Here is a 55,545-nt window from a genome sequence, read left to right as displayed (position 1 = left end):
TGTGCCGGCCGCGCAGCCGGCGCCGCGCCGGTTCGTCCAGGCGCAGGATGTCCTCGCCCGCGATGCGCACCGCGCCCGCGGTGATCACGCCGCCGGGCCGGCAATGGCCCAGCAGGGCGCGCGCCACGGTCGACTTGCCCGAGCCGCTCTCGCCGACGATGCCCAGGCTGCTGCCGGCCTCGACCGTGAACTCGACGCCGCGCACCGCGCCGACGATCTCCCCGTCGGCGCGCCGGTAGCCGATGCCCAGGCCCTGGACCTCGAGCCGTCCGCCGATGCGGCGCGTCGCCTGCTGGCGCCGTGCCAGTGCGTTGGATTCGGGATGCTTCATCGTTGCCTGTTCCTTCATGCCGCGTCCTGGCCGCGCGTGGCGTCCAGTCCCAGGGCCCGTGCCAGCGCCTCGGCGCCGAAGTTGAGTCCCACCACCAGGGTGGAGATGAAGACCGCCGGCGCCAGCACCAGCCAGGGTGCGAACGCGAGCTGGCTCACGCCCTCGGCGACCATCAGCCCCCAGTCGGGCGTGGGCGGCGAGATGCCCATGCCCAGGAAGGACAGCGAGCTCAGCAGCAGGATCGCGTGCGACATGCGGATCGCGAACTCGACGTAGACCACGTCGAGCGTGTTGGGCAGCAGCTCGCGCAGGATGATCGACACCGTGCCCTCGCCGCGCAGCTGCGCGGCCTTCACGTAGCCCAGCTGCACCTGGGTCAGCGCCTGGGCCCGCACGATGCGGATCACGCCCGGGAAGTACACCATCCCGATGAGCACGATCAGCACCGGCAGCGATTCGCCGAAGCCGACCGCGAACAACGCGACGAACAGGATGCCCGGCAGCGCCAGCTTGAGGTCGACGATGCGCATCATCACGTCGTCGAACAGTCCGCCGAGGTAGGCGGCCGTCACGCCGAGGATGCTGCCGACGCTGACCGCGACGACCACGCCCGTGAAGGCCGCCAGCAGCGCCGTGCGTCCGCCCCACAGCAGGCGCGACAGGTAGTCGCGGCCCAGCACGTCGGTGCCGAGCCAGAACTCGGCGCTCGGCGGCTCGGCGCGGCCGCCGTTGAGCGACATCGGGTCGTAGGGCGCGATCCAGGGCGCGGCCAGCGCGACGGCCAGGTGCAGCACGACGATGCCGATGCCGAACAGGGCCACGGGCCGCAGCAGCGCGTGGTGGTTGATCTTGAACATCATGATTCAGCGGCTCCTGGCGCGGGGGTCGAGGGCGGCCACCGCGAGGTCGGCCAGCAGGTTCATCGAGACGACGGCCAGGGCCGCCAACAGGCTGATGGCCTGCACGATCGGCACCTCGCGCTTGTCGACGGCCTGCAGCAGGATCATTCCGAGCCCGGGATAGCCGAACACCTTCTCGACCACCACGATGCCGCTGAGCAGGCCGGCCACGTAGAGCGCGGCCGAGTTGAGCGCCGGGATCACCGAGGCCGGCAATGCATGGCGCAGGATCAGCCGCAGCTCGCCCAGGCCGGTGAAGCGGGCACGCTCGACGTAGTCGCTGGCCAGCGACTCGATCAGCCCGGTGCGGATCAGCTGCACCAGGTGGGCGATGGAGCCGAACACGATGGTCGCGACCGGCAGCACCGACACCGCCAGCAGCGCCGACGGCGGCGCGTCGGCGAAGGCCAGGATCACGGCCGGGAAGACCGGGATCCAGATCGCGAACACCAGCACCAGCAGGTTGCCCGAGGCGAACTCGGGGATCGAGTAGCCGATGACCGCGCCCATCGACGCCAGCGTGTCGGGCAGCCGGCCGCGCCAGAAGGCCGCGACGATGCCCAGCAGCAGCGACACCGGAATGGCCACCAGCGCCGTCACGGCCGCCAGCAGCAGCGAGTTCTTCACCGGCTCGCGGATGATCTCGACCACCGGCGTGCCGCCGAGGATGGTCTTGCCGAAATCGCCGCGCATGGCGCCCGTGAGCCACTCGAAGTAGCGCACCGGCGCCGGCCGGTCGAGGCCCAGGTCGTGGCGCTTTCGCGCCAGGTCCTCGGGATTCATCATCGCGATCTCGTCGGCCGTGAGGCTGACTTCGAGCGCGTCGCCGGGCAGCACCTCGGTCGCGATGAACACCAGCATCGAGGCCAGCAGCAGGGTCAGCGCGTAGAGGCCCACGCGCCGCAGGAAGGTCATGAGCATGATGGGTCGCCGTTCGCGCGCGGGTCGGTGAAGGGGATGCGGGGCCGGCTCACGATTTCCAGACCTCGTCGAAGCGCATCGACCAGAACTGCGAGTGGTTGCGCAGGTCGTGCACGTTGGGCTTGTGGATCAGCAGGTTGCGCCGCCCGCCCGCGGACAGGATCGGCACCTCGTCGCGCAGGATCTCCTGCATGCGCACGTAGTTCGCGCGCCGCTTCTCGGTGGAAGGCTCGGCCAGCGACTTCTGGTAGAGCGCCATGTACTCGTCGCAGCCCGCGCCGCGCCAGTAGCCGCTCTCGTTGTTGTCGGGCCGCAGCCGGTACAGGCTCACGCCCGGATTGCGCGGGCCGGCCGGCGTGTAGGCGAAGCGGTGCTTGCGTGTCTTCTCGGCGTCCTCGACGCGCCACTTGCGGTAGCCGTCGCTCGGCCGCTGCTCGATCGGCAGCACGATGCCGGCCTCCTTGACCGATTCGGCCAGCACCTGGAACACGCGCGGCACCTCGGGCCAGGTGGGCGCGAAGTAGAAGGTCGGCAGCTTCACGCCGTTGGGATGGCCGGCCTCGGCCAGCAGCGCGCGCGCCCGCGCCACGTCGTGCATGCGCTGCAGCGGCTGGAACACGGCATTGGCCGGCGTCAGGTGCGAGTCGTTGCCGACCCAGCCGGCCTTCCTGCCGTAGACGATGCGGATGATCTTCTCGCGGTCGGCCGCCAGCGCCAGGGCCTGCCGCACTCGCTTGTCGTCGAGCGGCGAGCCCGCCACCTTGGGAATCACCATCAGCGCCTGGTCGCCGCTGCTCGACAGGCTGTACTTGAGGTCCGGCGTGCGCTCGAGGTCGGGCAGCAGGCCGGGGTCGACGCCGATCACGGCATCGAACAGGCCGCCGCGGAAACCGTTCAGCGCGCCTTCCATGCGGCCGGGCGAGCTCACGACCTCGAGGCGGTCGAGGTAGGGGAAGCCGGCGCGCCAGTACTTCTCGTTGCGCTCGAGGATGATGCGGCGCTTGGGATCGAGGCTCGCGATCCGGAACGGTCCGGTGCCGATGCCCGCGAGGCCGATCGCCTCCTTCTCGGCCGCCGGCATGATCATCAGGTGGTACTCGGCCAGCACGTAGGGGAACTCGCTGTTCGGCGCGTCCAGCGTCATGCGCACCTTCCTGCCGACCTTCTCGACCTTGACGATCTGCTTGGCGTAGCCGGTCGCGGTCTGGTGGAAGCGGTAGGACGACACCACGTCGTCGGCCGTCATCTCGCGGCCATCGTGGAACAGCACGCCCTCGCGCAGCGTGATGTCCCAGACCTTGAGGTCGGCGCTCGGCTCCCAGGCCGTGGCGAGCTCGGGCTGCACTTCGAGGTTCTCGTCGACCCAGGTCAGCGCGTTGTAGGCGCTGCGGTTGTTGAGGTCGAGCCAGTGCTGGGGATGGCGGCCGGTGCGCGCATCGCCCATCCGGTTGTTCGGGTAGGTGTTGGTGTAGACGAAGGTGCCGCCGCGTTTGGGGGCCGCCTGGGCCGCCTGCGGAAAGAGCAGCTCGCCGAGCGAGAGCGCGGCGGTGGCGCCGGCGCCCGTCAGCAATCGGCGGCGCATGGCGTCGATCGGGCAGTTGTCGTTGGGTTTCATCGTGTCTCCTGGCAGTCATCGGGCGCCTGGTCGGCGCTCTTCGGTTCGCGCCGCCTCGCATCGCATGTCGATGCGAGGCGGCGCGCCGTTCAGTCCATTTTCGGTGGGCTCACCATGGCAGCGAGAGCGTCTTGCAGTTGGTGAACGACTTGATCGCCTCCTGCACCCCTTCCTTGTAGCCAAGGCCCGAGTCCTTGATGCCGCCGAAGGGCGTGAGCTCGATCCGGTAGCCCGGCACCTCCCAGAGGTTGACGGTGCCGACCTTGAGCTCCTTCGCGAAGCGCATCACGTCGTCCATGCGGTTGGTGCAGATGCCCGACGAGAGTCCGAAGGCGGTGCCGTTCGACATCGCGATCGCCTCGTCGATGTTGGCGAAGCGCAGGATCGGCGACACCGGGCCGAAGGTCTCCTCGCGCACCACGGTCATCTCGGGGCGCACCCGGTCGAGCACCGTCGGCGCGTACAGCGCGCCCTCGCGCTCGTTGCCGGCCAGCAGCCGCGCGCCCTGCGCGACCGCCTCGTCCACCACCGCCTGGAAGCGGCGGGCCGCGGCCTCGTCGATCACCGTGCCCATGTCGTTGCCCGCGTCCATCGGGTCGCCGAACTTCCAGGCGCGGGTCTTGGCCACCACGCGCTCGGTGAACTCCGCGGCCACCTTCTCGTGCACCAGCATGCGCTTGACGGCGGTGCAGCGCTGGCCCGAGTTCTTGTAGGAACCCTGCACGGCCAGATCGCTGGCACGGTCGAGGTCGGCGTCGTCCATCACGATCAGCGGATCGTTGCCGCCGAGCTCGAGCACGATGCGCCGGTAGCCGGCCTTGTTCGCGATGTACTTGCCGATCTCGACGCCGCCGGTGAAGGTGATCAGCTCCACGTGCCGGTGCGTCAGCATCTCGTCGGCGATCTCGCGCGGGTCGCCCGTGATCACCTGCAGCATCTCGGGCGGCAGGCCGGCCTCGTAGAGCAGGTCCGCGAAGTACAGCGCCGACAGCGGCACCTTCTCCGAGGGCTTGAGCACCATGCGGTTGTTGGTCGCGACCGAGGGCACCACCTTGTGCGCCACCTGGTTCATCGGGTGGTTGAAGGGCGTGATGGCGGTGATCACGCCCAGCAGCGGCTCGCGCGTGGTGATCACCTTGCGCTGCTTGCCGTGCGGCGTGAGGTCGCAAGAGAACACCTGGCCATCGTCGCGCAGCGCCTCGTTGGCGCCGAAGTTCAGCACGTCGGCCACGCGGCCGATCTCGTAGATGCTGTCCTTCTTCGACAGGCCCGACTCGCTGGTGATCAGCGTGGAGGCCTCGTCGGTGCGCGCGCGCAGCAGCAGCGCGGCGCGGTTGAGGATCGCGGAGCGCTCGTAGCGCGACAGGCGCGGCACGTAGGCGTGCGCGATCTCGTAGGCGCGCCGCACGTCCTCCAGCGTGGCCATGGCGACGGTGCCCACCGTCTCGCCGGTGTAGGGGTTGCGCACGGCGATCGTGCGCGGCGTGTGGACCTTCTCGCCGCCGATGCGCAGCGCTTCCACGCGGATGTCCTGTCTGTCGAGAATGGCGTTCATGCCGCCTCCTTTTGTGGGGTGCCGATGAAGTTCTTGCCGCGCGCGCCGGTCAATGCATGCGCGACCATGCGATCCGCCTGCTCGCTCGACACGCCGTAGTCCGAGAAATGCGTCTTGACGCCCAGGCGCTCGATGAAGTCGGAGAGCCGTTGCGGCGCGCGGTCCAGCGGGCCGAGCGCGCGCTCGAGCACCGCGTCGCGGCCGGCGTCCTGCCCGATCGCGCGCCGCAGCACCATCGGCAGCGGGAACGAGCAGGCGATGCCGTGCGGCAGGCCGTAGCGCAGGGTCATCTCGTAGGAGATGGAGTGCGCGAGCGCGGTGCGGGTGTTCGAAAACGCCATGCCGGCCTGCAGCGCGGCCAGCGCCATGCGGGCGCGCAGCTCGAGGTCGTCCAGCTTCTCCATCAAGAGCGGCAGGGTCTCGAAGATCTGCTGCACCGCCGCGACCGCGAAGGTGTCGGACAGCGCATTCGCGTTCACGTTCCAGATGGACTCGAGCGCATGCGACAGCGCATCGAGGCCGCTCTGCAGCGTCACCGAGGCCGGCAGCGAGAGCATCAGCTCGGGATCGACGATCGCGATGCTGGGCCAGGTCTCGGGAAGGTGCAGCGAATGCTTGCGCTGCGCCTCACGGTCCCAGATCGTGGCCCAGGGCGTGACCTCGCTGCCGGTGCCGGCGGTGGTCGGCACCGCGATCAGCGTCTTCACGCGCGCCGGCACGAAGGGCTTGCCCGCGGCCAGGGCCGCCACCAGGTCGTCGAAGCGGCCGCTCTGTGTTCCGACCATCAGCGCCTTGGCGGTGTCGATCGCGCTGCCGCCGCCGACCGCAACCAGCACCTCGGCCTGCTGCGCATCGCTCCAGAACGCCTCGTAGAGCGCCCGCAGCTCGGCCACGTCGGGGTTCGGCAGCACCGCGTCGATCACGCCGGCCAGGCCGTCGCCGAGCAGGGCCTGCAGCCGGTAGACGAGCCCGAAGCGGCGCGCCTCGGGAAAGGTCACGACCACGGCCTTGCGGCCGGCCAGCAGCTTCGGCAGGGACGACAAGGCCCCTGCCCCGTACACGCTGCGCACGGGATTGAAGAATTCCTGGGACATCTGGGCCTCTTCAGTGGGCGGCGCCCGCGTGGTTCAGGGCCAGGTCGAAGACGTCGAAGTTGCGCAGGCGGCGGCGCGGGTCGACCCCCTGCAGCGCGCGGTTGAACAGCAGCGGCACCTTCTGCTCCGAGACGCCGCCGTGCGAGCGCAGCGGCACCGTGAGGCCGCTGAGGTCGTGCCGCGCCGCGCTGGTGCCCAGCACCGTCAGGTGGTCGCCGACCACGACCAGGTCGCCGATGCGGTCGCCCGCGAGTTCGAACTGCCGCACCGCCTGGTCGCGCGTGAGCACCTGCTCCACGCCGGGCAGGCCGGCCAGCGCCTCGTGCACCTGCTCCAGCGGCGCGCGGTTGACGTACACCGTCGCGAACGAACCGAGCGCGCCGTGGTGCACCACGTAGGGATCGGTGATCGGCAGGATCACGCGCGTGCTGGCTTCGCCGAGCCGCGCGTCGAGTTCCTGCTGCAGGTAGAGCACGCGCGGATTGCCGGCCGCGTCGGTCTTGGGGCTCATGCCGTGGTCGGCCGTGAGGCCGATCACCGCGCCCAGTGCGTCGAGCCGCGCGAGGTAGCCGTCCATCATCGCGTAGAAGGCGTTGGCCTCGGGCGTGCCGGGCGCGCACTTGTGCTGCACGTAGTCGGTGGTCGAGAGATACATCAGGTCGGGCTTGCGCGTCTCGAGCAGGCGCACGCCGGCGGCGAAGACGAACTCGCTGAGATCGGCGCTGTAGACCGAGGGCACGGGCTTGCCGACCAGCTCGAGCACCCGGTCGATGCCGCATTCGGCGACGGTCGCCTTGTCGGCCTTCTCGGCCGAGAAGCAGATGCCGCGCAGGCCGTGGCCGAGCATGGTGCGCAGCTTGTCCTTGGCGGTCACGGCCGCCACCAGCGCGCCGGCCTCGGAGAAGGCCGACAGCAGCGTGGGCGCGCGCAGGTACTCGGGGTCGTTCATCATGACCTCCTTGTCCGCCGCCACGTCGTAGAAGAAGTTGCCGCAGATGCCGTGCACCGAGGGCGGCACGCCGGTCACGATCGACACGTTGTTCGGGTTCGTGAAGCTCGGGACCACGCAGTCGCCGATCAGCGAGCTGCCCTGCTTGAGCATGCGCTGCAGGAACGGCGCCGCGCCGGCCTGGATGGCCTGGGTGATGTAGTCGGGCTCGCAGCCATCGACGCACACCACGACCACCGGCGCGCGCGGCTTCGCGTAATGCCGTCCATTGGCCAGGACGGTCTCGGCTTGAAATGTCATCGGGAAGCTCCTTTGGAAATCAGTGACTTGTCTCGGAGACCTTGTCGTCTCGCGTTGGGTGCACTGTCCGCTCGAAGCTTCTATTCGTCCAATTCAAGTTTTTCGGGCAATGTATTGAGCAGAGCTATACATCGCCCGGGAAAGTACGGAGACGCCGCTCCGTACGCGGCCCTCAGGCGGCCGTGAGCCGCGGCGCCTTGCGATGCCGCGTCGCCGTCTCGTAGTCGTGCGCCAGCGCGAGCAGCGTCGCCTCGCTCCACAGCGGCCCGACGAACAACAGGCCGAAGGGCGCGCCCGAGGCGTAGTAGCCCGCGGGCACCGTCACGGCCGGCAGGCCCGCGATGTTGAGCTCGCCCACCGTGGTCTCCTGGATCGTGCCGCCGCGCGTGACCGGCAGTTCCTCGCGCATCTGCGGGAACACCAGCGCATCGAGCCGCTCGCGCGCGAACACCGCGTCGACGATGCGCAGATAGGCCTCCTTGAGCGCGATGAAGTCCGACAGGTCGGGCGGCGTGCCCGGCGACTTGAGCGCGGCCGCGAACTGCGGCAGGTTGTGCAGGTAGCTCAGCACGCCGCCGGGCGCGAAGGCGGATTCCTTCTCGGTCGCCTTCGCGAAATCGGCAAAGGACTTGAGCGCCGCGTCGGGGCCCAGCCGCTCGAGGTATTTCTGCAGGTCGTAGGGCACCGATTCCATGCCGCGCGCATCGAAGTTGGTGAGCGGCAGCGTGGGCTGGCGCAGCTGCGCGAAGCCGGTGTCGGCGAAGGGATCGTCGACCAGCACCGCGCCGCGCTGCACGAGTTCCTTCGCCGCGCGCGCATAGAGTTCGCCCGCTTCGGCCGACAGCGGCTGGGTGCGCCAGCCCGGGCCGTACAGGCCGATGCGCGCGCCCGCGAGGCTGCGGCTGCCGAACTGCGCGGTGTAGCCGCCCACCGGCTTCTTGCCGACGCCGGCCAAGGTCTTCGGATCCTCCGGCGAGTAGCCCGCGAGCACGTCGAGGCACAGCGCCGCGTCCTTCACGGTGCGCGCGATCGGGCCCACCACGTCGCGGTTGCCCGACAGCGGCATCACGCCGGCATTGGGCACCAGGCCGATGGTGGGCTTGATGCCCACCAGGTCCTGCGCCGAGGCCGGGTTCTGGATCGAGCCACCGGTCTCCTCGGCCAGGCCCAGCACGGCCATGCTGGCGCCGACCGCGGTGGCCGTGCCCGCGCTGCTGCCGCCGGGCACGCGATCGGGCAGCACCACGTTGAGCGTGGGGCCGGCCCAGCTGTCGTCGGCATGGGTGCCGGTGTGGCTTAGCACCGGCACGTTGGTCTTGCCGAGGATGACGGCGCCGGCCGCGCGCATGCGCGCCACCACGGGCGCGTCGGTGGCGGGCATCAGGTCGACGCCGCCGCTCTCGCCGTGCAGCAGCGACCAGCCGGCCGTGGTCGGGAAGCCGACCATGTCCATCGGGTCCTTGACGACCACGGGCACGCCCGCGAGCGGGCCGAGCGCCTCGCCGGCCGCGCGCCGGCGGTCGATGGCGCGCGCATCGTCGATGGCCTCGTCGTTGAGGAAGATGATGGCGTTGTAGCGCCCGTTCCAGGTCTCGATCTGCGCGAGGCAGGCGCGCGCGAGCGACTCGGCCGTGAAACTGCCGTTGCGAAAGCCTTCCTGCACGGTGTCGACGGTCAGGGTGGCGAGGTCGATGGTGGGGGGGGTCTGGCTCATGGCGAAGAAACTCCTCGTGAATACGGTGAATGAAGAGGGAGACAAAAAGGGGAAGTCAGAAGGTCATGTGGCGATCGATGATCTCGTCGCTCAGCTGCTCGATGGGACCGCTCTCGACGATGCTTCCCTTCTCGAACATGGCGAAGCCGCTGGCCACGCGGCGCACGAAGTCGATGTTCTGCTCGACCAGCACCATCGTCAGCCCGAGCTCGCGGTTCATGCGCGCGATCGCGGCCTCGATCTCCTGCACCACCGAGGGCTGGATGCCTTCGTTGGGCTCGTCGAGCAGCATCACGCTGGGCTGCGCCGCGAGGGCGCGCGCCAGCGCGAGCTGTTGCTGCTGGCCGCCCGACAGCACGCCGCCGGGCCGGTCGAGGTTGGCCGCCAGGTACGGGAACAGCTCGAGCGCCAGCGGCGGGATCGCGCGCGGCCCGCGGCCCGAGAAGGCACCCATCAGGATGTTCTGGCGCACGCTGAAGTCGGGGATGATCTCGCGCCCCTGCGGCACGTAGGCGATGCCGCCGCGCGCGCGCAGGTGCGTGGGCAGCCCGTCGATGCGCAGGCCGTCGAGTTCGATGCGGCCCGTGGCGCGCACCATGCTGCCCATCAGGGTGCGCAGCAGCGTGGTCTTGCCCATGCCGTTGCGCCCGAGGATGGCGGTGATCTTCCCCTTCGGGATGGAGAGGCTCACGTCCTGCAGCGCGTGGCTGCGGCCGTAGTAGCTGTCGACGTTGGCGAGTGTCAGCATGTTGATGCGATTCCGTGGGATCCGAGGTAGGCCTGCCGGACGCGTGCATCGCGCTCGATCTCGGCGACGCTGCCCTCGGCCAGCACGCGGCCCAGGTGCAGCACGGTGATGCGCTCGGCGATGTCGCGCACGAAGGCCATGTCGTGCTCCACCACCAGGATGGTGTGGCGCCCGCGCAGGCTCTTGAGGATCTGCGCGGTCTTGCGCGTCTCGCCGGCCGTCATGCCGGCCGTGGGTTCGTCGAGCAGGATCACCTTCGGCTGCTGCGCGATCAGCAGGCCCAGCTCCAGCCATTGCGTCTGGCCATGGCTCAGGTCGCCGGCCTGCTGCTGCTGCACCTCCTCGAGGCCGGCCAGCGCCAGGATCTCGTCGACGCGGCGGTCGGTCTCGCGCCCGAAGCCCCAGCGCAGGTTGCGCAGGATCGAGGGCTCGCGGCTCGCGGCCACGCAGAGGTTGTGGCGCACCGTGAGCTCGCGGAACACGCTCGGGATCTGGAACTTGCGGCCGATGCCCGCGCGCGCGATCCGGTACTCGGGCCAGTTCGTGAGGTCGCGGCCGTGCAACTCGACCCGGCCCTCGGTGCTGCGCGTCTTGCCCGAGACCAGGTCCATCAGCGTGGTCTTGCCGGCGCCGTTGGCGCCCAGCAGCACGCGCAGCTCGCCCTCGGCCACGCGCAGCGACACGCCATCCACCGCCTTGAAGCCGCCGAAGCTCACGCCCAGCGCATGCAGTTCGAGTGCGATGTCGCTCATGGCGCACCTCCGCCGGCACGGCGCTGGCCGATGCGCTCGAGCAGCTCGTGCGCCCAGCCGGCCATGCCCTTGGGCAGGTACAGCACCACCAGCACGAAGGTCAGGCCCACGATCACGCGCCAGGCCTCGACCAGCGACTGGGTCTCGCTCGCCGTGGCCTCGAGCATGTTGATCAGGATCGCGCCGATGCACGCGCCCAGCAGCGAGGCGCGCCCGCCCACCGCGGCCCACACCACCATGGTGATCGAGAAGCTCAGGTCCATGAAGGTGGGCGAGGCGAACTCGGCCACCACCACGTAGAGCATCCCGGCCACAGCGGCGATGGCCGCCGACAGCGCGAAGAAGAAGGTCTGGTAGTGCGCCACGTCGAAACCCAGGTAGCGCGCGCGCTGCGGATCGCCCGAGGTGGCGCGCAGGATCACGCCGGCGCGCGTGGCGAGCAGCGCGCGCGCACCGACCAGCACCACGGCGAGCACGCCCGCGACCAGGTAGTAGGTCGACACGCCGTAGGGATCGAGCTCGTGCCCCGCGATGCGCAGCCAGGCCAGGTCCGACAGCCCGTTGAAGCCGTTGGTGATCGGCTGCGCGTCGACCAGCAGCAGGCGCACCAGCAGCACCAGGGCCAGCGTGACGATCGACACGAACACGCCCGCGATGCGCTTGCGGAACAGCAGCGCGCCGAGCACGAAGGCCACCAGCGCCGGCAGCACCAGGCCCATGGCGAGGCCGAACCCCTGCGACTGGAACGGCTGCCACAGGAAGGCGCCCGGGTTGATGCAGCACAGGTCGACGGTGGCGCCGGGCTGCGCGTTCGACAGCATGAAGTCCGGCACCGGGTTGGCGCCGCCATGCTGCAGGCTGGTGGGGCTGGCCATCTTCAGCGACATGGCCAGCATGTAGGCGCCGAGGCCGAAGAACAGCCCCTGCCCGAGGTTGAGGATGCCGGCATAGCCCCAGCTCATGGCGACGGCGATGCCGAGCATGCCGAACACCAGGTACTTGGCGAGCCGGTTGAGCCAGAAGCCGTCGAGCACCAGCGGTGCCAGCGCGACCAGGGCCAGGAAGAGTGAGTAGGCGGCGAAGGTCGCGCGCCGGTCCAGAGGAGTGCCCATGCCGCTCACCGCCCCTTGAACGAGAACAGGCCCTGCGGCCGCACCACGATCAGCAGGATCACCAGGCCGAACACCACCGCGCGCGCGAGGATGTCGTTGCTGACCGCCGCCACCACGCCCGTGACCTCGCCGAGGCCGATCGAGGTGACGACCGCGCCGAGCAGGCTGCCGACGCCGCCCGAGACCACGACCAGGAAGCTGTCGACCACCAGTGCCGTGCCCATGTCGGGCGAGACGGTCTTGAAGCCCGCCACCAGCACGCCGGTGATGCCGGCCAGGCCCGCGCCGAAGGCGAAGGTCCAGGCGTTGACGCGCTGCACGTCGATGCCGCAGGCCGCGGCCATGCGCGGGTTGCGAATGATGGCGCGCACCTGCATGCCGATGCGCGTGCGGTAGAGCAGCAGCCAGGTCGCGAAGGTCAGCACCACGGTGCAGGCCACGATGAAGGCGCGGTAGGCATTGATCGGCGTGTCGCCGACCATCACCGCGCCCTGCAGCACGGTGGGGATCGGCATGTTCTGCAGCCCCGGCCCCAGCCCTTCGATGTGGATGCCGAAGAAGGCCAGGCCGCCTTCGAGCCGCACCGCCTGCTGCACCAGGATCGCCACGCCCCAGGTGGCGAGCAGCGTGTCGCCGAGCCGGCCGTAGAGGCGCCGCACCACGCAGCGTTCGATCAGGAGGCCCAGCGCGGCCGCGACCACGAAGGCGATCGGGATCGCGGCGAACAGCCCGAGCCCGAGCCAGATCTGCGCCAGCACCGCGGCATAGGCGCCGACCATGATCATCTCGCCGTGCGCCATGTTCACCACGCCCATCGCGCCGTAGATGATGACCAGGCCGAGCGCGGCCAGCAGAAGAATCGAGCCCATGCTGAGCCCGATCAGGAGTACGTCCAACATCGGAAGTCTTTCTCTCGAGGGTGAATGCGGGCACGGCACATGCCGCCGCGCCCGCGGCCGGCTCTTCAGGCCTTGACCGGCGCGGCGCCGTTGCGCTTGCAGATCAGGTTGGCGTCGGTCTCGCCATAGGCGAAGTACGGCAGCGGCCGCACCGGCTGCGGGCTCGCGTCGACCACCTTGCTCTGGCCGTCGGCCTGCCACTGGCCGATGCGCGGCGTGACCCAGGCATGCAGGCTCTCGGGATCGATGCGCACCTTGCCGCCGGGCGCGTCGTAGCTCTGGCCGCCGATGTTGGCGCGGATGGCATCGGCCGTGGTGGCCTTGCCGGCCTCCACCGCCTGCTTCCAGAGGAAGACCTGGAAGTACGCGGCTTCGAGCGAGTGGTAGGTCACGGCCTTGGGGTCGTTGACGAACTTGCGGTAGCGCTCGATGAAGGACTTGTTGGCCGGCGTGTCGATCGACATGAAGTACGGCACCGAGGTGTAGCTGCCGGCCGCGTACTCGCCGCCCATGGCCGCGATCTCGATCTCGCTGATCACGGTGGCGCAGATCGGCACCGCGGCCTGCGACATGCCCTGGTTCTTGTACTCGCGGTAGAAGGCCACGAGCGAGTCGCCCACCACGTGCGAGAGCACCACGTCGGCGCCCGACTCCTTGATCTTGCGCACCACCGAGGCCCACTCCGAATGGCCGAGCTCGAGGTACTCGTCGGCCACCCACTTGGCGCCCGACTGCTCGATCAGCTTCTTGCTGACCTTCGACATCTCGCGCGGATAGACGTAGTTGGAGCCGACGATGAAGAACTTCTTCTTGCCGAGCTTCTCGACGATCCACGGCACGTAGTTGGCCAGCTGCTGGTTGGCGACCGCGCCGCTGTAGACCACGTTCTTCGAGCATTCGAAGCCTTCGTAGTGCGTTTGATAGAACAGCATCGCGTTGCGGCGCTCGAACACCGGCAGCACCGCCTTGCGGCTGGCCGAGGTGTGGCAGCCGAACACGGTCTCGATGCGGTCGCGCGTGATCAGCTTCGAGGCCTTCTCGTTGAAGGTCTTCGGGTCGGAGGCGCCGTCCTCGAGCACCACCTCGACCTGGCGGCCCATCACGCCGCCCGCGGCGTTGATCTCGGCCACGGCCATGCGCACGCCGTTGGCGAGCATCTTCTCGACGATCGAGAGGCCGCCGGTCTGCGAATAGAGCGCGCCGACCTTGATGGTGTCGGCCGCGTAGGCGCTGCGCATCAGCGCGGGCGACGAGAGGGCAGCCGCGGAAGCGGCCGAGGAAACGAGGAAGTGGCGACGGTTGGTTGTCAACATGGGTGGACCTCAGGACGTGACGCAGCGACCATGCGCTGACGAATGGTTGAAGAGCTCGATGGGTGGAACCAGCCGACAGCACTGTCGGGCGCAGGCGAAAAAAAACCCACAACGCGGTGGGGACCGCGGCGTGGGCTTCATTGCCAGGTGGACCGGAGAACACACATGGTTCCCGGTGCCGGCTGCATCGGCGCCTGACGAATCAAGGGGATGCAACCACCGAGCCGGAGGACCGACTCGATGCAGTCATGCTAGCGAGTTAGGGCGACGGGTGCAACAGGGTTTCCATGTTGATGATCGAACTCGCGATCTGTTCCATCGACAGCCGCTTGGCCATCGCCTGCGCGCGGATCGCCTGGTAGGCCTCGCCCTCGCTGATGCCTTTGGAAGCCATGAGGATCGTCTTCGCGCGGCTCATGGCCTGGTCGCTCGTGATCTTGCGGCGCAGCTTGCGGTTCTCCTTGAGCATGGCCTGGCGCTCGGCCCACAGGCTGCGTGCGGTCACCAGGTGCGCGAGCAGGCCGAAGGGCTTGATCGGCTTCTGCACCACCGCGAAGGCCGCGCTCTCGAGCACCAGCTGCAGGGTGGTCGGGTCCTCGTAGTTGACGATCGCGATCACCGTCGGCTCGGGCCGCGGCATCGACTTGAGCAGGGCCTCGGTGGCCTGGCGCGACTCGCCCTCCACCAGCAGGAACAGCACGTCGACATTGGGCGGCACAGCGGCCGGCATGGGCCAGGCCATGCTGACCATGCAGCCCACGCGGCGCAGGTGGCTGACGAGGGCATCGCCCTCCTCGTCCGGCGGATGGACGACGACGATCTTGAGCTCGGGCAGTTCGCGCAGCAGCGAAATGGTCATGGCGCCTCCGCTTCCCTCAGGCCGGCCGTCCCGCGAGCGGATCGAACCGGTTCTCGTACATGTAGGGATCGGGCTTCACGCGCAGGCCCGGATCGTCCACCACCTGGAACGTGCCCTGCGCATCGACGCGCGCCACGCGCGGCCAGAGGTAGGTGTGGTGGTTCTCCTGGTCGATGCGCACCCGGCCCTGCGGCGCGTCGAACTCGTGCTCGTGCAGGTGCGGCAGCATCGCCTCGAGCCGGTCGCTGCCCGCGCGCGCTAGCGTCTGCGCATAGAGCATCACCTGGAAGTAGGCCGACTCCGCACAGGCCGTGATCGGCAGCACGGTGCCGAAGCGCTTGCGCCAGGCCGCGACGAACCGGAGATTGGCCGGCGTCTGCAGGGTCGAGAAGTACGGCGCCGCCGTGATGCTGCCCGCGGCCGCGCGCGCCGACATCTGCGCGATCTCGGCCTCCTGCGTCGACTGGCTCGCGATCGGATGCGTCTGCTGGTCGAAGCCCGCCTCGCCGTAGGCCTCGTAGAAGCGCGCGATGCCGTCGCCGACCACGGTCGAGTAGACGACGTCGGGCTGCGCGGCCTCGATGCGCCGGATCACCTTCGGCATGTCGATGTCGGCCACGCGCAACGGCACGTACATCTCGTCGAGCACCTCGCCGCCGGCCTGGCGGAACAGGTCCGCGATGATCCGGTTGGACTCGTACGGGTAGACGTAGTCCGAGCCGATCAGGAACAGCCGCTTGCCGAAATGGCTCGTGAGGTAGCGCACCAGCTGCACCGAGTTCTGGTTCGGCGCCGCGCCCGTGTAGACGCAGTTCGGCGAATACTCGAAGCCCTCGTAGAGCGTGGGATAGAACAGCAGCGCGCGATGCGCCTCGACCACCGGCAGCACCGCCTTGCGCGTGCTCGACATGTAGCAGCCGAAGATCACGGCCACGCCGGCCTGGTCGCACAGCTGCTTGGCCAGCTCGCGGTAGCGCGGCGGCCGCGAGGCCGGGTCGAGCACCACCGGCTCGATGGGCCGCCCGAGCACCCCGCCGCTCGCGTTGACCTCCTCGATCGCGAGCAGGGTCGCCGCCTGCTGCGTGCGCTCGACGGCCGCGGTCACGCCCGTCGATGAGAAAAGCACCCCGACTCGCCAGGGTTGTGGTTTGGATCCGGTCACGTCTGGACTCCCAATGAAAAAAGCCCCCAGCAGCCTTCAAGGCCGCTGGGAGCTTCACTGCTCCATGTCAATGTCGAGGCCTTGCGGCGTCGTCCGCGCTACTGTAGCAGTCCCGCGCGCACGGCAGGCAAGTCTTTCGAGAAGCCCCGCGCTTCAGTGGGAGGCCGGACGGCCGTTGGCGTGCTCCATCGGCGCCACGCGCCGCACGATCCAGCGGAAGGCGGGCCCGGTCAGCAGGGTCGACAGCACCGCGAGCGTGACCAGCGCCGCGAAGGCATGCTCCGACAGCAGGCCCTTGTCGCGCAGGATCGTGGCGGCCACGATCTCCATCAGCCCCTTGCATTGCAGCAGCGTGCCCACCGCGAGCGCCTCGCGCCGCGACAGCCACTTGGCGGGCGAGCACGCCAGCACCGCCACCAGCTTGGCCGCCACCGCCAGCACCAGCAGCGTGGCCGAGGCCTGCAGCGAGGCCCAGCCCAGCACGCTGCCGTCGATCTTGAGCCCGCTGTGGCCGAAGAACACCGGCGCCAGGCCGATCAGCGCGAACTGGCCCAGCCGCTCCACCGGCAGCCGCCGCGACCAGGCCGCCGGCACGATCGCGCCCGCGAAGTAGGCACCGAGCAGCTCGTGCAGGCCCAGTTGCGAGCTCGACCAGGCACCGGCCGCGAGGAACAGCGGCATCGCGAGCCAGATCGCCCAGGCCGGCGGCTCGCGCGTCGCCTTGCGCGCGACAGCGGCAATGCCCGCCAGCGTCGCGGCCAGAGCGATCGCGGCGGCCGGCTTGACCCAGGAGCCCGCGAGCAGCGCCTGCCCTTCGGCCGCCAGCAGCAGCAGCGCCAGGCCGATCCAGAGCACCGCGTCGTCGAGTACCGCGATGCGCAGCGCGATGCGCGTCAGCGGCCGGTGCAGCGGCCCGAGCTCGCGCACGATGCCGATCAGCACCGGCAACGCACTCACGGCGAGGCACAGGCCGATCGCCAGCGCGCCCCACCACTGCCCGCCATGCGGCGCGCTCCAGCCCGGCAGGTGGTTGAACCAGAGCTTGGCGGCCAGCGTGCCCACCGCGAACGGCAGCAGCAGCGCCATCACCGCGCTGGCGACGAAGCGCAGCGTCTCGCAGGGCCGCGCCGGCGGCAGATCGGTCGCGCCCGGCAGGTGCACCGTCTGCCGCGTTTCGAGCCCGGCCGTGAAGGCCAGCAGCAGCACGCCGATCCAGCCGATGAAGTCGCCGCCCGCCGACGGAATGCCCGCGGCCTTGGGCAGCACGCCAGTGGCCGCGAGCAGCAGGCCGATGATGATCGGCAGCACCGCGATCGGCACCGAGCGGCCGAGAGCGCGCCAGATGGCCCAGGACAGGCCCATGAAGAGGATCAGGTCGGCGAAGGTCGAGAGCAGGCTGGGGAGCATGGGGGTGGATGCTACCGTGGCCCCGTGTCGCGGAAGCGATGCCGAGGCGTCGCGGCTCCCGCCGCCCGCTGGCTACGATAGCGCGATGGACCTCAGGCAACTCCGCTATTTCGTCGCGCTCGCGACCCAGCAGCACTACGGCAAGGCGGCGGGCATCCTGCACGTGACGCAGCCCGCGCTGAGCCGGCAGATCCGCCTGCTCGAGGAGGAACTGGGCGTCCAGCTGTTCGAGCGCCACGCCCGCGGCGCGGCGCCGACCGATGAAGCGCGGCTGCTGCTCGAGCGGGCGCTGTTCCTGCTGCGCTACGTCGACCAGATCAAGTCCGACCTGCTGGCCCGGCAGCGGGAGCCTCGCGGGCCGGTCGCCATCGGGCTCTCGCCCGGTCTCGCGCAGCAGCTCACGGTGCTGCTGACCAAGGCGGTGCTCCAGTACCTGCCCGAAGTCCGGCTGCGCTTCATCGAGGGCTTCGCGCCGTCGCTGCAGACCATGCTGGCGCAGGGCGAGGTCGACATCGCGCTGCTGATCGAGCCCATCGAGCGATCGAACCTGAGCACCCTGCCGCTGCTGAAGGAACAGATCTGCCTGATCGGCCTGCCCGACGATCCCCGGCTGCGCAAACCGAAGATCCGGATGCGCGACCTGGCCGGCGTGCCGCTGATCATGACCGGGCTCGTGAAGTCGGGCGTGCGGCTCGAGCTCGAGGCGGCCGCCGCGCGCGCCAAGCTCGAGCTGCATCGCGTGGTCGAGGTCGAGACCGCCGAGGTGGCGCGCCGGCTCGTGCTCGACGGCGTCGGGCTCACGGCCCATTTCGCGGCGGCGGTCCAGGAGGACCTGGCGGCATCGCGGCTGCGCGCCGTTCCGATCGACGGCCTGTTCCTGCACCGCGTGCTCGCGCGCGCCTCGGACCGTCCCGCGTCGCGCGCCACCGAAGGCGTGATGGGCGTGCTGCGCACGGTGATCGAGCGGCACGTGCGCGAAGGCCACTGGCCGAACGCCCAGCTGTCCTGAGCAGGCCGCGCCGGGCCATGCCGCTTCGTTATGGGGGCGGTCAGAAAATTCACTTGGACCTGCGCCGCGCGCGTCCCTAATCTTGCGCCGTCCGCTGCCGCCACCGCCCACCGGGTGGCGCGCCGGACTTCACAAGAACGGAGACAAGCAGATGGCATGTGATCGAAGAACATTCCTCGGGGCGGCCGCGGCCGCCACCTTCGCGCCGGCGCTGGTGCGGGCGCAGGAGCAGCCGCTTCGCATCGTGGTTCCCTTCTCGGCGGGCAGCGGCACGGACGTGACGGCGCGCGTGCTGGGCGATGCGATCGTCAAGAGCAGCGGGCGCACCGTCATCGTCGACAACAAGCCCGGCGCGGGCACCGTGCTCGGCTCGGTCGACGTCGCGCGTTCGCGCCCCGACGGCAACACCGTGCTCTACACCACGGGCGGCTACACCACCAGCGCGGTGCTGATCAAGAAGCTGCCCTTCGACCCGGTCGCGGACCTGCTGCCCATCACGCGGCTGGCGCTGTCCTCGGGCTTCGCGCTGCTGGTCGGCGAGAAGTCGCCGTACCGCTCGCTCGCGGAGTTCGTGGCCGCCGCCAAGGCCAGGCCGGGCCAGCTGAGCTTCGGCTCCTCGGGCGTGGGCAACACCACGCACGTGATGGGCGTGTTCTTCGGCAAGGGCGTGGGCGTGGACCTGCTGCACGTGCCGTTCAAGGGCTCGCCGACCAACGACCTGCTGGCGGGCACGGTTGACTGCGCCTTCCTCGCGCCGTCGACCGCGGGCTCGCAGATCCGCGCGGGCCGCCTGCGCGCGCTCGGGATCTCGGGCGGCCGGCGCTCGGCGCTGCTGCCCGAGGTGGCGACCTTCGCCGAGCAGGGCTTCACGGTCGAGGACATCCCGGCCTGGTCGGGCCTGTTCGGTCCCGGAAAGATGGCGCCCGACGCGGTGCATGCGCTGCACGACACCATCGTCAAGGCGGCACGCACGCCCGCGCTGATCGCCTACATGCGCGACAACGGCGACGAGCCCGACCTGATGCCGCCCGAGCCGTTCAAGGCCTACGTCACGGCCGAGATCGGGCGCTACCGCCGGTTGCTGCCGCCGCTCGACATCCAGATCGGCTAGGAGCCGCCATGCCCGAATTCATCGACCTCGGCGACGTCCGCACCGCCTTCGAGGTGGCGGGGGAAGGACCGCCGCTGCTGATGCTGCATGGTGCCGAAGGCAGCCGCCGCCAGTTCGCGCGCATCCTGCCGGCGCTGAGCGACCGCTACACCGTGATCCGCTACGACCAGCGCGACTGCGGCGACACGTCCGGCCCCGAGCGGGCACCGACGCTGATCGATCTCGCCGACGATGCGATGCGACTGCTCGAGGCCCTCGGGCACGCGAGCGCCTTTGTGTTCGGCACCTCGTTCGGCGGCCGGGTCGCGCAGGCCTTCGCGGTCCGCCATGCGAAGGCCGTGCGCCGGCTCGTGCTGGCGAGCACCTGGCCCCTGCCCGTTTCGCTCGCGCAGGCCAACGCCGAGGTGGCGCGCGAGATCGCCGTGCTGCGCGCACAACTGCCCGCGAGCGCCGAGCAGCTCGCGGCGCTGTTCTTTCCCGCGCCCTTCCTGGCCGAGCATCCTGCCTTCAGGGCGCATTTCGCCGCGGCACCGGCGCGCTCCGCGCGGTCCGATCGCCGGGCCGCGGTCGTCGGCGATCTGCCCGCTCTCGCGCTGTCGGACATCGATCGGCCCACGCTGCTCGTCGCGGGCGAACTCGATCGCGTGGTGCCGGCCGCGCTCACGCTCTCGCTGGCGCAGCACATCCGCGACACGCGCTCGGTGCTGCTGCCCGGCGTGGGCCACCTGGGCACGGCTCAGGCACCCGAGGCGCTCGCATTGCATCTGCGCGAGTTCCTGGCGTGAACCCCGTTTCCTTTTCCCTCCCCCTGTTCCGCGCCGCAGGGCGCATGGAGTCTTCGTTCGATGATTGATGTACCGGTCCTCGTCGTCGGTGGCGGTCCCGTGGGCCTCACCGCATCCCTGTATCTGTCGCTGTTCGGCATCGAGTCGCTGCTGGTCGAGCGCCATCCGGGCACCGCGATCCTTCCCAAGGCGCGGGCCCTCAATGCCCGCACCATGGAGATGTACCGCCAGATCGATCTGGAGGACGCGATCCGCGCCGTCGCCATGCCCGATCGCTTCGGCGGCACCATCCTCTGGTCCGAAAGCCTGGCCGGCCGCGAGATCAAGCGGCTGCATCCCGGGCGCGGATCGGCCGCCAACCAGGCCTTGTCGATCGCCGGCAACTGCGGCTGCTCGCAAGACATCCTCGAGCCGGTGCTGCGCCAGCGCGCGGAGACGGCCGGCGCCGGCAGGCTTCGCTTCGGCACCGCGCTGCGCGAACTGAGTTGCGATGCCGACGGCGTGACCGCCACCATCGAGGATGCCGAGGGCCGCGGCGAACAGGTGCGCGCACGCTACCTGATCGCCGCCGACGGCTCGCAGAGCCGCATCCGGCAGCAGCTCGGGATCGGCCGGCGCGGCGAAGCCGATGTCTACGACAGCATCAACATCCACCTGCGTGCCGACCTCACGCCCTGGATCGCGGAGCGCCCGGCGGCGCTGTACCTGATCGAGCAGGCGGAATTGCGCGGCACCTTCCTGACGATCAACGGCAGCGACCGCTGGGGCTTCCTGGTCACCTCGCTGTCGCATTACGGCTTCACGCCGGAACAGTTCACGCCCGCGTTCAGCACCGAGATCGTGCGCCGCGCGGTGGGTGTAGCCGACCTCGCCGTCGAGGTCCTGGGCGTCAGCGCCTGGAAGGCCTCGGCGATGGTGGCCGAGCGCTACCGCGCGGGGCCGGTGTTCCTGGCCGGCGATGCCGCGCACGAGATGCCGCCGACCGGCGGCTTCGGCCTCAACACCGGCGTGCAGGATGCGCAGAACCTCGCATGGAAGCTGGCCGCGGTGCTGCGCGGCGAGGCCGGCGACGCGCTGCTCGACAGCTACGATGCCGAGCGCCGCCCGGTCGGCGAGGCCGTCACCCATACCAGCCTGCTGAACGCGCTGTCGATGGGGCGCACGGCGCGGCAGACCGAAGCGGTACTGCCGCGCAAGGAGTTCCTCAACGAGATCGGCCTGGTGTTCGGCGCGCGCTACGCATCGCGCGCGGTCGTGTCGCAGGAAGAGCCCGCGCCGGTCGCGGACGCGATCGAGGCCTATGTGCCGAGCGCCGCGCCCGGCTGCCGCGCGCCCCATGTCGCGCTGCGCAAGGGTTCGCGGAAGCTCTCGACCACCGACCTGCTGGGCCGCGGCTTCGTGCTGCTCACCGCGCCCGCGGGCTCGGCCTGGCGAGCCGCCGCGGACCGGCTCGAAGGGCCTCGTGTGACAAACGCCGTGATCGGCGACGAAATCCGCGAGGAGGACGGTGGCGACTGGCTCGCGGCCTATGGCCTGCGCGAAGACGGCGCGGTCCTCGTGCGGCCCGACGGCCATGTGGCCTGGCGCTCGCCATCAGGCGCCGACGACCCGCGCACCACGCTGCAGGAGGTGATGAACGCCATCCTGTGCCGCGGCGCGGCGGTGCCCGGGAGCGCCGCATGAACATGGAAGTCGGCGCCATCCATCACTTCACGGTCGGCTGCGCGGTCGAGGACCTGCCCGCGCTGCGCGACTTCTACGTGGGCACGCTGGGGCTGCAGGAAGGGCATCGTCCCGCGCTGCGTCATCCCGGCTACTGGCTGTATGCCGACGGGCACGCGATCGTGCATCTCAATGCGCTGCGAGCGGTGTCGCCGCCGCGGGAGTGCGGCCCCTTCGATCACGTGGCCCTGAAGGCGCGCGGCCTCGAAGCCACGCGGCAGGCGCTGCGCGCGGCGAAGGTGCCCTTCAGCGAAACGCCGCTGACCGGGACCTCGCTGCACCAGGTCTTCCTCAGCGATCCGCTGGGGCTCAAGGTCGAGTTGAATTTCGATCTGGATCTCGAGGCCGGGTAGCGGGCACCGCGCTCTTCGGCGGCGCCTCAATGTGCGATGCCGAGCGCCGCGGCCGCTTGCCTGGCGACCTCGAGCGTGCCGCCGGGCTCGTCGCCGTCCTCGATCATCCAGACCGACGACAGGCCGGCCCAGGCGAGCACCCATTGCAGCAGGCGCTCGCGCTCGATGTCCACGGCCTTGGCCACGATGGCCAGGCGCCGCTCGAAACGGCCCGGCGCGAGCGCGGTCGCATCGTCGGGGTTGCAGAAGATGTTCGCGACATCGAAGCCGCGCTCGCCGACCAGCCCCTTGGGATCGATCGCGAGCCAGCCCTCGGCGCCGAAGTCGAGCACGTTGCCGTGGTGGATGTCGCCATGCAGCACGCAGGCCTCGCGCGGCGCGGCCAGCAACGCCCGCGCGGTGCGCGCCGATGCGCCGAGCACGCCCGCGTGGCCGGCGTCCTCCGCGCACAGCGAGGCGAACCAGCGCGTCAGCGGGACCAGCGGCGGCAGCGGCTTGTCGCGCGGGGCATGCAGGTGCTTGGCGACCTCGCAGAGGATGCGCGTCGCCTCGTCGTCCTGCCCGCTTCTGGCCATCCGCGCCAGCGACGCCGTGCCCTGGGCGCGCGCCATCAGCAGCGCTTCGCCGGCCTGCGCCAGCACGGCCGCCGCGCCCTGCCCGTCCCACCAGGCCATCAGCGCCGCACCGGCCATCTCCTCGGGCTGGTGCGAGAGCTTGAGCATGGCCGGCAGGCCCCGCGCGCGGACCGGCAGCAGATGGCCGCTCAACGAGAAGAAGGGTTCGCCGTCGGGGACCAGGTCCCAGCGCTGCAGGTAGGGTTCGAACATGGGCTCAGCCCTAAGGCAGCTCCAGGTCATGCACGATCTGCCCTGCACCCATGGTGTTCACCGCCTCGGCCGGCACCTCCATCAGCACGCGGCTGCGCTCGCCCGTGAAATGGATGGTGATGTACTGCACCGGCCGCTTGCGCCGGTCGTGCAGCAGGCGCACCAGCCGCACCAGCGGCGCGCCGAGGTCCACGCGCAGAAGGCCCGCGAGCACGGGGTCGGCCGCGACGGCGGTCACCTCCTGGATCACGCGGCCGAACTTGATGCCCTCGGCCATCAGGATCTCGAACAGCGCGCGCTTCTGCAACTCGGAGGCGGTCACGTGCCGGCCGACTTCCTGCGGCACCCAGGCATCGGTGACCATCATCGGCGTGCCATGCGCCGAACGCAGGCGCACCGCGTGAACGGCGACGGCGCCCGCCTCCAGCTGCAGCTGCTGCGCCACTGTCGGCGGCGCGAGGGCCGTCTCGACCTTGAGCACGGTCACCTCGGTCTCGCGCGCCTGCCGGCCCAGCGATTCGATCAGGCCGAACGAAGGCTGCGGGCGCTGCGCGCGCGGCACGGCGCGCACGAAGGTGCCGCGGCCCGGCCGCTTCTCGACCAGCCCCAGGTGCTCCAGGTCCGACACCGCGCGCCGCACGGTGATGCGCGAGACGTCGAACTGGGCGCACAGCGCATCCTCGGCCGGAATCAGCTCGCCCACGCCATAGGCGCCCTGGGCGATCTGGTCGCGCAGCACCATGAAGAGCTGCCGGTGCAGCGCGGTGCCGGGTTCGCGGCGCAGTTGGGAAGGGTTCGGTGTGTCCATGGAGAGCAGTGCTTCGGCGGCGCGGGCCGCCCGCGCGTTCGGCCGATTGTGCCCGCCCATTCAGGCATACCCTAACAACGTCGAAAGGTTATAGCATTATGATGTCATCACTAAATCACTTCGATGCCTCGCTCCATGACCACCGCCCACGACCTGCGCCAGCTGCTCTCCCGCCCCGAACTCGTCGTCGCCCCCGGCGCCTATGACGGCATGACCGCGAAGATGGTCGAGGCGGCCGGCTTCGCCTGCGTCTACATGACCGGCGCCGGCGCCTCGGCGGCGCGCGGCTTTCCCGACTACGGCCTGCTGTCGATGAACGAGATGGCCGAGGCCGCGGGCGTGCTGGCGCGCTCGGTCGGCGTGCCGGTCATCGCCGATGCCGACACCGGCTACGGCAACGAGCTCAACGTGACGCGCACCGTGCGCGAGTACGAGATGCGCGGCGTGGCCGGGCTGCACATCGAGGACCAGGTCGCGCCCAAGCGCTGCGGCCACCTCGACGGCAAGGAGGTGATTCCGCGCGACCAGTTCGTCGCCAAGATCCGGGCCGCCCTCGCCGCCCGGCGCGACCCGGCCTTCCTGGTGATCGCGCGCACCGATGCGCGCGCGATGCTCGGGCTCGACGAGGCGGTGGAGCGCGCGCGCGAGGCGCTGGCCGCCGGTGCCGACATGGTGTTCGTCGAGGCCGCGCAGTCGATGGAGGAACTGGCCGCGATCCCGCGGCGGGTCGAGGGACCGTGCCTGCTCAACATCGTGCGCGGCGGCAAGACGCCCGACCTGGACCTCGCGACGGCGCAGCAGATGGGCTATCGCCTCGCGATCCTGCCGAGCCTGCTGATCGGCGCCGCCGCCTCGGCCTGCGAACAGGCACTGTCGGCCCTGCGCAGCACGGGCCAGCCGCCGAGTTCGGCCCATGCGCCCGGCGTGGCCGAGCGCTTCCGGCGCCTGGGCGCCGCGGAGTGGGATGCGCTGCGCACGCGCTTCCAGGCGGCGGAATGACGGCCATGACGACGCCCTCCGCCACCGCGCCGCGCACGCTGTTCGACAAGGTCTGGGACGCGCACGTGGTCCAGCCCCTGCCCGACGGCTGGGACCTGCTGCACATCGACCGCCACCTGCTGCACGACCTCTCGGGCACCGCCGGGCTGCGCGAGCTGGCCGAGCGCGGCCTGCCGGTGCGCAATCCCGAGCTGGCCTTCGCCACGCCCGACCATGCCGTCTCGAGCGCGCCGGGCCGCACCGGCCAGAGCTTCGCGGGCGGCGTGCATCTGTACCAGGGCCTCAAGCTGCTGACGCGCGGCGCCGGCATCCGCCTGTTCGACCTGGGGCAGCCCGGCCAGGGCATCGTGCATGTGATGGGGCCGGAACTCGGCATCGTGCAGCCCGGCATGACGCTGATCTGCGGCGACAGCCACACCTGCACCAACGGGGCTCTCGGTGCGATCGCCTTCGGCGTGGGTTCGTCCGAGGTCACGCATGCGCTCGCGAGCCAGACGCTGGTGCTGCGCCGGCCGCGCACCCTGCGCGTGCACTTCGACGGACTGCCAAGTGACGGCGTGGGCGCCAAGGACCTCGCACTCGCGATGATCGCGCGGCTCGGTGCGAGCGCGGGCACGGGCTTCGCGGTGGAGTACGCCGGCGAGGCCGTGCGCGCGATGGAGATCGAGCAGCGCATGACGCTGTGCAATCTCTCGATCGAGCTGGGCGCGCGCATCGGCATGGTGGCGCCCGACGCGAAGACCGAGGCCTACCTGCGCGGCCGGGAATTCGCGCCGCCCGAGGCACGCTTCGCCGAAGCGGCTGCGTATTGGCGCGGCCTTCCGAGCGACCCCGATGCGGTCTACGCGCGCGAAGCACGGATCGACGCGAGCGCCGTGGCGCCCACGCTGACCTGGGGCACGAGCCCGGAGCATGCGATCGCGATCGACGCGCGCATCCCCGATCCCGCCGATGCCACCGACGCCTCGCAGCGCCAGGCCTGGCAGGGCGCGCTCGACTACATGGGGCTCGCGGCCGGCGCGCCGCTGCAGGGCCAGCGCGTGGACCGCGTGTTCATCGGCTCTTGCACAAACTCGCGGCTGTCGGACTTGCGCGAGGCCGCGGCGCTGCTGCGCGGTCGGCGCGTGGCCTCGCATGTGCGGGCCTGGGTGGTGCCGGGCTCGGAGAACGTCAAGCGCGCGGCCGAACGCGAAGGCTTGGACCGGCTGTTCCGCGAAGCCGGTTTCGAATGGCGCGAGCCGGGCTGCAGCATGTGCGTGGCCGCCAATGGCGAGCAGGCGGCGCCGGGCGAGCGCGTGGTCTCGACTTCGAACCGCAACTTCGTCGGCCGCCAGGGACCGGGCGCGCGCACCCACCTCGCCAGCCCGGCCAGCGCCGTCGCGGCCGCGCTGGCCGGCGCCATCGCCGATCCACGGAGCCTCTGAGCATGCAGCCCTTCACCCTCCTGCGCGGCGCCGCGGCGCCCCTTTCCATCGACAACGTCGACACCGACCTGATCGTGCGCATCGAGCGCCTCACCAGCCTCGCGCGCGGCGAGCTCGGCCCCTGGGCCTTCGAGGCGCTGCGCTTTCGCGCCGACGGCAGCGAAGACCCGGACTTCGTGCTCAACCAGCCGCGCTGGCGCGAGGCGCCGATCCTGGTGGCCGGCCGCAACTTCGGCTGCGGATCGTCGCGCGAGGGCGCCGTGTGGGCACTGCTGGCGCGCGGCATCCGCTGCGTGATCGCCGAGAGCTTCGGCGACATCTTCCACGCCAACTGCTTCCAGAACGGCGTGCTGCCGATCCGCCTCGCACCGGCCGAACTCGCGCGTGCCCATGCGGCCTGCAGCGCCGACGGGCCGTGGCAGGTCGACCTGCGCACGCAGCGCATCGCGCTGCCCGACGGCGCCGCGCTGTCCTTCGAGGTCGATCCGCTGCGCCGCGAGGCCCTGCTCGAAGGGCTGGACGACATCGGCCGCACGCTCAAGCTGCACGGTGCCGTCGATGCCTGGCAGGCGCGCGACCGCGCGGCCCGCCCCTGGGCCTGGCCGGCGGCTGCCGTGCCGCAATCCTGATCACCGGAGACCGCCTTTCATGTTCGACACATCCACACGCAAGATGGCGCGCCGCTGCCTGCCCGCGCTCTGCGCGGCCTGCGGCCTGCATGCCGCCGCGGTCCAGGCCCAGACCGCCTGGGCGCCGCAACGCCCGGTCACGCTGGTCGTGCCCTACAACCCCGGCGGCGGCACCGACGCCACCGCGCGCGCCGTCGCCAGCCGGCTGTCGGTGCTGTGGAAGCAGCCGGTGCTGGTCGAGAACCTCGGCGGCGCCGACGGCCTGATCGGCACCCGGCGCGTGATCGAGGCCGCGCCCGACGGCTACACGCTGCTCTTCCAGGTGCCCTCGCTGCTGCTGATGAAGTATCAGCGCAGCCTCAAGGCCATCGACCCCGTGACCCGGCTCACGCCCGTGACCGCGGTGGCCACCTCGCCGACCGCGCTGGTGATGACGGCCACCCTGCCCTTCAAGACCCTGCCCGAGCTCATCGCCCATTGCCGCACCAGGCCCTGCAACGCGGGCAGCGGCGAGAACAGCTCCAAGGTGCGGGCGCAGAAGTTCGCGGCCGACTACCAGCTGCGCGACCTCGCGGTCGTCAACTACAAGGGCACCTCGCCGATCGTGGGCGACCTGGTCTCGGGCAACCTCACGATGGCCTTCACCGGCATCACGGCCGCGATGCCGCTGCACAAGGCCGGGCGCGTGCGCATCCTCGTGACCAATGGCGAACGGCGCGCGCAGGCCCTGCCCGAGGTGCCGACCAGTCTCGAGGCCGGCTGGCCCGACTCCTATTCGGTGACCTGGTACGGCGTGTTCGCGCCCAAGGGAACGCCGCCCGCGATCGCGCGCGCCATCGCCGATGCCACGCGCGAAGCCGGCAAGGACACCCATGTGCGCGAGGCCTTGGCGGTCGCGGGGGCGGAGCCGGCCTTCACCAGCCCCGCCGCCTTCGAGACCATGATCCGCGAGGACGATGCGCGCCTCGCTGCGCTGGTCAAGCGCTTCCCGCTCGAGGATTGATGCGATGCAAGTCATGGGCGAACAGGTCGGCGTGCCGTGCACCGTGCTGCGCGGCGGCACCAGCAAGGGCCTCTATTTCAACGCCGCCGACCTGCCGCCTGCGGGCGCGCGGCGCGACCGCGTGCTGATGGCGCTGCTCGGCGCGCACGACCTGCTGCAGATCGACGGCCTCGGCGGCTCGCGGCTGGTCACGGCCAAGCTCGCGATCGTCGGGCCGCCCACGCATCCCGAGGCCGACGTGGACTACACCTACGGCATCGTGCCGCCGGGCGAGGGCCGCGTGGTCTTCACGAGCAACTGCGGCAACATCTCGGCGGGCGTGGGGCCGTTCGCGATCGACGCCGGGCTAGTGCCCGCCGAAGGCCCCGTGGCGCGCGTGCGCATCCACAACACGAACACCGGCAAGCTGCTGGTGGCGCACGTGCCCGTGGCCGACGGCCATGCGTGCGTGCGCGGCGACTTCGCGATTCCCGGCGTGCCCGGCACCGGCGCACGGATCTTCATGGACTACCGCGCCACCATCGGCGCCAAGACCGGCCGCGGCATGCCCACGGGCCAAGCGCGCGACGAGATCGCGCTCGACGATGGGCGGCGCTTCGAAGTCAGCCTCTGCGACGTCGGCAATCCCTGCGTCTTCGTCGCGGCCGATTCGCTGGGTCTATCGGGCACCGAGCTGCCGAACGCGATCGATGCCGATGCCGCGCTGCTGTCGACCTTGAAGGCCCTGCGTGCGCGCGCCGCTGCCCTGCTCGGCCTGTGCGCCGACTGGCGCGAGGCCGACAGCGTGTCGCCCGCGCTGCCGCTGGTCGTGATCGTCGCGCCGCCCACCGCCTATGCCGATGCGCAGGGCCGCGCCGTGGCGGCCGCGCAGGTCGACCTGTGCGCGCGGCTGGTGTTCTACGGCCGCTGCCACGAAAGCATGGCGGGCACCGGCGCGATCTGCACCGCCGCCTGCGCGAGCGTCGAAGGCTCGGTGGTGCATGCGGCGGCACGCGGCATCGACGAACGCGTCGCGCCCGACAGCCTGCACATCGGCCATCCGCTCGGCGCGATGCGCGTCGACGTGCAGGGTCGCTGCGAGGCCTCGCGGCCGCTGGCCTTCGAGGCGCTGGGCTTCGCGCGCACGGCGCGCCGCCTGATGGACGGCACGGCCTGGGTGCCGCGATCGGTGCTGGACCCGGCCTGAGCCATCCCCGTTCCCCGAACACATTCCAAGGAGACTTCATGCATTCGAACCCCTCTCGCCGCCGCTTCCTCGGGCAGTGCGCGGCCGCAGCCACCACCGCGTCGCTCGTACCCTCGCTCGCATGGGCGCAAGGCGACGGCTATCCCTCGCGCCCGATCCGCATCGTCGTCGGCTATCCGCCCGGGCAGACCGTGGACACCGGCGCGCGCGCCCTGTCGATCGCGCTCACCGAGATCCTCGGCAAGCCGGTGTTCGTCGACAACAAGGCCGGCGCCAACGGCATCCTCGGCGCGCAGGACGTGCGCAACGCGGCGCCCGACGGCTACACGCTGCTGCTGGGCACCTCGGGCCAGCTGGCCATCAATCCCTCGATCTACGCCAAGCCCGGCTACGACCCGGTCAAGGACTTCGCGCCCGTCATGCTCAACGGCGTGGGCCGGCTCTACGTGGTGGTGCCGGCGGCCTCGCCGTTCCACACGCTGGCCGACCTCGTGGCCTATGCCAAGGCCCATCCGGGCAAGCTCAACTACGGATCGGGCGGGCGCGGCATCACGGCCAACCTCGCGATGGAGATGCTCAAGAAGGCGGCCGGCGCCGACATCGTGCACGTGCCCTACAAGGGCTCGTCGGCCGCGCTCACCGACCTCATCGGCAGCCAGATCGACGTGATGATGGACGCGGGCGGGCTGGTGCTGCCGCAGGTGCGCCAGGGCAAGCTCAAGGTGCTGGGCGTGTCGAGCAAGGGCCGCTACAAGGAACTGCCGCAGGTTCCCACCATCGCCGAGCAGGGCTATCCGGGCTTCGAGGTCGCGTCGTGGACCGCCGTGCTGGCCCCGGCCGCCACGCCGCTCGCCGTGGTCGAGAAGCTCAACAAGGCCCTGCTCCAGGCGCAGCGCCGCCCCGACGTGATCCGTTCGGCCGAGACCTCGGGCAGCGAGCTCGAGGGCGGGTCGCCCGAGCAGCTCAAGGCCTTCCTGGTCGCCGAGAACCGCAAGTGGGGCGAGGCCGCGCGCGCCGCTGGTGTCACGCCGGAGTAAGCCATGGCGCATGACGACTCCAGCACCTTCGGCGAACAGCATGGCGTGCCCTGCGTGCTGATGCGTGGCGGCACCAGCAAGGCGTTGTTCTTCCACCTGCGCCACGTGCCGCCGCCGGGCCCGGCGCGTGACGCCTTCCTCAAGCGCGCCATGGGCACGCCCGACCCGCTGCAGATCGACGGCATGGGCGGCTCGCGGCTGGTCACGTCCAAGGTGGCGCTGATCGGTCCGTCGACGCGGCCCGATGCCGATGTCGACTACACCTTCGCGCAATGCGACGTGGAGCGCGACCTGATCGGCTACGACGCCAACTGCGGCAACATCTCCTCGGCCGTGGGGCCGTTCGCGGTCGACGAGGGGCTGGTCGAAGCGGTCGAGCCGCTCACCGTGGTGCGCATCCACAACACGAACACGGGCACCGTGCTGGTCGCGCGCGTGCAGGTGCGCGACGGCAAGGCCCGCGTGACGGGCGACTGCGCCATCGCGGGCGTGCCGGGCACCGGGGCCGAGATCCTCATGGACTACACCGACACGCTCGGTGCCAAGACGGGCCGCCTGTTGCCGACGGGCCAGCCGGACGATGCGATCGCGCTGGAGGACGGGCGCGAGGTGCAGGTCTCGATCGTCGATGCGGCCACGCCCTGCGTCTTCATCGCGGCCGAGTCGCTCGGGCTCCACGGCGACGAGCTGCCGACTGCGATCGGCGGCGACCGCGCGCTGATCGAGACCATCGGCGAGATCCAGGCCCGGGCCGGCGAGCGCATCGGGCTCTACGCGCATTGGCGGGACGTGCATCTGCCGGGCCTGCCGCTGGCCGTGATCGTGGCGCCGGCCGGGCGCGAGGACAGCGATCTGCGCGCACGCCTCGTGTTCCTCGGCAAGTGCCACGACAGCATGGCGGGCACGGGGTCGATCTGCACCGCGGCGGCCTCGCGCATTCCGGGCACGCTGGTCCATGCGGCCACGGGTGACCGGCTGCGCGGCGAGGTGCTGCGCATCGGCCATCCGCTGGGCGTGATGGCGGTCAAGGTCGTCGCGCAGCCCGGTGCGGCGCTGCCGCGGTTCACGGCGCTGGGTCTTCAGCGCACGGCGCGACGCTTGATGGAGGGCGTGGTCTACGTGCCGGCCGAGACGGCGTGAACGCCGCGCTCAGGCACCGTCCGGCACCTGAGCGAGGCCCGCGTGCTCGCGCGCATACCGCGTCGGCGGCAGCCCGACGTGCCGCGCGAAGGCGCTGCTGAAGGTGTTCGCGGCGTTGTAGCCCACGCGCTGTGCGATCTCGGCCACGCTGCCCGCGTTGCGCCGCAGCAGGTCCTTCGCGAGCGCCATGCGCCAGGCCAGCAGGTATTCCATCGGCGCCACGCCGACCGTGCGGCCGAAGCGCTCGAAGAAGGTCGAGCGCGAGAGCGCGGCCTCGTGCGCGAGCTCGGCCACCGTCCAGTCCTGCGCCGGGCGCTCGTGCATCGCGCGGATCGCGGCAGCGAGGCGTGGCTCGGCGAGGCCGCGCGCCAGCCCCGACGAGGCGTTCGTTCCTCCGGTGGAGCGCAGCGCCTCGATCAGCAGCAGTTCCAGCAGCCGCGCCAGCACGAGCTCGCGCGCCGGCCGCTGCTCGTGCGACTCCTCGCGCACGAACTGCACCAGCATCGCGAGCCGCTCCTCGCCGCGCACGTGCACGAACTGCGGCAGCAGCGACACCAGCAACGAGGCATCGGGCGAATCGAAGCTGCAGTGGCCCGCGAGCATGCGCAGGTCGATCGCGCCGCGTGCATCGCCCACCCTGAATTCGCCGTTGCCCAGCGGCACCGGCGGCGCGGTCTGCACGCCCGGTGGCGGCGGCGCGAGGCTGCAGAGCGCGATGTGCCGGGCCGCGGGCACCAGCACGAAGTCGCCCGATTGCAGCTCGAGCGCCTCGCCCCCATCGACCGCGAGGCGGCAGCCGCCCTCGAGGATCACGCAGTAGAAGGGTTCGCCCGCATCGGAGCGCTCGATGCGCCAGGGGCTGGCGCCGAACACGCGCTTGGAGAAGCGCGCGCTCGGCCGCAGCAGCATGACCACTTCGGCCAGGGGATCCACCATGTTCGGACGATTCCTGATGAGACTCGGACTCGGGATCGTAGCAAGTCCGGCCCCGGCGACCTATCGTCAGGGATCGATCACTCCCTTCTCATCAAGGATCTCCATGACCCGGACCGTTCTCATCACCGGCTGCTCCTCGGGCTTCGGCCTCGAAACCGCGCGCTATTTCCTCGACCGCGACTGGCAGGTCATCGCCACCATGCGCACCCCGCGCACCGAGCTGCTGCCCGCATCGCCGCGCCTGCGCGTGCTCGCGCTCGACGTCACCGATCCACGGAGCATCGAGCGTGCTGTGGAGGAGGCCGGCCCCATCGACGTGCTCGTCAACAACGCGGGCTTCGGCGCGGCCTCGCCGGCCGAGCTCACGCCGCTGTCTACCGTGCGCCAGCTCTTCGAGACCAACACCTTCGGCACCCTCGCGCTGATGCAGGCGGTGCTGCCCCAGTTCCGGCAGCGCCGCGCGGGCGTGGTGGTCAACGTCACCTCGAGCGTGACGCTGAAGGCGCTGCCGCTGATCGCGGCCTACCGCGCGAGCAAGATGGCGGTCAATGCCTTCACCGAGTCGATGGCGATCGAGCTCGAGCCGCTGGGCGTGCGGCTGCGGCTGGTGCTGCCGGGCCGTTCGCCCGAAACGCGCTTCGGCGACAACGCGCGGCCGAACATGGCGGGCTTCGATCACGAGGACTATGCGGAGCTCGCGCAGAAAGTCTTCGCGGAGTTTCAGGACACTTCCGCCCCGACCACCCAGGCGCTCGACGTCGCCGAGGCCGTGTGGCGCGCGGCCACCGATCCCGCGGCGCCGATGCGCATCCCGGCCGGCGCCGATGCCCTCGCCTGGGCGGCCGAAGCGCGTTGAACCGCATAACCGTTCGACATGAAGGCCGATTCGCGCGACATCGCGCATGCGGCTGCTATCCTCGGCGCGCTCGATGCGCACGGCATCGAGACGCGCCGAGGACGACTTCGGCGCTGACGCACATTGAGGGACGGCCCTGCAACCTTGTCGAGGTGTTGCCATGGCCGAGCTTCTTCGGGTCCTGCGGACCCTGCATCGAACGCTGCATGCGCAGCCGATGCCGAATCCCTTCCTCCTGTATTGCATCGAAGTGATGCCGGGCCTTTTGCGGCTCGGTTATCGCCTGCGGCCTTTGCCGGCTCCCGTTCATCGGCGAGGTGCGCGGTGATCGGCGCGGGCGGCTGGATGGGCTTCGTGCTCGCGGCGGGGATCGGCTACGCCGCATGGGCCGCCCGGCGGCAGGGCTGCGAAGCGCGCGATGTCAGGGCGCTGCGGGTCAGCAGCGGGCTGTGCGCGCTGGGCGGTGTGGCAGTGGCCGTGCTGGAGCTGCTGCTGCCGTCGGGTTGAGGCTCATGGCACAGGGGCATTCTTGCGAAACTGCGGATTGCGCCTTGCCTTCGTGGCCTGCTCGAAGCCGTAGGCGATCGACAGCAGCGTGGGTTCGCTCCAGCGCGTGCCGACGAAGAAGATCGCAACGGGCATGCCGCCGCTGTCGATTCCCATCGGAACCGTGATGCCGGGGTAGCCGGCCATGGCGCCGCTGCGCCCCGGGCTCACGAGGGCATCGAGCCCATTCGACGACAGGACGCGATCGAACTCGCCGGCCACCCGGTCCTTCTGTTCGCGGGCCAGTTGCTCATAGGGAACGGTGGGAGGTCCGAGCAGAGCGACGGCCTGATCGATCCACCATTGCGAGTAGGGTGTTCCATCGGGACGCAAGGGCGTGGTCTTGTTGAACGCCTGCAGTTCCTCGATGTTCTTGACGGGAAGCCCGGTTCTGGTTGCAAGGTATGCATTCAGTTCCCTGCCGAAGTAATACGTCAGCAGCGTCCATTCATCGACCTCGGATTCGTTGGGGCTCTCCACGGTTACTACCGTGGCGCCGAGGCGGCGCAGGGTGTCCAGTGCGCCCATGAAGTCGGGATAGAAGTCGGCTGTGGCATACAGGCCGGGCGCATAGCCGATGCGTTTGCCCTTCAGGCCGTCGGGGCTCAGGAACTTCGTGAAATCCACCGCGTGCGCCTGTGCGTCGGCCGTGGCCGTGTCCTTCGGATCGGCGGCCGCCATCGCGGAAAGCAGGAGGGCCGCATCGCGCACCGTGCGTGCCATCGGGCCCGGGGTGTCTTGAATGCTCGCGATCGGGACGACACCTGTTCTGCTCACCAAGCCCAGCGTGGGGCGAATACCGACGATGCCGTTCATCGCCGCGGGACACAGGATCGATCCATCGGTCTCGGTGCCGATCGCGATGGGCACGAAGCCCGCAGCCACCGCCACGGCCGATCCCGCACTCGATCCGCAAGGTTCTCCGTCCAGCACATGTGCATTCAATGTCTGGCCACCTCGCCCGCTCCATCCGCTGGGGAGGAAGAGGGAACGAAAGCCCGACAACTCGCTGAGATTCGTCTTCCCGAGAATCAGTGCGCCTGCTTCGCGCAACTTCTTCGCGACGAAGGCGTCCTGCGGCGCGGGCTCCCCCACCAGCGCCAGCGAGCCCGCCGCGGTCTGCATCCTGTCGCCGGTGTCGATGTTGTCCTTGAGGAAGACCGGAATGCCGTGCAGCGGCCCGCGCGACTTGCCGCTGGCACGCTCCGCGTCCAGCTGGTCGGCGATGGCCATGGCGTCGGGGTTGAGCTCGATGACGGCATTGACGGCCGGCCCCTTCTTGTCGAGCGCATCGATGCGAGCCAGCAAGTAGGTCGCCATGTCGCGCGAGGTGGCGCCCTGCGCCATCTTCTCGCTCAGGCCCGCGATGTCGAGGTACTCGATGCCTTCGAGCGAGGGCGGCACGACGGCGGGAGCGATCGGCGGAACGGGCGCGGCAGTGCCATCCCCGGCCGTCGCTGGTGGCGCCATGGCAAGCGGAGAGATGCTCGTGCCATCGCCTCCGCCACAAGCCGACAGCACGAGGCACAGCAGCGGGGCGCACCAGACGCGGTTGGCCGGCTTGGGGCGGCGCGGACGAACATCACTTCTCATGGTCACTCCTTGTCGATCGTGGGATGTAGGTGAACGGCGCCGCGATGCACGGCGACGACGCTAGGACTTGCAGTTGCTTTCGGTGACCGGCGGAATGACCGGCGCGATGGTTCCGGTGCCGGGGGCGATGCCCACGGGCATGAAGCTGGCGCCGCCTCCATCGCCGCCGCCGCAGGCGGCAACCGCAAGGCAGAAGAACAGCGCGCACAGGCGCCGCGCGAAGACCACGAGTTGGATCTGCATGATGTGACTCCCGATGTCGAAGACGAGGCAAGGTCGGTCAGCTCGCCGACGGCGTCGGCGGGCAGGGCTGCGGTGCTTCCTTGGCCAGTACCTCCAGGAAGACCGCGTCGGGCGGACCGGCCCTGCCCTTCTGGTTCACGCCCTGCACGTAGAGCAGGTGCTTGCCCGGCAGGAAGGCCGATGTGTCGATGACGCCCGAGACCGTCACCTTGGGCCCCGCGCCGAAGGCGATGTCGGCGGTGGCGCTCAGCGGGATCGCCTTGGCCGCGCTGTCCCAGGGCACCGTGTTGATGTAGGCGTTGGCGGCCTGGATGGGCTGCGGGTCGTGCCTGGTCACCGGCCAGTCGCTGTCGCCCTCGGCGTAGCGATAGCGGTCGTCGTCGATCGTGGCCGTGAGCGTGACGGACTCGCCCTGCCTGACACTGGTGGCGGAGAGCTTGAGGTCCGCGGCGTCGGGCCCGAGTGGAAGCTGGTACGGCGCCTTCAGCGTGCGTGCCGCATAGCGCAGCGACGCCACGTTCTTCGGGAAGGTGTTCTTCTCGAACTCCTCGCAGGGCTCGTAGAAGGAGGTGCCCAGCTCGATCGTGAACGAAGGCGCGCCGAGCTCGCCATAGAAGGTGTCGGTGGTCGTGCCGTCGGTGTCGTAGCCGACGATCTGATCGGCGGCATATCCGTTGTACCAGGCGAGGCGTTGCGCGAAGGCCGCCATGCCGTCGTCGTTCGCGGTCTTGGAGTCTCCGCCCAAGGTGTCGCGCCGAATCCCCCAGGGCCACAGCACCAGTTGCGAGAAGCTGTGGATGTCGAGGTACAGGCCTTCGTAGTCGCTGGGCGCGCCGGTCGAGAAATCGTTGGCCGCGGCGATTCGCCGGTCCTGCAGCAGGCCGCCCGCAAAGCTGCCGTCCTGCTGGCGCGTGCCCGCGACGTACCGGACGATCGCGGCCGTTTCCGGCTCCGAGGCAGCGGCCTTGCCCCGGAAGTCCCCTTCGCACGCGTCGCCACTCGATCCCTTGCCCTTGGTGCTGTTCCAGCCGAACGGAAAGTTGCGGTTCAGGTCGACGCCGGAATCCACGGGCCCGATGAACTGGGCCAGCACCTCGTTATCGGGCGACTTGCAGTAGCCGTCCACCAGGTTCACGTTCTTGCGCCAACCGCTTCCGAGGTTCTGCGCCACGGCCTGTTCCGCGAGCTTTCGGCCATCGGGATTCGCATGCAGGATGAAGTGGAACTCGTTGTGATCGAGCAGCCATGTGGCCGTGGGATCGGTGCCGTGGTTCTTCACCAGCCATTCGGCAAAGCGCGTGGAGATCTCGGCCGGCGTGTATTCGCGCGCATGGATCGACGAGGTGGTGACCATGCGCGGTACGGTCTTGTCCTGGATGCGTTCCTGGTTGCCGATGACGACGGCACGCAGCGGGTTGGCCTCGCTGTCGGGCAGCAGATCGAAATCGATCGTGCTCAGCACGCTCTGCGGCAGGTACTTGATCAGCACGTTGCGAAACGAGAGCAGTTGCGTCTGCACCCAGGTCTGGCCCACTGGGACGACACGAATCAGCTTCGGGTATTGCGCCACCAGCGCATCGATGTCGAGATTGGCCCGCTCGACGGTGCGATAGCAGGCGGCGTTGCCGTCGAACAGCGGATCGCCGGGCTTGCCCAGCTTCAGCAGCTGTTGCTGCCGCTCACGCTGAAAGCCGTGGATCTTCTCGGAGCGCTCGACATCGATCTCGACCGCATAGCCCATGCTGCGCAAACGCTCGACGCCGCGCGAGTCGAGTTCCGTCGCGATGGTCTTGCCGACCTTGTCGACCCGCATGTGATCGATCCAGCGCGACAGGCGCTGGATGTCCTCGCGCGTCGCATAGGACACGCGCACCGACCAGATGCGGCCCTGCTCGAGCTGCGCTGGCGGTGCACCGGCGGGGTTCGCCGTGCCCTGCGCGGTCGCGAGGGGCGCGAGTTGCGCGAGCACGATCAGGCCGGTGATCGCGAGACGAAGACGCTTGGGCCGCGGCGCGGCGTGAAGACCAGCTCTCATGTGGGTTGTCCTGTGCTGCATTCATGAAATTCACCGGACAGGCTCGCGCTACGGCGAACCAGGCCGGCACCGTCTTGAAGGGGCATCGGAAATTCGCGTCCACACGGTCCCCCGAAAGGAACCGTCTTGGAGTCATGAATGGCGCATGGACGCGCGGGTGCGTTCCCTCCCTGTTCCGCACCCGGGGCAGGCTCACCGCGTGGGTGATGTCTGCTGGCGGAAAAGAATAATTGCCCGGGCGCTCGAGGGATAGGACCGTCTGTCCGTATTCTTTTGAGAAAGTCGGCGCGTCAGTCGCGCAGCCTCGGCAGCAGCGCGAGAAAGGCCTTGAGCAGCGGCGACTCGTCCGACTTGCGCCAGACCACCAGCGTGTCGACATGCGTCTTCTCGCCCTTGAGCGGACGGAACACCACGCCCTCGCGATGCAGTGCCTTCACGCAGGCCGGCACCAGCGCGACGCCCACGCCGCCCGAGACCAGGCTCACGATGGTGTTCATCTGGCGCGCCGGAAACATGCGCGGGCTGAAGCCGCGCCGCATGCAGGTGGCGACGATGGCATCGAACATCTGCGGTCCGATGTGGCGCTCGAAGCCCAGGAAGCGTTCGCTCGCGAAGCGCTCGAGCGCCACGCTGCCGGGCCGCGCGAGCGCGTGCGTCTCGGGCAGCGCGAGGATCAGCGTGTCCTTCTGCACCAGCCGCGAGTCCAGCGTGGGCGGCATCTCGGCCGGCTGCAGGATCAGGCCGATGTCGAGCCGGCCCGACTGCACGTCGGCCATGATCTGCTCGGTGATGCCCTCGCGCAGCGCGATGCTCGCATTGGGATGGTTCTCGTTGAAGTCGCGCAGCACCTGCGGCAGGAAGGTGTAGGCCGGCAGGCTGATGAAGCCGACCGCGATCGAGCCCTTGAGGCCGGCCGCCGCGTCCTTCGCATGGCGGCGCAGGCTTTCCATGCCGCCGAGCACGGCGCGCGCGTCGCGCAGGGCCTCCTCGCCCGCGCGCGTGATCGCGATGCGGCGCGAGCTGCGCTCGAACAGCGCGACGCCGAGTTCCTCCTCCAGCTCCTTGATCGCGAGGCTCACGGGTGGTTGCGAGAGATTGAGGCGCTCGGCGGCGCGGCCGAAGTGGAGTTCCTCGGCGACGGCGACCAGGCAGCGCAGGTGGCGGAGTTCCATCGATCTGAATCCTGTATTGATCGATCTGAATTGTAGATTTGTTGCTATGGATCGGGGCTCCTAGACTCCGCGGCCATGCGCCGGCCCTACCCCCTGCCGCGCAGTCAGGAGACAACGTGAACAAGCAGTCGACGACGGCCCTGCCACGAGCAAGGACCGTGGTCCACCCTGGGCCCAGCGGCCCCGTGAGGATCAACCACATGCGTGCCGACCACGGTCGGCACTTCCGGCTTTTGCTGCCCGCGGGCCGCACCCTGCACGAGGGCCTGGTCGAGGCCCTGGCGCGCGAGGCGGTGCACAGCGCCTCGATGACGCTGCTCGGCGGCGACCTCGAGAGCCTGAGCTTCTGCATGGCCCTGCCCGACCCCTCGGGCCGCGTGCTCGCCACCTACGGCGCGCCGGTGCCGCTGCGCGGCGCGCGGCTGATCTTCGGCAATGCCACGCTGGGCCGCTCGGCGTCGAACACGCCGCTGGTCCACTGCCATGGCGCCTTCTGCGAGGCGGACGGCGCGGTGCGCGGCGGCCACATCCTCTGCGACCGCAGCGTGGTCGGCCGCGTGCCGGTCACGGTGCTCGTGACCGCGCTCGACAGCTTCGAGCTGCGCGTGGCCTACGACGAGGAGACGCGCATGCCGCTGATGCGCCCCGAGGCCAGGGCCGGCCATGTCTGAAGTCCACCGGATCGAACGCGGCCGCATGGGCCGCGTGGCCTACGCACGCATCGGCCCCAACGAAGACCTGATGCAGGGCGTCGAGAAGCTCTGCGTGGCCCAGGGCTTTCGCCACGCCTTCGTGCGCGGCGCGCTCGGCAGCCTGATCGACGCCTGCCTCGAGCGCCCCGACGGCGCCTGCCAGGTGATCCGCGGCCCGGCCATCGAGGTCGTGAGCCTGGCCGGCGAAGTGCGCCGGCAGCCCGACGGCAGCCTGCGCTCGGCCCTCACCGGCGTGGTCGCCGACACCGAGGGCCGGGTCTACGGCGGGCCCTTCGTGGCCGGCGCCAACACCGTGTGCGTCACCTTCGAGGTCACGCTCGAGGAGTGGCTGCCCGCCGACGACAACGACTGATCTCGACAACTGATTTCGACAACTGCAGGACTCCCATGACAGACACCTCCTCCTCCCGGCGCGTCGCCGTCGTCACCGGCGGCGCGCGCGGCATCGGCCTCGCGATCGGCCAATGGTTCCTCGCGCACGGCCACCAGGTCGCGCTGCTCGACAACGACCGCGCCACGCTCGAGGCGACCGGCCGCACGCTCGCCCAGCCCGACCGCGTGCTGACCGTGAACTGCGACGTGTCCGATCCCGCGCAGGTCGATGCGGCCGCGCATGCGGTGGTCGCGCGCTTCGGCCGCGTCGACGCGCTGGTCAACAACGCGGGCGTGGCGGTGTTCAAGCGCGTGGCCGAGACCAGCTTCGCCGACTGGCGCACGGTGCTCGGCACCAACCTCGACGGCGCCTTCCTCTGCACCCAGGCCTTCGGCGCGCTGATGGTGCAGGCCGGTGGCGGCGCGGTGGTGAACGTGGCCTCGATCTCCGGCCTGCGCGCGAGCACGCTGCGCGTGGCCTACGGCACCAGCAAGGCGGCGCTGATCCACCTGACCAAGCAGTACGCGGTGGAGCTCGGCAATGCCGGCGTGCGCGTGAACGTGATCGCGCCGGGCCCGGTCGAGACCGAGATGGCCAAGCTGGTCCACAGCGTGGCGATCCGCTCCGACTACTACGACGCGATTCCGCTCGGGCGCTACGGCAGCGTGGAGGAGATGGCGAACACGGTGGGCTTCCTGTGCAGCGACGCCGCCAGCTTCATCAACGGCCAGGTGATCGCGGTCGATGGCGGCTTCGATGCCGCGGGCGTCGGCCTGCCGACCCTGCGCCGCGGACTGCCGTCCGAGCGCGCCGCCGAAGCCGCGCACGCCTGAAGGAGCCGCACGCCATGAACCACGACAACGCCTTCATCACCGGCTGGGGCCACACGGTCTTCGGCAAGCTCGACGCGGTCGACAGCGAACAGCTGATCCGCGATGCGGTGAATCCCGCGCTGCACACGGCCGGGCTCGAGGCCGCCGACATCGACGGTGTCTTCGTCGGCCACTTCAACGGCGGCTTCATGCCGCAGGACTTCAGCGCCTCGCTGGTCGCGCTCGCGGTGCCGGCGTTACGCCATGTGCCGGCCGTGCGCATGGAGAACGCCTGCGCCACCGGCTCGGCCGCGATCTGGGCCGCGCTCGACGCGGTACAGAGCGGCCGCGTGCGCCATGCGCTGGTCGTGGGCTTCGAGATCATGAATGCAGTGCCCGCCCCGGTGGTCGCGCAGACGCTGCTGCGCTGCTCCTACGTGAAGGAGGAAGGCGACACGCCCGCGGGCTTCGCCGGCGTGTTCGGACGCATCGCGGGCAGCTACTTCGAGCGCTTCGGCGACCAGGGCGATGCGCTCGCGGCCATCGCGGCCAAGAACCACGCCAACGGCATGCACAACCCCTTCGCACACATGCGGCGGGACCTTGGCTTCGATTTCTGCCGCCAGGTGTCGGCGCGCAATCCGGTGGTCGCGGGCCCGCTCAAGCGTTCCGATTGCTCGCTGGTCTCCGACGGCGCCGCGGCGCTGGTGATCTCGGCCGCGCCGACGGCCTCGGCCCGCGTGCCGGCCGTGCGCTGGCGCTCGCGCACGCAGGTCAACGAATACCTGCCGCTGTCGCGCCGCGATCCCACGCGCTTCGAGGGCGCGGCGCTTGCATGGCGCCGCGGGCTCGAGGCGGCCGGACTCGGGCTGGACGACCTCGGCTTCGTCGAGACGCACGACTGCTTCACCATCGCCGAGCTGCTCGAGTACGAGGCCATGGGCCTGGCGCCGCACGGCCAGGGTGCGCGCGCGATCCTCGATGGCGTGACGCGCAAGGACGGCAGGCTGCCGGTCAATCCCTCGGGCGGCCTCAAATCGCGCGGCCATCCGATCGGCGCGACCGGCGTGTCGCAGCACGTGATGGCGGCGATGCAGCTCACCGGCCTGGCCGGCGACATGCAGGTGGCCACGGGCCGGCCCGGCGCCGTCTTCAACATGGGCGGCGCGGCGGTCGCCAACTACCTCAGCGTGCTGGAGGCGGTGTGAGCGCAGCGCAGGCGGCGAACCTCTCGGTGCTGCTGTCGCAGACCGCGGCGCTGTTTCCCGACCGGCCGGGCCTGATCCTCGAGGACCGGACCTGGACCTGGCGCGAGATCGACGCACGCGTCGACGCGCTGGTCGATGCGCTGCGCGCGCTCGGCATGCAGCCTGGCGACAAGCTGCTCGTGCAGTCGCGCAACAACATCGCGCTGTTCGAGAGCTGCTGGGCCGCGTTCCGCCTGGGCGCGGTCTGGGTGCCGGTGAATGCGCGGCTCACGCCCCCCGAGGTGGCCTACCTCGGCAGCGCGAGCCGGGCCGCGGTGATGCTCGCGGAGGACTGCTTTGGCGCGCACGTGGATGCCGTGCGCGCGGCCTCGGCACATCTGCGTCATGTGGTGACGATCGGCGTGCCGCCGCAGGATGCGCCGGGTTACGAGGCGCTGCTCGCGGCGCACGCGGGCGCGCCCAATGTCACGGCACCGGTCGATGAAGACACGCCGCTGTGGTACTTCTACACCTCGGGCACCACCGGCAAGCCCAAGGCCGCGGTGCTGACCCATGGGCAACTCGCCTTCGTGGTCACGAACCACCTCGCCGACCTGATCCCCGGCACCACCGAGCGCGACTGCTCGATCGCCGTCGCGCCGCTGTCGCACGGCGCGGGCATCCATGCGCTGCTCAATGTCGCGCGCGGCGCGGCGACCGTGCTGCCGGCCTCGGACCGGCTCGACCCGCCCGCCATCTGGGCGCTGGTCGAGCGGCACCGGGTCAGCAACCTCTTCACGGTGCCCACCATCGTCAAGATGCTGGTGGAAGACCCGTCGGTCGATGCCTTCGACCACGGCTCGCTGCGCTACCTGGTCTATGCCGGCGCGCCCATGTACCGCGCCGACCAGAAGCGCGCGCTGCACAAGCTCGGGCCGGTGCTGGTGCAGTACTTCGGCCTCGGCGAGGTCACCGGCTGCATCACGGTGCTTCCGCCCTCGATGCATTCGGCCGACGATGCCGATCCCGATGCGAACCTCGGCTCCTGCGGCCGGCCGCGCACCGGCATGGAGGTCGCGATCCTCGATGCCCAGATGCAGCGCCTGCCGGCCGGTGCCGTCGGCGAGATCTGCTGCCGCGGCCCCGCCGTGTTCGCGGGCTACTTCGACAACCCCGAGGCCACGGCCAAGGCGCTGCGCGGCGGCTGGTTCCACACCGGCGACCTCGGACGCATGGACGAGCGCGGGCTGCTCTACATCACGGGCCGCGAGTCCGACATGTACATCTCGGGCGGCTCCAACGTCTATCCGCGCGAGGTCGAGGAGATCCTGCTGACCCATCCGGCGGTGCGCGAGGCCGCGGTGCTCGGCTGGCCCGACGCCAAATGGGGCGAGGTCGGCGTGGCCGTGCTGGTGTGCGAGCGCGACGACATCGACGCCGAGCAGATCCTGCGCCACCTCGACGGCCGCTGCGCCAAATACCGCTGGCCGCGCCACGTGCTGTTCTGGCCCGCGCTGCCCAAGTCGGGCTACGGCAAGGTCGCGAAGAACGACATCCGCCGGCTGCTGACCGAGCGCGCAGAGATCGCGGAGGTCGCCATCGCCTGAAGTTCCATCCCCTCCCCCACAGCGTTCGACAGATCCCCAGAAAACCCACACAACAGGAGACAAGCGCCATGAACATCCAACGCCGCACCGTGCTGCGCACCGCCGCCGCCGCATCCACGCTGGCCCTGCCGCTGCGCCACGCCTTCGCGCAGAAGAAGCCCTACAGCTACAAGTACGCGAACAACCTGCCGGTCACGCACCCGATGAACATCCGGGCCAAGGAAATGGCCGATGCGATCCGCGCCGAGACCCAGGGCCAGGTCGACATCCAGATCTTTCCGAACAACCAGCTCGGCTCGGACACCGACATGCTGAGCCAGCTGCGCTCGGGCGGGGTCGAGTTCTTCACGCTGTCGGGCCTGATCCTCGCCACCCTGGTGCCCGCGGCCTCCATCAGCGGCGTGGGCTTCGCGTTCCCCGACTACGCCAGCGTCTGGAAGGCGATGGACGGCGAGCTCGGCGCCCACATCCGCCAGCAGATCGCCAAGGCGAACATCCTCGCGATGGACCGCATCTGGGACAACGGCTTCCGCCAGATCACGTCCTCGAGCAAGCCCATCGCGGCGCCGGCCGACCTGAAGGGCTTCAAGGTGCGCGTGCCGGTCTCGCCGCTGTGGACCTCGATGTTCAAGGCGCTCGAGGCCGCGCCGACCTCGATCAACTTCGCCGAGGTGTATTCGGCGCTGCAGACCAAGATCGTCGACGGCCAGGAGAACCCGCTCGCAATCATCTCGACCGCCAAGCTCTACGAGGTGCAGAAGTACTGCTCGATGAGCAACCACATGTGGGACGGCTTCTGGTTCCTCGCCAACAAGCGCGCCTGGGACCGCCTGCCGCCCGAGCTGCAGACCATCGTCGCGCGGCACGTGAATGCCGCCGCGCTCAAGGAGCGCACCGACGTGGCCGAGCTCAACACCGGGCTGCAGAAGGAGCTGGCCGCCAAGGGCATGCAGATCAACCAGCCCGACCCGGCCGCGTTCCGCGACCAGCTGCGCAAGGCCGGCTTCTACGCCGAGTGGAAGGCCAAGTACGGCGACGAGGCCTGGGCGCTGCTCGAGCGCAGCGTGGGCAAGCTGGCATGAGCGCGCAGCGCCTGGCGGTCGCGCACGGCCATGGGCCCGCGCAGACCTTCGACTCGGCGGCGTCGAACCCGCTCGCGGCGCGCATCGAGCAGGCGCTCGGCGCCGCGGTGAGCGTCGCGGCCGGCGCGCTGGTGCTGGCCGACGTGGCGGTGCTGCTCGCGGGCGTGGTCGCGCGCTTCGTGCTGCACCAGCCGCTGATCTGGTCGGACGAGCTGGCCTCGATGCTCTTCATCTGGCTGGCGATGCTGGGCGCGGTGGTCGCGCTGCGGCGCGGCGAGCACATGCGCATGACGGCGCTGGTGTCGGGCCTCGCGCCAGAACGCCGGCAGCTGGCCGAGGCGCTCGCGCTGTGCGCGGCGCTCGCCTTCCTCGCGATGATCGCGTGGCCGGCCTGGGAGTACGCCGCGGAGGAACGCTTCATCACCACGCCCGCGCTCGACATCTCGAACGCCTGGCGCGCCACCGCCCTGCCCGCGGGCGTGGCGCTGATGGCGCTGTTCGCGGTGCTGCGGCTGTTCCGCGACTTCGACTGGAAGACCACCACCAAGGCCGTCTGCGTGGTGGCGATCGTGGTAGCGGCCTTCGGCTTCGGGCGTGCCGTGTTCGAGGACCTGGGCCGGCTCAACCTGCTGGTCTTCTTCGTCGGCGTGGTGCTGGCCTGCGTGCTCGGCGGCATCCCGATCGCCTTCGCCTTCGGCCTCGGCACCTTCGGCTACCTCGCGCTGACCACCGACACCGCGCTGCCCGTGATCGTCGGGCGCATGGACGAGGGCATGTCGCACCTGATCCTGCTCGCGGTGCCGCTGTTCGTGTTCCTCGGCCTGCTGATCGAGATGACCGGCATGGCCAAGGCGATGGTGGCCTTCCTCGCGAGCCTGCTCGGCCACGTGAAGGGCGGGCTCTCGTACGTGCTGGTGGGCGCGATGTACCTGGTGTCGGGCATCTCGGGATCGAAGGCGGCCGACATGGCGGCGGTTGCGCCGGCGCTGTTTCCCGAGATGCAGAAGCGTGGCGCCAGCGACGGCGAGCTGGTCGCGCTGCTGGCGGCCACCGGCGCGCAGACCGAGACCGTGCCGCCGAGCCTGGTGCTGATCACCATCGGCTCGGTCACTGGCGTGTCGATCGCGGCGCTGTTCACCGGCGGGCTGCTGCCGGCCGTGATCCTCGGGCTGATGCTGTGCGTGGTGGTGCACTTCCGCAGCCGCCACGAGGACCTGAGCCGGGTCGAGCGCTCACCCTGGTCGCAGGTGCTGCGGCTCGCGCTGGTGGCGCTGCCCGCGCTCGCCCTGCCCTTCGTGATCCGCGCCGCCGTGGTGGAAGGCGTGGCCACCGCCACCGAGGTCTCGACCCTCGGCATCGTCTACGCGGTGGTGGCCGGGATCGCGATCTACCGGCAGTTCGACTGGCGCCGGCTCGGGCCGATGCTGGTGGCCACCGCTTCGCTGTCGGGCGCGATCCTGCTGATCATCGGCACCGCCACCGCGATGGCCTGGGGCCTCACGCAGTCGGGCTTCTCGCGCTGGCTCGCCGAGCTGATGGCGAACCTGCCGGGCGGCGCCGGGATGTTCCTGGCCGTGTCGCTGGTGATCTTCGTGATCCTGGGTTCGGTCCTAGAGGGCATCCCGGCGATCGTGCTGTTCGGTCCGCTGTTGTTTCCGATCGCGCGCCAGCTCGGCATCCACGAGGTGCACTACGCGATGGTGGTGGTGCTGTCGATGGGCCTGGGCCTGTTCGCGCCGCCACTGGGCGTGGGCTACTACGCGGCCTGCGCGATCGGGCGCGTGCAGCCCGATGCGGGGATCGGGCCGATCGTGGGGTACATGCTCGCGCTGCTGGCGGGGACGATCGTGGTGGCGGCGGTTCCTTGGCTGTCGATCGGCTTCCTCTGAACTAGCCGCGCACCACGCTGCGGAACGCCACCGACAGCGCCTCGAGCGCCGCGCGCGGCCGCCCTTCGCCCACGCGCGTGTGCAGCAGCACCGGCAGGCGCGGCAACTCGGGCAACCCGAGCCGCGCGCCCACGTCGACCGCGCCGAAGGGCAGCATGCGCGGCGCCAGCGCGGCCACGCCGAGGCCGGCCATGACGGCGGCCGCGACGGCGGCGACGCCACCGCCGACGAAGACCTCGGTCCAGGGCACGCGCGCCTCGTCGAGCAGCCGCGCAGCCAGCGCGCGCACGCCGCAGGGCTCGGCCATGGTGGCCAGCGGCAGCGGCTCGCCCGCGCGGTGCTGCCAGGTCGGTGCCGCGAACCAGCCGAACTGCTCTTCGGTCAGCAGTTCGCCGTCGTTGCGGCCCGCATGCAGGCGCACGATCACGGTGTCGAGTTCGCGCCGGTCGAAGCTCTGCAGCAGCTCGCCCGAGGAGCCGATGCGGATCTCGATCAGCAGCTGCGGGTCCTGCGCGTTCATGCGCGCGATCAGCGCGGGCAGCTCGGGGCCCGCCACGTGGTCGCTGATGCCGATGGTGAGCCGCTGCCGCGCCTGCGCGAAGGCGCCGAGCGCGCGGTCGTGCACCGCCAGCAGCTCGCGCGCGTGCTCGAGAAAGGCCGCGCCCTTGGCCGACAGCTCCACGTGCCGCGGCGTGCGCTCCACCAGCCGGCAACCGAGCCGCTCCTCGAGCCGCTTGAGCTTGAGGCTGATGCCGGCCTGCGTGGTCTGCAACGCCTCGGCCGCGAGCGTGAAGCTGCCGAGCTCGACGATGCGGATGAAGGCCAGGACGGCATCGAGATCGAGGGGGCGCGCAATCATTTCGAAAAATTGTCGTTGATATAAATATCCATAGCAATTTCGTATGACTAGCATCGTCCGACATAACCACCCCATTGAAGGAATCACGATGCCCATCAGCCATGTCTTCCTGCGTGCCGGCAAGCCCGAGGCCTATCGAGCGGCGATCCTCGACGGCCTCGGCCGCGCGCTCAGCGACGCACTCGGCGTGTCCGAGGACAACCGCTTCATGACGCTCAGCGAGCACGAGCCCGCGAACTTCCGCCACGGCAACGCCTACGGCGTGACGCGCAGCGACGACGTGGTCTACATCCGGATCACGGTGTTCGACACGCGCAGCGCGCAGCAGAAGCAGGCGCTGTTCCGGCGGCTCGCGGAACTGCTGGCCGAGAGCCCCGGCCTGCGCGGCGAAGACCTGTTCGTGAACATCGTCGACTCGCCGAAGGAGAATTGGTCGGTGGGCCATGGCCTCGCGCAATTCGCCTGAGGCCCGGCCGACGAGATCCACGATGGAGACATCCCATGCTCGATATTGCAGAGGTCGCGCAGCGCGCCGGCCTGGCGCCTTCGGCGCTGCGCTTCTATGAACGGCGCGGACTGATCGAGTCCGCGGGCCGCACCGGCCTGCGGCGCGCCTACCGGCCCGAGGTGGTCGCGCGGCTGGCGCTGATCCACTGCGCGAAGTCGGCCGGCTTCTCGCTCGCGCAGATCGGGCGCCTCCTCGCGTCCACGCCCAAGGACGTCGAGCTGCGCCGCAGCATGGCCAAGCGCGCCACCGAGCTCGACCACGAGATCGAGCGGCTGCAGACCATGCGCGACAGCCTCAAGCATGCGGCCGTTTGCACACATGCCTCGCTGGTCGAATGCCCGAAGTTCAAGGCCAACTTCCGCGAGCTGGTGCGTTAGCAAGAAAACTTCGAAGAAGCGCTTGACTTGAACCGAAGTTCAAGTCGTAGATTGGCTGTCCCCTTCACCACCGGAAGACAGGACATGCCGCTTCATCCCCAGGCCCAGGCGCATCTGGATCGCCTCGCCGCCACCCGCTTCTCCGACATGCACACGCTCGCGCCCGACGCGATCCGACAGGGCATGCGCCGCATGCTCGCGGCGCTGCCACCCGGCGCGCCGGTGGCCTCGGTCGCCGACCGGCGCATCGACACCGCGGTGGGGCCGCTCGACGTGCGCATCTACCACCCGTCGCCGCAGCAGGTGCTGCCGGTCATCGTGTTCTTCCACGGCGGCGGCTTCGTGCTCGGCGACCTCGACACGCACGACGGCCTCGCGCGCGCGCTCGCCGTGGCGACGCAGGCGGTCGTGGTCTCGGTGGCCTATCCGCTGGCGCCCGAGCACAAGTTCCCGGCCGGTGTCGACGCGGCCTTCGCGGCCACCGCCTGGGTGGCCGCGCATGCGGCGCAGCTCGGTGCCGACGGGCATCGGCTCGCGGTCGCGGGCGACAGCGCCGGCGGCAACCTCGCGGCGGTGGTCGCGCTGAAGGCGCGCGATGCCGCGGGACCGCGGATCGCGCACCAGCTGCTGATCTATCCCGATGTCGATTTTCGCCGCATCAACACCTCGATCCAGGCCTATGCGGGGCAGTACGGCAACATCGGCCGCGAGATGCAGCACTGGTTCATGGACCACTACCTCGGCGATGCGGCACTGAAGACCCATGCGCTGGTCTCGCCGCTGCTGGCCGGGGACCTGCGCGGACTGCCGCCGGCCCATATCGTCACGGCCGAGTTCGATGCGCTGCGCGACGAGGGCGAAGCCTATGGCGAACGCCTGCGCGAGGCCGGCGTGCCGGTCAGCGTGAAGCGCTACGACGGCATGATCCACGAGTTCATGCGCTGGCCCTTCGACGCCACGCGCGAAGCGCTGGCCGATGCCGCGCGGGCGCTGCGGCCCACGCTGTTCGCGGCGTAGCGGCCTTAGCGCGGCGGGTGCTGCCAGCTCTTGTGGACGAACTCGAGGCTGTGGCCGTCGGGGTCGAACACGTTGGCCGCGTAGTAGCGCGGGTCGTAGTGCAGGCGGGCCCCGGGTGCGCCGTTGTCGCGGGCGCCGGCGGCCATGGCCGCGGCATGGGCCGCGTCGACTTCGGCATGGCCCGCGGCGACGAAGCCCACATGCACCGCCTCGCCGTTCACCGGGCCTTGCCGCAGCCAGAAGAACACGCGGCCCCGGGCGCCGAAGCCCTTCAGGTCGGGATGGCCGGGCGGGCCGTCCTTGCCCGCGTAGTCGTGCTGATGGGCGATGCCCAGTGGCGCGAGCGCGGTGGCATAGAAGTCGATGGAGCGTTGCACGTCGCTGACGGACAGGAAGATGTGGTCGAGCATGGGCAGCGCCTTTTCAGATGTTGTAGCCGCCGGCCACCTCGATGGTCTGCGCGTTGATCCAGGCATTGTCGGGGGACAGCAGACTCGCGATCACGCGACCGACGTCGTCGGGCGCGCCGATGCGGCCGAGCGCGGTCTGCGCGGCGAGCTGGGTCTCGAAGCCGGGACTCTGGTCGAGCGCGTCGCTGGTCATGTCGGTGCGGATGGCACCCGGCGAAACGGCATTGGCGCGGATGCCGCGCGCACCGAACTCCTTGGCCATGTAGCGCGTGAGCACTTCCAGCCCGCCCTTGAAGGCGGCATAGGGCGCGACGCCCGGTGTCGCGACGCGCGTGGTCGCGCTCGTGAGGTTGACGATGTGGCCGCCATCGGCCATCAGCGGCAGCAGCGCCTGGGTCAGGAAGAACGGTCCCTTGAGGTGCACATCGAGCAGGCCGTCGAACTCGGCCTCGCTGACCGTGGCGATCGGGTTGAAGAGGCCATAGCCCGCGTTGTTGACCAGCGCATCGAAGCTGTTGCGCTTCCATGTCGCTTCGAGCGTTGCCGCAACCCGGTCGCGAAAGCCGGCGAACGATGCGACCTGGCCCACATCGAGCGCGAGAGCCGCGGCCTTGCCGCCCTCGGCCTCGATCGTGCGCACGAGCGCCTCGGCACCGGCCGCGTGGCTGTTGTAGGTGAGGATCACGCCCATGCCGCGTTTGGCGGCCTGCAAGGCCGTGCTGGCGCCGAGGCCGCGGCTCGCGCCGGTGATGATGACGATGTCCATGCGTGCTTTCGTTGAATCGGTGATGCATCGACGATAGGTGGCGGCCCGCGTCGCGGCCTGCCCATTCCTGCCTCGGGCCTGCCCAAAACTGCCTTGCAGGCACGCGGGCACTTGCGATGCACGCAGCGGTGCGATCTGATGCGCCCCATGGAAGAACAACTGGCGGAACTCCGCGACCTGGCCGTGCATGCGCGCAACCGCCTCACGGAAACCGGCATTCCGCGCGTGGCCATGGTGCAGGGGAAGATTCCCGAGCACGAGCTCAACGCGGTCTACGACCCGATGGTCAACCTGGTTCTGCAGGGCGGCAAGTCGATGACCGTCGGCGACCGCACGCTGCACTACGGCCCGGCTACCTATTTCGTGATGTCCATCGAACTGCCCGCGGCCGGAACGGTACGGCCCGCGCCGGGCGGCGAGCCCTATCTCGCGGTGGCCCTGAGCCTGCAGCCGGCGGTGATCGCGGCGCTGATCGCCGACCTGCCGCCGATCGCGCTCGCGCAGAAACCCGAGGCCGGCTTCTCGGTGGCCGCGGTCACGCCGGACCTGATGGACGCCTGGGTGCGCATGCTGCGGCTGATGCGGCGGCCCGCCGACATCCCGGCGCTGGCGCCGGTCTACGAGCGCGAGATCCTCTATCGCGTGCTGCAGGGACCGCTGGGCGCGATGCTGCGCGGCATCGCCATGCCCGACAGCGCGCTCTCGCGCGTGAGCCGCGCGATCCAGCGGATCCGGCGCGACTTCGCGCAGCCGCTGCGCGTCGAGGCGCTCGCGCAGCAGGCCTCGATGAGCGCGTCGGCCTTCCATCGGCACTTCAAGGCCGCGACCTCGCTGAGCCCGGTGCAGTACCAGAAGCGCATCCGCCTGCTGCAGGCACGCACGCTGCTGGTGGCGCATGGCCAGAGCGTGAGCTCGGCTGCCTTCGAGGTCGGCTACGAGAGCGCCACGCAGTTCAGCCGCGAATATGCGCGCGCCTTCGGGCTGCCGCCGGGGCGCGACGCGGAACGGATACTGGCCGGGCACGCCTGAGCGCGCACCGCGGGCAACGCCCGCTCAGTTGTCGTCTACGCGCACGAAGGACTCGAGCACCTTGACCATGCGCGCAAGCTGCGGGCCGATGTCCTGCTCGAGCAGCTCGCGGCCGAAGCGGCTGGCCGAGCCGCCGACGTTGAAGGTCACGACGTTGCCGTCGGCCTGCCGGATGGCCGCGCCCACGCCGCTGATGTCGCTCTCCCAGCCGCGCACGACCATCGTGAAGCCGCGCTCGCGCCAGTGGGCGAGCGAGGTCTCGATGGCCTGCTGCGTCTGCGGCCAGCGCTCGCGGTCGGCCAGGCGGATCTCGCCCAGCAGCCGCTCGCGCTCCTTCGCATCGAGCGCGCAGAGGTAGGCATGCCCCATCGCGGACAGCGCCACGGGCAGCCGCGAACCGATGTCCAGGCCCAGCGACAGCGGCGCGCTCGAGCGGCAGTTCTCCACGTAGAGCATCGACAGCCCGTTGCGGATGCCGAGCGACACCGAGGCGTCGTAGCGGTCGGCCAGGTCCTGCATGTAGGGCCGCGCGATGCGCCGCAGCTTGAGGTTCGACACCATCGTGATGCCGAGCGCGACCAGGCCGTCGCCATGCGCGTACTTGCCGGTCTCGCGCGAGTGGCGCAGGTAGCCCGCCACGACGAGGGTGTAGGCGAGCCGCGCGATCGTGGGCTTGGGCAGGCCGGTGCGGCGCGCGAGCTCGGTGCTGGTGAGCCATTTCTCGTCGGGGCCCCAGGCGGCCAGGATGTCCAGCCCGCGCGCCAGCGCGGTCACGAAGCGCTGGCTGTCGGCACCCTCCTCGAAGTCGATCTGCTTGGTGCGGCCCATGCGTTTCTCTCAATTTAATTTCGTTGGACGGAATTATATTTTCAGCAGTTGGAAACGGTTCATGGAATTCCCTATACGAGAGAAACGCGAGCGGAAAGATACTCGCCGTCGTTCGAAAGAACGTTCCATAAATCTAATTCCGCTGAACGAAATTAAAAGATTCACGCGGAACCCATCCCCACACGCAGGAGACATCTCGTGAAGTTCCATCGCCATCCGGGCCGCCGCGCCACCCTTCTCTCGCTCATCGCCGCCGCGACGCTGGCCGCCTGCGGCGGCGGTGGCGGCGATTCGTCGGGCGCCAGCGCCGCGGCGCTGGCCGCCGCCATCGCCGCGCAACAGGCCGGTGCAGGCGGCGCGGGCGCCGGCAATCCCCCGGCACCGCCGCCCCCGGCCGCACCCGAGCCCGAGGAAACGCGCGCGCAGGACAGCCGCCAGTTCACGGTCGACGAGACCAAGCTGCCGTTCGCGGCCATCTCGGGCGCGCCCGACACCGACCGCTGGTGGGGCGTGCTCGAGGGCGCGGGCTACCGCGTCGAAGTGCCGAAGAACTGGAACGGCATGCTCGTGATGTACGCGCACGGCTACGGCGGCACGGGCCCGGTGGTGAGCGTCAGCGATCCCACCATCCGCGCGCACCTGATCGGCCAGGGCTATGCCTGGGCCGCGTCGAGCTACACCAAGAACTACTACGACGTGCGCGCCGGCGTCGAGGACACCAACGCGCTCGCGCTGGCCTTCCAGCGCATCGCCTCGCAGAACGGTCGCACGCTCGATGCACCGCGCAAGACCTACATCGTCGGCCAGTCGCTGGGCGGCCACGTGGCCGCGGCCGCGGTCGACGCCGAGGCGACGGAGACGGCCAACCACAAGGTGCGCTATGCCGGCGCGGTGCCGATGTGCGGCGTGCTCGGCGACACCGAGCTCTACAACTACTTCGGCGCCTCGCAGATCGCCGCGCAGCAGCTGGCGGGCCTGCCCGTCAACGGCTGGCCCGTGAGCAACTGGAACGACCTGCTGCCCACGGTGCGCGCCGCGCTGTTCACGAGATTCCCGAGCGCGACGACCGCGCAGGGCGAGAAGTACAAGGCCATCGTCAAGAACCTCACGGGCGGCGAGCGCCCGATGTTCGATGCCGGCTTCGCGGGCAGCATGAACGCCACCGTGTGGGGCACCTTCGGCCGCGACGGCACCATCAACGGCATCCTCAACCGCGACGGCTACGACACCACCGGCTTCGTCTACCAGCTCGACAACGACCCGGCGCAAAGCCCGGAGGAAGTCACCTTCAACCAGGGTGCCTACCGGCTGCATGCCGACCCCGAGGCCAACCGGCTGCGGCGCGACGGCCTGCGCTGGTTCCCCAAGTCCAATGCGCGCATCGACGTGCCGGTGGTGACCATCCACACGCTGGGCGACGTCTACGTGCCGTTCAGCATGGAGCAGATCTACAAGCGCCGCGCCGATGCGCTGGGCACCTCGAAGTGGCTCGTGCAGCGCGCGATCCGCGGCATCAGCCACTGCGACTTCACGACCGAGGAGCAGACCCAGGCCTTCGACGCGATGACGAACTGGGAGCAGAACGGCGTGAAGCCGGCCGGCGACGAGGTGCTCGATGCCGCGACCGTGGCGCGCGCCGACTACGGCTGCAAGTTCTCCTCGGCCAGCCGCGGCGGTTGCCCCGCGCCCTGACGGCGCCGGTGCGGCCCGTCCCGTTCGCGGGGCGGCCGCACCGCCCTTCCCGTTTTCTTCGTTCGCACGTCCCGCCATGAAACAACCCACCCTCACCCGCCGTGCGCTGCACGCCCTGCTGCTGGCCGCCGGCCTCGCCGCCGCTCCCGCCTTCGCGCAGTCCGATGCCTTTCCGGTGCGGCCGATCCGCGTGCTGATCGGCTTCACCGCCGGCGGCTCGACCGACGTGCCCTTCCGCGTGCTGGCCGAGAACGCCTCGAAGATCCTCGGCCAGCCGGTGATCATCGAGAACAAGCCCGGCGCGGGCGGCGTGCTGCCCGCGCAGACCATGCAGGCCACCGCGCCCGACGGCTACACGCTCGCGCAGGTGCCGCTGCCGGTGTTCCGCCTGCCCTACACCACCAAGCTCAACTGGGACCCGGCCAACGACCTGAGCTACGTGATCGGCCTCGCCGGCTATTCCTTCGGCCTGGTGGTGCCCGCCGATTCGCCGATCAAGTCGATGCGCGAGTACCTCGCCTATGCCAAGGCCAACCCGGGCCGCCTGAGCTACGGCACGCCGGGTGCGCTCACCACGCTGCACCTGACGATGGAAGCGATCGCGATCCAGGCCGGCGTGGAGTTCAATCACGTGCCCTACAAGGGCAACTCCGAATCGCTGCAGGCGGTGCTCGGCGGCCACGTGATGTCGGTCGCCGACACGCCGGGCTGGGGCCCCTATGTCGACCAGGGCAAGCTGCGGCTGCTGTCGACCTGGGGCGAGCAGCGCTCGAAGAAGTATCCGAACGCGCCCACGCTCAAGGAGTCGGGCATCGACATGGTGCAGGCCTCGCCCTTCGGCCTGGTGCTGCCCAAGGGCGCGAACCCGAAGGTGGTCGCGATCCTGCACGACGCCTTCAAGAAGGCGATGGAGATGCCCAACTACCAGGAGTCTCTCGCCAAGTTCGACATGGAGACCTTCTACATGGACAGCGCGGCCTACAAGCAGTACGCGGTGCGCACCATGAAGACCGAGAAGGCCGTGATCGACAAGCTGGGCCTGGGCACGGCGGGCGCCGCCAAGTAGGCGGCCGCCCGCCGGGGCTCAGAACAGGTTGCCGACGTTGAACAGTGTCAGCAGCCCCAGCACGCCGAAGATGACGGCGGCCACGCCGTGCACCAGCCGCATCGAGACCTTGGCCGCGATCTTCTCGCCGAGGAAGACCGCGGGCGCGTCGGCCAGCATCATGCCCAGCGTGGTGCCGATCACGACCTGCACCACGTCGGGATAGCGCGCGGCCAGCGCCACGGTCGCGATCTGCGTCTTGTCGCCCATCTCCGCGAGGAAGAAGGTGATGACCGTGGTGCCGAAG

55 protein-coding genes (2 of these 55 cut by a window edge) are annotated in these 55,545 nt (G+C 70.2%); 27 read left to right on the top strand and 28 right to left on the bottom strand.

The window, feature by feature from the left end:
- The 16 genes from AC07RV_RS02215 to AC07RV_RS02140 form a co-directional block, all read right to left on the bottom strand.
- Positions 1–331, bottom strand: partial view of a dipeptide ABC transporter ATP-binding protein gene (locus AC07RV_RS02215; protein ID WP_296779909.1) — the start only. The gene continues 1,373 nt to the left of window position 1, outside the view; only the first 331 of its 1,704 coding nucleotides appear in the window; its start codon is at positions 329–331; its stop codon lies off the left edge, out of view.
- Between the two features lie 14 nt (positions 332–345).
- On the bottom strand, positions 346–1,191 hold the full coding sequence (locus AC07RV_RS02210) for an ABC transporter permease (RefSeq protein WP_057591920.1): 846 nt from the start codon (positions 1,189–1,191) through the stop codon (positions 346–348).
- 3 nt (positions 1,192–1,194) lie between these two features.
- A complete protein-coding gene (locus AC07RV_RS02205) occupies positions 1,195–2,151 on the bottom strand; it encodes an ABC transporter permease (RefSeq protein ID WP_296779906.1) in 957 nt (318 codons plus the stop codon).
- Positions 2,152–2,200: 49 nt separating this feature from the next.
- Complete coding sequence (locus AC07RV_RS02200; RefSeq protein ID WP_296779903.1) at positions 2,201–3,766, bottom strand: ABC transporter substrate-binding protein; 1,566 nt, start codon at positions 3,764–3,766, stop codon at positions 2,201–2,203.
- Positions 3,767–3,875: 109 nt separating this feature from the next.
- Positions 3,876–5,321, bottom strand: coding sequence for a phosphonoacetaldehyde dehydrogenase (phnY, locus tag AC07RV_RS02195; RefSeq protein WP_296779901.1), 1,446 nt, complete (start codon positions 5,319–5,321; stop codon positions 3,876–3,878).
- Positions 5,318–6,415 carry an iron-containing alcohol dehydrogenase PsrA gene (psrA, locus tag AC07RV_RS02190; protein WP_296779898.1) on the bottom strand — a complete coding sequence of 366 codons (1,098 nt, stop codon included), beginning with the start codon at positions 6,413–6,415 and terminating at the stop codon, positions 5,318–5,320. The genes phnY and psrA overlap by 4 nt, the downstream gene beginning before the upstream one ends.
- Before the next feature lie 10 nt (positions 6,416–6,425).
- A complete protein-coding gene (phnA, locus tag AC07RV_RS02185) occupies positions 6,426–7,664 on the bottom strand; it encodes a phosphonoacetate hydrolase (protein WP_296779896.1) in 1,239 nt (412 codons plus the stop codon).
- A 172-nt stretch (positions 7,665–7,836) separates the two neighbouring features.
- The gene (locus AC07RV_RS02180; RefSeq protein ID WP_296779893.1) at positions 7,837–9,378 is read right to left on the bottom strand and encodes an amidase; all 1,542 of its coding nucleotides are present in this window, start codon (positions 9,376–9,378) and stop codon (positions 7,837–7,839) included.
- A gap of 55 nt (positions 9,379–9,433) precedes the next feature.
- Complete coding sequence (locus tag AC07RV_RS02175; protein WP_093346052.1) at positions 9,434–10,126, bottom strand: ATP-binding cassette domain-containing protein; 693 nt, start codon at positions 10,124–10,126, stop codon at positions 9,434–9,436.
- Positions 10,120–10,878 (bottom strand): urea ABC transporter ATP-binding protein UrtD, encoded by a 759-nt coding sequence (gene urtD / locus AC07RV_RS02170; protein ID WP_203207382.1) that lies wholly within the window; start codon positions 10,876–10,878, stop codon positions 10,120–10,122. Before urtD ends, AC07RV_RS02175 begins: the two co-directional genes overlap by 7 nt.
- Entirely contained in the window at positions 10,875–11,990 is a 1,116-nt protein-coding gene (urtC, locus tag AC07RV_RS02165) for an urea ABC transporter permease subunit UrtC (RefSeq protein WP_296779886.1), read from the bottom strand. Before urtC ends, urtD begins: the two co-directional genes overlap by 4 nt.
- Before the next feature lie 5 nt (positions 11,991–11,995).
- Complete coding sequence (gene urtB, locus AC07RV_RS02160) at positions 11,996–12,889, bottom strand: urea ABC transporter permease subunit UrtB (protein WP_296779883.1); 894 nt, start codon at positions 12,887–12,889, stop codon at positions 11,996–11,998.
- Positions 12,890–12,954: 65 nt separating this feature from the next.
- The gene (locus AC07RV_RS02155; protein ID WP_208510226.1) at positions 12,955–14,202 is read right to left on the bottom strand and encodes a transporter substrate-binding domain-containing protein; all 1,248 of its coding nucleotides are present in this window, start codon (positions 14,200–14,202) and stop codon (positions 12,955–12,957) included.
- A gap of 259 nt (positions 14,203–14,461) precedes the next feature.
- On the bottom strand, positions 14,462–15,061 hold the full coding sequence (locus tag AC07RV_RS02150; protein ID WP_057591909.1) for an ANTAR domain-containing response regulator: 600 nt from the start codon (positions 15,059–15,061) through the stop codon (positions 14,462–14,464).
- A 16-nt stretch (positions 15,062–15,077) separates the two neighbouring features.
- Positions 15,078–16,223, bottom strand: a complete 1,146-nt coding sequence (locus tag AC07RV_RS02145) for a transporter substrate-binding domain-containing protein (protein ID WP_296779879.1) — start codon at positions 16,221–16,223, stop codon at positions 15,078–15,080.
- Positions 16,224–16,376: 153 nt separating this feature from the next.
- Positions 16,377–17,630 (bottom strand): cation:proton antiporter, encoded by a 1,254-nt coding sequence (locus tag AC07RV_RS02140; RefSeq protein ID WP_296779876.1) that lies wholly within the window; start codon positions 17,628–17,630, stop codon positions 16,377–16,379.
- Positions 17,631–17,715: 85 nt separating this feature from the next.
- Here AC07RV_RS02140 and AC07RV_RS02135 point away from each other — a divergent pair, with 85 nt between their 5' ends.
- The 5 genes from AC07RV_RS02135 to AC07RV_RS02115 all read left to right on the top strand — a co-directional run bounded on the left by AC07RV_RS02135 (position 17,716) and on the right by AC07RV_RS02115 (position 22,610).
- On the top strand, positions 17,716–18,639 hold the full coding sequence (locus AC07RV_RS02135) for a LysR family transcriptional regulator (protein WP_093345979.1): 924 nt from the start codon (positions 17,716–17,718) through the stop codon (positions 18,637–18,639).
- A gap of 151 nt (positions 18,640–18,790) precedes the next feature.
- Positions 18,791–19,750, top strand: a complete 960-nt coding sequence (locus tag AC07RV_RS02130; protein ID WP_296779872.1) for a Bug family tripartite tricarboxylate transporter substrate binding protein — start codon at positions 18,791–18,793, stop codon at positions 19,748–19,750.
- Between the two features lie 8 nt (positions 19,751–19,758).
- Positions 19,759–20,535, top strand: coding sequence for an alpha/beta fold hydrolase (locus tag AC07RV_RS02125; protein ID WP_296779870.1), 777 nt, complete (start codon positions 19,759–19,761; stop codon positions 20,533–20,535).
- Positions 20,536–20,595: 60 nt separating this feature from the next.
- Entirely contained in the window at positions 20,596–22,218 is a 1,623-nt protein-coding gene (locus AC07RV_RS02120; RefSeq protein ID WP_296779867.1) for an FAD-dependent monooxygenase, read from the top strand.
- Positions 22,215–22,610, top strand: coding sequence for a VOC family protein (locus AC07RV_RS02115; protein ID WP_296779864.1), 396 nt, complete (start codon positions 22,215–22,217; stop codon positions 22,608–22,610). The genes AC07RV_RS02120 and AC07RV_RS02115 overlap by 4 nt, the downstream gene beginning before the upstream one ends.
- A 26-nt stretch (positions 22,611–22,636) precedes the next feature.
- Here the strand turns inward: AC07RV_RS02115 and AC07RV_RS02110 are convergent, their stop codons facing one another.
- Together AC07RV_RS02110 and AC07RV_RS02105 are read right to left on the bottom strand one after the other, a co-directional pair.
- A complete protein-coding gene (locus AC07RV_RS02110) occupies positions 22,637–23,437 on the bottom strand; it encodes an aminoglycoside phosphotransferase family protein (RefSeq protein ID WP_296779862.1) in 801 nt (266 codons plus the stop codon).
- Positions 23,438–23,447: 10 nt separating this feature from the next.
- Positions 23,448–24,245 carry a GntR family transcriptional regulator gene (locus tag AC07RV_RS02105; RefSeq protein ID WP_296779859.1) on the bottom strand — a complete coding sequence of 266 codons (798 nt, stop codon included), beginning with the start codon at positions 24,243–24,245 and terminating at the stop codon, positions 23,448–23,450.
- Positions 24,246–24,380: 135 nt separating this feature from the next.
- On the opposite strand from AC07RV_RS02105, the gene AC07RV_RS02100 reads away from it, so the two are divergent.
- From AC07RV_RS02100 to AC07RV_RS02070, 7 genes are read left to right on the top strand one after another with little or no spacing between them, the layout of a single operon-like run.
- Positions 24,381–25,244, top strand: a complete 864-nt coding sequence (locus AC07RV_RS02100) for an isocitrate lyase/PEP mutase family protein (RefSeq protein ID WP_296779856.1) — start codon at positions 24,381–24,383, stop codon at positions 25,242–25,244.
- Between the two features lie 5 nt (positions 25,245–25,249).
- The gene (gene leuC / locus AC07RV_RS02095) at positions 25,250–26,668 is read left to right on the top strand and encodes a 3-isopropylmalate dehydratase large subunit (protein ID WP_296779853.1); all 1,419 of its coding nucleotides are present in this window, start codon (positions 25,250–25,252) and stop codon (positions 26,666–26,668) included.
- Positions 26,669–26,670: 2 nt separating this feature from the next.
- Positions 26,671–27,297, top strand: coding sequence for a 3-isopropylmalate dehydratase small subunit (gene leuD / locus AC07RV_RS02090; protein ID WP_296779852.1), 627 nt, complete (start codon positions 26,671–26,673; stop codon positions 27,295–27,297).
- Positions 27,298–27,316: 19 nt separating this feature from the next.
- A complete protein-coding gene (locus tag AC07RV_RS02085) occupies positions 27,317–28,300 on the top strand; it encodes a Bug family tripartite tricarboxylate transporter substrate binding protein (protein WP_296779849.1) in 984 nt (327 codons plus the stop codon).
- Between the two features lie 4 nt (positions 28,301–28,304).
- Positions 28,305–29,486, top strand: coding sequence for a 2-methylaconitate cis-trans isomerase PrpF family protein (locus AC07RV_RS02080; RefSeq protein WP_296779847.1), 1,182 nt, complete (start codon positions 28,305–28,307; stop codon positions 29,484–29,486).
- Between the two features lie 38 nt (positions 29,487–29,524).
- Complete coding sequence (locus AC07RV_RS02075) at positions 29,525–30,523, top strand: Bug family tripartite tricarboxylate transporter substrate binding protein (protein WP_296779845.1); 999 nt, start codon at positions 29,525–29,527, stop codon at positions 30,521–30,523.
- A gap of 3 nt (positions 30,524–30,526) precedes the next feature.
- Complete coding sequence (locus tag AC07RV_RS02070; protein ID WP_296779843.1) at positions 30,527–31,663, top strand: 2-methylaconitate cis-trans isomerase PrpF family protein; 1,137 nt, start codon at positions 30,527–30,529, stop codon at positions 31,661–31,663.
- A 9-nt stretch (positions 31,664–31,672) separates the two neighbouring features.
- Here the strand turns inward: AC07RV_RS02070 and AC07RV_RS02065 are convergent, their stop codons facing one another.
- Entirely contained in the window at positions 31,673–32,599 is a 927-nt protein-coding gene (locus tag AC07RV_RS02065) for an AraC family transcriptional regulator (RefSeq protein WP_296779840.1), read from the bottom strand.
- Positions 32,600–32,702: 103 nt separating this feature from the next.
- Between AC07RV_RS02065 and AC07RV_RS02060 the strand changes: the two genes are divergently transcribed.
- Both AC07RV_RS02060 and AC07RV_RS02055 read left to right on the top strand, forming a co-directional pair.
- Positions 32,703–33,455 carry an SDR family oxidoreductase gene (locus tag AC07RV_RS02060; protein WP_296779839.1) on the top strand — a complete coding sequence of 251 codons (753 nt, stop codon included), beginning with the start codon at positions 32,703–32,705 and terminating at the stop codon, positions 33,453–33,455.
- A gap of 324 nt (positions 33,456–33,779) precedes the next feature.
- Positions 33,780–33,962, top strand: a complete 183-nt coding sequence (locus AC07RV_RS02055) for a hypothetical protein (protein ID WP_296779837.1) — start codon at positions 33,780–33,782, stop codon at positions 33,960–33,962.
- 3 nt (positions 33,963–33,965) lie between these two features.
- Here the strand turns inward: AC07RV_RS02055 and AC07RV_RS02050 are convergent, their stop codons facing one another.
- The 4 genes from AC07RV_RS02050 to AC07RV_RS02035 all read right to left on the bottom strand — a co-directional run bounded on the left by AC07RV_RS02050 (position 33,966) and on the right by AC07RV_RS02035 (position 39,044).
- Positions 33,966–35,594 carry an amidase family protein gene (locus tag AC07RV_RS02050; protein ID WP_296779834.1) on the bottom strand — a complete coding sequence of 543 codons (1,629 nt, stop codon included), beginning with the start codon at positions 35,592–35,594 and terminating at the stop codon, positions 33,966–33,968.
- 60 nt (positions 35,595–35,654) lie between these two features.
- Positions 35,655–35,837 carry a hypothetical protein gene (locus AC07RV_RS02045; protein WP_093345944.1) on the bottom strand — a complete coding sequence of 61 codons (183 nt, stop codon included), beginning with the start codon at positions 35,835–35,837 and terminating at the stop codon, positions 35,655–35,657.
- Between the two features lie 37 nt (positions 35,838–35,874).
- On the bottom strand, positions 35,875–37,872 hold the full coding sequence (locus AC07RV_RS02040; RefSeq protein WP_296779831.1) for a M14 family zinc carboxypeptidase: 1,998 nt from the start codon (positions 37,870–37,872) through the stop codon (positions 35,875–35,877).
- A gap of 290 nt (positions 37,873–38,162) precedes the next feature.
- Positions 38,163–39,044, bottom strand: a complete 882-nt coding sequence (locus AC07RV_RS02035) for a LysR family transcriptional regulator (protein WP_203207438.1) — start codon at positions 39,042–39,044, stop codon at positions 38,163–38,165.
- Positions 39,045–39,244: 200 nt separating this feature from the next.
- Here AC07RV_RS02035 and AC07RV_RS02030 point away from each other — a divergent pair, with 200 nt between their 5' ends.
- The 7 genes from AC07RV_RS02030 (at position 39,245) to AC07RV_RS02000 (ending at position 46,707) form a co-directional block, all read left to right on the top strand.
- On the top strand, positions 39,245–39,715 hold the full coding sequence (locus AC07RV_RS02030) for a PCC domain-containing protein (protein WP_296779827.1): 471 nt from the start codon (positions 39,245–39,247) through the stop codon (positions 39,713–39,715).
- Positions 39,708–40,109: a PPC domain-containing DNA-binding protein gene (locus tag AC07RV_RS02025; RefSeq protein ID WP_296779824.1), complete on the top strand. Its 402-nt coding sequence runs from the start codon at positions 39,708–39,710 to the stop codon at positions 40,107–40,109. The genes AC07RV_RS02030 and AC07RV_RS02025 overlap by 8 nt, the downstream gene beginning before the upstream one ends.
- Positions 40,110–40,144: 35 nt before the next feature.
- Entirely contained in the window at positions 40,145–40,963 is an 819-nt protein-coding gene (locus tag AC07RV_RS02020; protein ID WP_057591868.1) for an SDR family NAD(P)-dependent oxidoreductase, read from the top strand.
- A 14-nt stretch (positions 40,964–40,977) separates the two neighbouring features.
- Complete coding sequence (locus tag AC07RV_RS02015; protein WP_296779821.1) at positions 40,978–42,150, top strand: acetyl-CoA acetyltransferase; 1,173 nt, start codon at positions 40,978–40,980, stop codon at positions 42,148–42,150.
- On the top strand, positions 42,147–43,736 hold the full coding sequence (locus AC07RV_RS02010; protein ID WP_296779819.1) for an acyl-CoA synthetase: 1,590 nt from the start codon (positions 42,147–42,149) through the stop codon (positions 43,734–43,736). Before AC07RV_RS02015 ends, AC07RV_RS02010 begins: the two co-directional genes overlap by 4 nt.
- 68 nt (positions 43,737–43,804) lie before the next feature.
- Positions 43,805–44,818 carry a TRAP transporter substrate-binding protein gene (locus tag AC07RV_RS02005; RefSeq protein WP_296779816.1) on the top strand — a complete coding sequence of 338 codons (1,014 nt, stop codon included), beginning with the start codon at positions 43,805–43,807 and terminating at the stop codon, positions 44,816–44,818.
- Positions 44,815–46,707 carry a TRAP transporter large permease gene (locus tag AC07RV_RS02000; protein WP_296779814.1) on the top strand — a complete coding sequence of 631 codons (1,893 nt, stop codon included), beginning with the start codon at positions 44,815–44,817 and terminating at the stop codon, positions 46,705–46,707. Before AC07RV_RS02005 ends, AC07RV_RS02000 begins: the two co-directional genes overlap by 4 nt.
- Position 46,708: 1 nt before the next feature.
- On the opposite strand, the gene AC07RV_RS01995 is transcribed toward AC07RV_RS02000, so the two are convergent.
- Entirely contained in the window at positions 46,709–47,566 is an 858-nt protein-coding gene (locus AC07RV_RS01995) for a LysR family transcriptional regulator (RefSeq protein ID WP_296779811.1), read from the bottom strand.
- 88 nt (positions 47,567–47,654) lie between these two features.
- On the opposite strand from AC07RV_RS01995, the gene AC07RV_RS01990 reads away from it, so the two are divergent.
- The 3 genes from AC07RV_RS01990 (at position 47,655) to lipP1 (ending at position 49,468) form a co-directional block, all read left to right on the top strand.
- Positions 47,655–48,032 (top strand): tautomerase family protein, encoded by a 378-nt coding sequence (locus tag AC07RV_RS01990; protein ID WP_203207448.1) that lies wholly within the window; start codon positions 47,655–47,657, stop codon positions 48,030–48,032.
- 35 nt (positions 48,033–48,067) lie between these two features.
- Complete coding sequence (locus tag AC07RV_RS01985; protein ID WP_296779807.1) at positions 48,068–48,451, top strand: MerR family transcriptional regulator; 384 nt, start codon at positions 48,068–48,070, stop codon at positions 48,449–48,451.
- 84 nt (positions 48,452–48,535) lie between these two features.
- Positions 48,536–49,468, top strand: a complete 933-nt coding sequence (gene lipP1 / locus AC07RV_RS01980) for a LipP1 family hormone-sensitive lipase (RefSeq protein WP_296779806.1) — start codon at positions 48,536–48,538, stop codon at positions 49,466–49,468.
- 5 nt (positions 49,469–49,473) lie between these two features.
- Here lipP1 and AC07RV_RS01975 read toward each other — a convergent pair whose 3' ends face one another.
- Together AC07RV_RS01975 and AC07RV_RS01970 are read right to left on the bottom strand one after the other, a co-directional pair.
- Positions 49,474–49,878: a VOC family protein gene (locus AC07RV_RS01975; protein WP_296779803.1), complete on the bottom strand. Its 405-nt coding sequence runs from the start codon at positions 49,876–49,878 to the stop codon at positions 49,474–49,476.
- Between the two features lie 13 nt (positions 49,879–49,891).
- Positions 49,892–50,644, bottom strand: a complete 753-nt coding sequence (locus AC07RV_RS01970) for an SDR family NAD(P)-dependent oxidoreductase (protein ID WP_296779801.1) — start codon at positions 50,642–50,644, stop codon at positions 49,892–49,894.
- 147 nt (positions 50,645–50,791) lie between these two features.
- Between AC07RV_RS01970 and AC07RV_RS01965 the strand changes: the two genes are divergently transcribed.
- Complete coding sequence (locus AC07RV_RS01965) at positions 50,792–51,673, top strand: AraC family transcriptional regulator (RefSeq protein ID WP_296779798.1); 882 nt, start codon at positions 50,792–50,794, stop codon at positions 51,671–51,673.
- A gap of 24 nt (positions 51,674–51,697) precedes the next feature.
- Here AC07RV_RS01965 and AC07RV_RS01960 read toward each other — a convergent pair whose 3' ends face one another.
- Entirely contained in the window at positions 51,698–52,501 is an 804-nt protein-coding gene (locus tag AC07RV_RS01960; protein WP_296779795.1) for an IclR family transcriptional regulator, read from the bottom strand.
- Positions 52,502–52,699: 198 nt separating this feature from the next.
- Between AC07RV_RS01960 and AC07RV_RS01955 the strand changes: the two genes are divergently transcribed.
- Both AC07RV_RS01955 and AC07RV_RS01950 read left to right on the top strand, forming a co-directional pair.
- A complete protein-coding gene (locus AC07RV_RS01955) occupies positions 52,700–54,193 on the top strand; it encodes an alpha/beta hydrolase family protein (protein WP_296779791.1) in 1,494 nt (497 codons plus the stop codon).
- Positions 54,194–54,269: 76 nt separating this feature from the next.
- On the top strand, positions 54,270–55,259 hold the full coding sequence (locus tag AC07RV_RS01950) for a tripartite tricarboxylate transporter substrate-binding protein (protein WP_208510258.1): 990 nt from the start codon (positions 54,270–54,272) through the stop codon (positions 55,257–55,259).
- 18 nt (positions 55,260–55,277) lie between these two features.
- Here the strand turns inward: AC07RV_RS01950 and AC07RV_RS01945 are convergent, their stop codons facing one another.
- On the bottom strand, positions 55,278–55,545 hold the end of the coding sequence (locus tag AC07RV_RS01945; RefSeq protein ID WP_093345903.1) for a TMEM165/GDT1 family protein. Its footprint extends 305 nt past the window's final position; only the last 268 of its 573 coding nucleotides appear in the window; its start codon lies beyond the right edge, outside the window — the gene reads right to left on this strand; it ends in the stop codon at positions 55,278–55,280.

The organism is Variovorax sp. GW821-FHT09B01, from assembly GCF_059418345.1.
The sequence above is the reverse complement of the archived record's forward strand: the minus strand, read 5'-3'. Positions and strand labels throughout refer to the sequence as shown.

Coding starts and splice junctions, on each gene's coding strand:
- AC07RV_RS02210 (WP_057591920.1), bottom strand. CDS start 1,191: ATGATGTTCAAGATCAACCACCACGCGCTGCTGCGGCCCGTGGCCCTG.
- AC07RV_RS02205 (WP_296779906.1), bottom strand. CDS start 2,151: ATGCTCATGACCTTCCTGCGGCGCGTGGGCCTCTACGCGCTGACCCTG.
- AC07RV_RS02200 (WP_296779903.1), bottom strand. CDS start 3,766: ATGAAACCCAACGACAACTGCCCGATCGACGCCATGCGCCGCCGATTG.
- phnY (WP_296779901.1), bottom strand. CDS start 5,321: ATGAACGCCATTCTCGACAGACAGGACATCCGCGTGGAAGCGCTGCGC.
- psrA (WP_296779898.1), bottom strand. CDS start 6,415: ATGTCCCAGGAATTCTTCAATCCCGTGCGCAGCGTGTACGGGGCAGGG.
- phnA (WP_296779896.1), bottom strand. CDS start 7,664: ATGACATTTCAAGCCGAGACCGTCCTGGCCAATGGACGGCATTACGCG.
- AC07RV_RS02180 (WP_296779893.1), bottom strand. CDS start 9,378: ATGAGCCAGACCCCCCCCACCATCGACCTCGCCACCCTGACCGTCGAC.
- AC07RV_RS02175 (WP_093346052.1), bottom strand. CDS start 10,126: ATGCTGACACTCGCCAACGTCGACAGCTACTACGGCCGCAGCCACGCG.
- urtD (WP_203207382.1), bottom strand. CDS start 10,878: ATGAGCGACATCGCACTCGAACTGCATGCGCTGGGCGTGAGCTTCGGC.
- urtC (WP_296779886.1), bottom strand. CDS start 11,990: ATGGGCACTCCTCTGGACCGGCGCGCGACCTTCGCCGCCTACTCACTC.
- urtB (WP_296779883.1), bottom strand. CDS start 12,889: ATGTTGGACGTACTCCTGATCGGGCTCAGCATGGGCTCGATTCTTCTG.
- AC07RV_RS02155 (WP_208510226.1), bottom strand. CDS start 14,202: ATGTTGACAACCAACCGTCGCCACTTCCTCGTTTCCTCGGCCGCTTCC.
- AC07RV_RS02150 (WP_057591909.1), bottom strand. CDS start 15,061: ATGACCATTTCGCTGCTGCGCGAACTGCCCGAGCTCAAGATCGTCGTC.
- AC07RV_RS02140 (WP_296779876.1), bottom strand. CDS start 17,630: ATGCTCCCCAGCCTGCTCTCGACCTTCGCCGACCTGATCCTCTTCATG.
- AC07RV_RS02135 (WP_093345979.1), top strand. CDS start 17,716: ATGGACCTCAGGCAACTCCGCTATTTCGTCGCGCTCGCGACCCAGCAG.
- AC07RV_RS02130 (WP_296779872.1), top strand. CDS start 18,791: ATGGCATGTGATCGAAGAACATTCCTCGGGGCGGCCGCGGCCGCCACC.
- AC07RV_RS02125 (WP_296779870.1), top strand. CDS start 19,759: ATGCCCGAATTCATCGACCTCGGCGACGTCCGCACCGCCTTCGAGGTG.
- AC07RV_RS02120 (WP_296779867.1), top strand. CDS start 20,596: ATGATTGATGTACCGGTCCTCGTCGTCGGTGGCGGTCCCGTGGGCCTC.
- AC07RV_RS02115 (WP_296779864.1), top strand. CDS start 22,215: ATGAACATGGAAGTCGGCGCCATCCATCACTTCACGGTCGGCTGCGCG.
- AC07RV_RS02110 (WP_296779862.1), bottom strand. CDS start 23,437: ATGTTCGAACCCTACCTGCAGCGCTGGGACCTGGTCCCCGACGGCGAA.
- AC07RV_RS02105 (WP_296779859.1), bottom strand. CDS start 24,245: ATGGACACACCGAACCCTTCCCAACTGCGCCGCGAACCCGGCACCGCG.
- AC07RV_RS02100 (WP_296779856.1), top strand. CDS start 24,381: ATGACCACCGCCCACGACCTGCGCCAGCTGCTCTCCCGCCCCGAACTC.
- leuC (WP_296779853.1), top strand. CDS start 25,250: ATGACGACGCCCTCCGCCACCGCGCCGCGCACGCTGTTCGACAAGGTC.
- leuD (WP_296779852.1), top strand. CDS start 26,671: ATGCAGCCCTTCACCCTCCTGCGCGGCGCCGCGGCGCCCCTTTCCATC.
- AC07RV_RS02085 (WP_296779849.1), top strand. CDS start 27,317: ATGTTCGACACATCCACACGCAAGATGGCGCGCCGCTGCCTGCCCGCG.
- AC07RV_RS02080 (WP_296779847.1), top strand. CDS start 28,305: ATGCAAGTCATGGGCGAACAGGTCGGCGTGCCGTGCACCGTGCTGCGC.
- AC07RV_RS02075 (WP_296779845.1), top strand. CDS start 29,525: ATGCATTCGAACCCCTCTCGCCGCCGCTTCCTCGGGCAGTGCGCGGCC.
- AC07RV_RS02070 (WP_296779843.1), top strand. CDS start 30,527: ATGGCGCATGACGACTCCAGCACCTTCGGCGAACAGCATGGCGTGCCC.
- AC07RV_RS02065 (WP_296779840.1), bottom strand. CDS start 32,599: ATGGTGGATCCCCTGGCCGAAGTGGTCATGCTGCTGCGGCCGAGCGCG.
- AC07RV_RS02060 (WP_296779839.1), top strand. CDS start 32,703: ATGACCCGGACCGTTCTCATCACCGGCTGCTCCTCGGGCTTCGGCCTC.
- AC07RV_RS02050 (WP_296779834.1), bottom strand. CDS start 35,594: ATGAGAAGTGATGTTCGTCCGCGCCGCCCCAAGCCGGCCAACCGCGTC.
- AC07RV_RS02045 (WP_093345944.1), bottom strand. CDS start 35,837: ATGCAGATCCAACTCGTGGTCTTCGCGCGGCGCCTGTGCGCGCTGTTC.
- AC07RV_RS02040 (WP_296779831.1), bottom strand. CDS start 37,872: ATGAGAGCTGGTCTTCACGCCGCGCCGCGGCCCAAGCGTCTTCGTCTC.
- AC07RV_RS02035 (WP_203207438.1), bottom strand. CDS start 39,044: ATGGAACTCCGCCACCTGCGCTGCCTGGTCGCCGTCGCCGAGGAACTC.
- AC07RV_RS02030 (WP_296779827.1), top strand. CDS start 39,245: ATGCGTGCCGACCACGGTCGGCACTTCCGGCTTTTGCTGCCCGCGGGC.
- AC07RV_RS02025 (WP_296779824.1), top strand. CDS start 39,708: ATGTCTGAAGTCCACCGGATCGAACGCGGCCGCATGGGCCGCGTGGCC.
- AC07RV_RS02020 (WP_057591868.1), top strand. CDS start 40,145: ATGACAGACACCTCCTCCTCCCGGCGCGTCGCCGTCGTCACCGGCGGC.
- AC07RV_RS02015 (WP_296779821.1), top strand. CDS start 40,978: ATGAACCACGACAACGCCTTCATCACCGGCTGGGGCCACACGGTCTTC.
- AC07RV_RS02005 (WP_296779816.1), top strand. CDS start 43,805: ATGAACATCCAACGCCGCACCGTGCTGCGCACCGCCGCCGCCGCATCC.
- AC07RV_RS02000 (WP_296779814.1), top strand. CDS start 44,815: ATGAGCGCGCAGCGCCTGGCGGTCGCGCACGGCCATGGGCCCGCGCAG.
- AC07RV_RS01995 (WP_296779811.1), bottom strand. CDS start 47,566: ATGATTGCGCGCCCCCTCGATCTCGATGCCGTCCTGGCCTTCATCCGC.
- AC07RV_RS01990 (WP_203207448.1), top strand. CDS start 47,655: ATGCCCATCAGCCATGTCTTCCTGCGTGCCGGCAAGCCCGAGGCCTAT.
- AC07RV_RS01985 (WP_296779807.1), top strand. CDS start 48,068: ATGCTCGATATTGCAGAGGTCGCGCAGCGCGCCGGCCTGGCGCCTTCG.
- lipP1 (WP_296779806.1), top strand. CDS start 48,536: ATGCCGCTTCATCCCCAGGCCCAGGCGCATCTGGATCGCCTCGCCGCC.
- AC07RV_RS01975 (WP_296779803.1), bottom strand. CDS start 49,878: ATGCTCGACCACATCTTCCTGTCCGTCAGCGACGTGCAACGCTCCATC.
- AC07RV_RS01970 (WP_296779801.1), bottom strand. CDS start 50,644: ATGGACATCGTCATCATCACCGGCGCGAGCCGCGGCCTCGGCGCCAGC.
- AC07RV_RS01965 (WP_296779798.1), top strand. CDS start 50,792: ATGGAAGAACAACTGGCGGAACTCCGCGACCTGGCCGTGCATGCGCGC.
- AC07RV_RS01960 (WP_296779795.1), bottom strand. CDS start 52,501: ATGGGCCGCACCAAGCAGATCGACTTCGAGGAGGGTGCCGACAGCCAG.
- AC07RV_RS01950 (WP_208510258.1), top strand. CDS start 54,270: ATGAAACAACCCACCCTCACCCGCCGTGCGCTGCACGCCCTGCTGCTG.